The following is a 53,933-nucleotide window of genomic DNA, read 5'->3' as shown; positions in this document are numbered from 1 at the left end:
CAAATATAACCCCCCCAAACCAACGCTACAGGTGGGTCAAATTTGGACGCATAAAGTGGGTCAGTTTTAAATGCGGGTTGACACTAAAGCCAGATATACCCTAAACTCAGTATTGCCGTAAGCCATTCCTTTTTTATAATTCTGCACCGCAAGATCATATTTACCTTTTGCAAAATAATTTGATGCTTTAGAGAAGTATAAATACTGGCTTTTATTATCCAATTCATCAGGCTCAACATATTTCAGGTAATTATCGTAATATTCCATTACCTGTTTATTTTCCGGGTTAAGCGCATGGTAATAATTTCCCATATTATAGTTTAATATGGCATTCTCCGGGGCTAAGGTTAGGCCATCCTGTAATGACGCAAATTCAAGCTGCATATCGCCTAACTGACCGTAAAGCACACCACGATTACTATATGAACGGCCATCAAAAGGATTTAGTTCAGCGGCTTTATCATAATCGGCAATTGCCTTATCAAAATTGTCCATCCTCCTATGGATAACTCCACGGTTGTTATATGCCCTTACATATTTTGAATCTAATTCTATGGCTTTGTTTAGGTCTGCCAATGCTTCCTCGTACTTTTCCATAACTTTATATAAAAGCCCTCTATGATTATAGGATACAGCGTCATTTGGTTTTTCTTCTATTGCCTTACTGTATGCTTTTATTGCATTTCCATAATCACGCGCACGGAAATATTCATCACCCCTTAGCCTATCAACACTTAATATAGCTGTATTTGGATTTTTATTCGGTTTCCATGCTGTAGCAATCTTTTTTGCAATCTCAACATGCTCTTTAGACATATTATTGGTTAGGTCTATAATTTTTTGTTTCAGCAATTTTTGAACATTTTCAGGTAATGCATCACGCTTGCCAGGACGATCAAGTACCTTTCCTTGATTTTCTAACGCAAGAGATCTCCACATGTAAGATTGTACATAATCCTTTTCAACGCCTAATCCGGCACTATACATATCCGCAATAGTCGCTTGAGGCTGGGCAACATTCTGGTTTGTGGCCACAAGTAACCACTTAAATGCATTTTTATAATCTTTGTTTTGAAAGTATGTATAGCCTAAGTTCTGCTGGGCATAAGAATCGCCGTTTTCAGCAGCTTTGGTACTCCACTCGATGGATTTTTCAATATCTTTTTTAACTCCATCGCCCATATTATAAAAATTACCAAGTTGCCTCTGGGCAAAAGCGCTGCCATCGTTTGCCGCTTCGGTTAATAACTCAACGGCCTTTTTCTTATCTACCTTTCCTTTATTATCTTTTCCAAGAAAATACAATACTCCTAGCTGCGCCTTCGCATCAGCATATCCGGCATTGGAAAGCATGTAATACCAACCAAACCCTTCCATAGGAATCGGCTCAACACCCCAACCGCCATTAGTATACATTGCTGCAAGCTTCATAATAATATGCGGACATTCAGTTAGACCAAACTGCCTGAGCCAATGCAGCGCTCCCTTTTTCTCATCATCAGTATAGCGTTTATCGGTGTTGGATAACTTTACGCTTTCAACGAGCTTCTTAAGCCACCATGTAGAGTGGAAATCGTCTTTAAATACTCCACCTGTGCCAGAGCCATAAAATACTACCATCATAGCCTGAGCCTGCGGATGCTCCTGTTTTGCAGCCATCTTTGCCCATTTAAAAGATTCTTCAAAATCTTTTTTAGCAGTAAATAGTCCTTTATAATGCCAGACAGCGAGACGCATTTGGTTTTTTACATCACCGGCTTCAGCTGCGCGTCTATACCATTTTATTGCCTCTTCATGGTCTTTTTTAACACCATCACGATCCTCATCATAATAATACATGGTTCCGACAAAATCATAAAAAGCCGTAATTTTATCACCATTGCCGGATCGATTGATAACTTCAACCGCCTTTTCAGAGTTCTTTTCTACGCCTTGCCCTGTAGCATACATAACTGCTGTTAATTTCTGTGCATTCTGGTCAGACGACTCTTCACACTTACCTATGGCTTCTTCGTAATTTTTTCTACTGTAATAATATTTACATAGCTGGGCCATTTCAGGTGAATCACTAAGCTCAGGTTCCTCTTCTTTATTATCTGATTTACCGGACATTTCTTCTTTATATAAAGCAGCCAAATCTTCTTCCTTGTAGGAAGGTTTCCATTCTTTTATGTTTTTATTCGCGTCTACTAATTGCTCAGAAGTAAGTTTTTTGCCAAGTGAAAGAAGTCTTTCAGAAATATCAGCTTTTACCTTCTTCATATCAACGTCTGGTTCAAAAAGGCTCTTGCCTTGCAAAATAATGTTTTCTGCTAACTTTAACCACATATATGCGTTCTTATAATCAATTCCTACGCCTCTACCAAGAACACTCATCTCCGATAAAAGTAATTGCGCTTTTACATGATTTTGTTCTGCAGCAAGCTTACCCCATTTGTATGCTCTTTTGTGATTCTTTGTAACTCCATCACCCCTGTAATACATATATGCAACAGTATACTGGGCATTAACATCCCCTCTAAACGCAAGATTCTTTGTTATTTCAAAAGCTTTCTTTTTATCTTGCGTAACACCATTTCCAGTGAGATACATATGGGCAGTCATTCCCTCAGCCACTGGTCCAATAGCTTTACTGCAAAACTCAAACGCTTCTTCATATTTTTTATCACTATATAATGATGCACAGTCCTGTGTTTTCTTGCCATAAGAAGCCATTTGCATAACAAATGGAATAAGCGATAAAACAACAAATGTTGGAATTGCTATTGCAACCGCTATTCTAAATTTCTTACGTTTTCTTATTTCCCCGTCAGTTTCTGGTATAGGAAATAATCTGCAGAATATTATACCACCAACGGCACCAAAGAAATGTCCCCAATGATGGATACGGTATCCTTCGGATTCGCTACTTTTATCAGGGAGGCTAAGTATTATGGAGATAAAAGCAAATGCTAGTATTGAATATAGCCACTCTTTCTTTGAGAGATTTCGGTGATCGGTAAAATGAGCCGCAGCCAGGCCGAATATTCCCGCAGATGCTCCAGCTGCACTACTGTCGGTAAAAGGCATTCCTGCCAAGAACCCAAAAATGCCTGATAAAATAAAAACTACAATATAACGCCCACTTCCAACTCGCCTTTCGTAGTTGGAAAGATAAAGAATAGCAGCAAGATTGGAAACCAAGTGCAGTAAATTTATATGAATAAAATTACTGGTAACAATCTGGAAATAAGCATTTAATTTTAGGAATGCTTCTTTTGAAGTTCCTAATATTGCAAAATTATTGCTTGTTTTTTCAAAACCAAAACCCGAGGTTAGCAAAAATGTTATACTTAAAATAACACCAAGTATTAACGTTGCTTTTACAGACTTGATATTTTCCCAATAGCCTTGGGGTTTAGCCTTCAAGCTTATTGGCTGCGGACGCCATAATACCAGAAATAATATATATGCTGCGGTTATCAGATAAAACATTACACCTCCTGAATGTTATTTTTCAGATGGTTAATGATTTCTTCATTAAGATATATATTTTTATTTTTTGCACGACTTTTTATTATAACCTGAAGGTCTATTTCATTGCCATTATTAAAATAAAATGATAGCTGAGGTCTGATTACTATTCTGCTCTGGCCAATTTTAAAATTCCTAATTTCATCAAATTTAAGAATATCCGTGTTTGTGTGTTGGCCTACAAAACCAAGCAGATGAAAATGAATAGCTTTACTCGTTACAGCAATTAAATAATTTCTATAGCCAAGAGGTGCCAAAGGGCCAACGATAAAGAACCAGACAAACGCCACATGTTTACATCCGGTAAAAACACCCATAAGTTTTTCATCGTTTGATAAAGTTCTGCCAACTATTTCATCGTATTTTTTAGAGTTTTCTTTCTGGTAAGGCCAATTTATTTTACTGATAAACTCGGAAGCTTTCTTTTGAACTTCTGGTTTTATATCACTTGTTGTGGGTGCTTCTGTCTTTTTTAACTCTGAAACTTCGTTTTTGTTGTGTAATAAATAATTTTTATGCCGCTCACTCAATAACTTAAAAAGCTTCCTGTTATTAATTTTTAGCTTACTAGATTTTATTACATCCAGTATTTCCAGTTGCTTTGTCTCTTTGTCGAATGTGTGAACTTTTATGCGTCCAAGCTCTAACAGCAAATCATCATCAAAATATTTAACACTGCTCCATAAAATATCTTTTGGTGCTTTATGGATATAGTTAGTGTAACCGTTTTCATCAATAACAAGACCTGGCGTGTTTTTGCTTTTACTGCACCTCAATAATAACCACAGAAAGAACGCGAAGAATACAAGTATTAGTACAGGTCCAACAGTGAGACCTTTCGAAGAAATCTGAGAAATAGCAAAACCACACAAGGGCAGCCCGGCAACTAACAGGGCTATAAATCCGAAAAATAATACAATGAAGCTGGTCCTCCTGAAAGGAATAACAACTTCATTGGTATCATTAGGTTCGGATACATTACCGCCAGAAATCCCTTCATCTTTACTAGTCATTAGGCTTCTTCACGGATTAACGCTATTGAGAATTTTTTATACTTTTTATTCAATAGCTTTTTCATGACATATGCTTGTGCAAACAGCCCTATTATAAGACCTATAACTCCGGATATCACCTGGGTTTTTTCTTGAGGAATATTAACAAGTGCGCCAATAAATCCAATTGGAATTGCGGCTACAAAGCCAGCAATAAACGAAAGCAAGAAGACTCTCCATGTATAGCTCCACCAAATTTTTATAGCCAACGGCCATGTAACTTCTACTTTTTCCATAATTATTTACTCCTATGTCGTTTTAATTAAGCACTCTTCTTATCATTTTCAAAAAAGGTTTTTCCATGATTTTTACCAGTAGTATTACTGGAAGGATTGTTAGCGGATTTTTTAGCAGAGATCTCCGTCTTACCAGCTAAATCGGGCTTAAAATTACCCCCTGAAGAAGAACTTGTGTTCCCGCTTTCCTCCGCATCCTCAATAACCTTATCCAGAACAGCCGTCAGGCCATTTATGTCACCAGCACTTATACCCACTTCTTTCATTAATGAATCAAGAAGAGGAGCTTGTGCGCGGTAGCGAAGGGCACTGTTAACAACCTGATCGGCAAGATTGCCGCTATTGTTACTATTAGCTGCAGAAGCACTTCCTGCATTACCGGATCCACCTGTCAGACCATCAACCTGAATAATCTTAATGCCGTCAATATTTTCCATTGGTTTAACGCTTTCACGGATAATTGCTTCAAGGTTTTTAATAAGTTCCAGTTTGATTTGCATATTGATTTGCTCATCAGACAGAATATTAGCGGCAGCATTAATAGCGTTTTTGCCTTCTGCCTCAACAAGGTAACGAATTTTGGCTGCGGCGGTGCGTACTTTCTCAGCTTCGGCTTCTGCTGTTGCTTCAATAGTTAGAGCCTCAGCCTTATCATTAGCGGCAAATTTCTCTGCTTCTGCTGCAACTTTAATACCAATCGCATCACGCTCTGCATTTTTAGCAGCTTCGATCAAAACAATTTGTTTCTCACGTTCCGCCGTTTCCGTTTGGCGAGCTGTGATTACTTTTTCTTCAGCCTGAACCGCTATTGCAAGCGCTTTGTCAGCTTCAGCTCTAGCTTCAGATTGAGCCTTTGATCTATCAGCAATAGCAATAGCTTTATCTTGCTCGGCTAGCTCAACTTGCTTTTTCTTATCAATTTCCTGCGTTTCAATTATGCGCAATTTGGTGATTTTTTCTTCTTCTACAGCGCGCTCAGACGTAATTCTTGATTGCTCAATCTGTTGTTTAGCAACAATTTGTGCTTTCTCGGCATCACGCTGTTTTTCTGCTTGTTCACGAGCAATTTCGGCCAATTGTGAAGCACGACGTATTTCTATTTCACGTTGCTGCTCTAGTTTTGCATATTCCTCATCACGAGAAATTGTAAGGCTTAATTTTTGAGCTTCCAGATTCTTGTTTTTAATTTGAACAGCAGTATCTTGTTCAATGTCGTTTCTGATTTTCTTGCGTTGCTCAATTTCCTCAGTAAGGCGAGTTAAACCTTCAGCATCGAATGCATTATTAGGATTAAAGAATTCCATGCCAGTCTGGTCAAGGCCAGTTAGTGATACAGCCTCAAGCTCAAGACCGTTCTTTAATAAATCTTCAGAAACTGCCTGCTGTACTTTTTGTACGAAGTCAGTTCTTTTTTCATGCAATTCTTCCATGCTCATTTCTGCAGCAACGGAACGAAGTGCATCAACAAACTTACCTTCAATAAGCTCTTTTAACTCTTCTCTATGTAAAGTACGGTTACCAAGGGTCTGCGCTGCATTAGCAATAGCATTGGCAGTTGGTTGCACGCGCACATAAAATTCCGCAACAACGTCAACACGCATACGGTCGCGAGTAATAAGAGCTTGATCATTGTGACGCCTTACTTCTAAACGTAGCGTATTCATGTTTACAGAGATAATTTCGTGCAATACAGGAAGGACAATAGCTCCGCCATCCATAATTACTTTTTCGCCACCAAAACCCGTTCTTACGAATGATATCTCTTTTGATGCTCTGGTATATAGACGGGCAAAAATAAGCCCGATGGTAATAAGTGCCGCGACTATAACGCCCGCAACAACAGCGATATCGATAAATCCTGACATAGTGTCTCCTCCTGAAGAATAGTTATTGTAATTACTGTAATTGTTCATTTTTAGTTCCTTCTTTTAATTATTAAAAAGCCTTTTACTAATTATATTATTAATATGAGATGCCTGCTTGGATGGACACTCTCCTCGCTGTTTTACAGATTTCTCAGTCATGCCCATAGTTATTCCATGCAATAACCCTATATAAGCCAACTGTTTATCCGACCATATTTCTTTGCTACGCTCATGCTGCATTAAGTTCGTAAAACTTGATTTATACCACTCTACATTGCACCATGCTGCAATAGCAGATTGCTGCCCAACTCCCACTATTCTTCTTGCGTCTTCAATTTTAATAATAGGAGTTTTTTTCTCTTCTTCAGTTTCGGCAGGAACAAATGAGCCATCGAGTAACTTAGCGCTAGTAATCTGTTCTCGGGCCACCTGCATTAGGTCACTTATTAACTTATCATCATTGCCGTATGAAGGAAATGCTAAGAAAATTGTTAGTAACAAACACGAAGTAACATTCAGAAATATCTTCATAATATGTTCCTTTATTATTAAGCTGTTTCCGCAAGGCAATATTCTTCTGCGTTTACTTCCAGAATATCGCATATCTCTTTCATTATATATTCTTCGCTCATTTTTATAGATTTATTGGCTATTATTGCTATTTGAGCAAACTGAAGAGCTATTTTTACTACTTCTTTATCATACTTGATAATCTTTAGCTGATTAATCGCAAACTGCTTTCCGCTTTTAAAATCTTGTTTCAGAAGATCGCGAATATTATATAATTCATTTAGCAGTTCGTTATTGTCTTTCTCAGTAGATAATCCAGACTTATTTACTTCATAAAGAAAAGATGTTGCCTCATCCCCTGAAAGCTCACCATCGGAGCATGTTATGAGAGCAAAAACAGAAGTTATTGCGTTTAAAACATCTTTGTTGTTTTTCTGACTCCAGTGGCTAGGTTTTATATTTATTTCACTCATAGCCGACCTCCTTTATTAATTATTAAGCCGCCAAACTGCTATTAGTATTGGCAATTGCGTAGAATACCCCTCCGGCACGTTTTACCAGCAAAACTTCCGTCCCTTGCTCAAAAGATTCGCCATCTAAATCAGGCTCAAGCATTACATAGTGTGTTTTGCCGTGCGTATCCTTTAATTTTCCTTGTGCAGGGCTGCCGCTGCTTGCTTTGCCAAGCGTAATAGTTGCAACTCTTCCAATGAAGCTATCATGAGATACAGCTGATGTTTCATCCTTGGGGATAATTTTGGCAAGTCCACCACCGCACCAGCGCATTGTAGGAAGAGCCAGAGCCAACGGAGGTATCCATGCAATTACAGCAGGCACCATAAACCCAAACGATACTAGTAGGAAATTTTGCATCACTAATCCATAAAGACCAAATGACACAAGAAATATTACCATTAATACCAGTACCGGAACCTGACCTATTCTAAGCCACGATAGAATTCGGCTAAGTGCGGTTGGCGAGTCCATGTCAGGGCCTTCGATATCAAAGGCTATATCAGTATCTGGAAATAGGCTTTCCAAAACATTAGAAATGCCAGCACCAAACAAAGTGCCAATACCTTCCATAATGGCGATAACAACGAAAACGGCTAGCGCTACAGTAAATGGTAAGTTTTCAGACGCGCCTAAAAAATCTAACATGTTTTACTCCAAGTATTATCAATCATCACTGCCATCAAGAAAATCACCACTTGATGACATATCGATATCAATAGTGCGGTCACCATATTTGCAAACTATAAAAATTATAAACGCAAGAATAGCTATTATAATCAATTCTGCCATAAATTAGTTCCCAATTTAAGAGGCTTTTTTACTGTTTTGGGTTTTTGATTTTATCGCAGCCAAGCGCTCTTTAACCCTGTTATCGCGAGTGAATTGCTCTAACTCCTGCAACTTTGCAGCATTTTCATTGCTAGCACCGCCAACACCAGATAAACCAGTTTGTTTTTCAAGCACCCTATCGAAAGCCGATGTAGCATTATCAATTGACTTATTTACATCATTTTTAGTCGTGCCAGTAGAGTCACTAGCAGCTCCGCCAGAAGATTCCGCTTCATCTTTAGCCTCACGAAGTAATTTAAGCTCTTCTTTCATTTCACGCTTCTTAGCCTGTAGAGCAGATATAAACCCTTCAAGCTCAACTTCCTTTTCGCCCGCTGATGAAATAGAATGCTCTAATACCGGAATCTGAGCTTCAATATCAAGTTGGGCACTAATCGCAGCTTCTGCTAAATCATCTCTGCCTTCACTTACCGCAAGTTCAATTTTGCTTGCAAACTCTTCGTGAGCTGTGTTTTTCTCAGAAAGTCTTTTGTTCGCAAGATGTTTGCCTGCAATAACTTTTCCAAGCTCTGCACGTACATCATCGATCGCCTGATCGATCTCTCTAACTGCCTGCTCCATAATCATAGATGGGCTTGCGTTTTCTACCGCATCAACCAGCGCATTCGCGCTTCCACTGATAATTCTTCCTACTCTATTAATAATTGACTCTGCCATATTTAGGCCTCCTCTAAAACTTTTTGGTTAACAATAATACCAGCTAACTCCAACACAGGAGCTAGATGCTCTTTAATAATCACCTTGTTATAACAAGGTGCCTGGGCTGTTACGCCCATGCGCATAACCCTTTCAAAAAGAGTGAAAATTCTATCGGCCACTCCTTTTTCCAGGTTATTTAAATTAGTACCCTTTTTATTTTCTGACAAAGCAGAAATAAAGAAAGCACATGTTTCGACGAGACATTCAGAAACTATTCCAGTCAATTCCGAATGCTCGCCTTTCTTCAACTCTTCTTCACGCAATTTATCAAGTGCTGGAATAAACATTTCCTGCGCTTTACGTAAAATATTCTTATAATCCTTGTCTTCTTTTTCTTCTTCACGAGCCTTTGCTATAATTGCCCGTATCTTATCGCTTGGAGTTTTAGCTCCTTTAATTTCCATATTTGCAATAAACTCCGCATCTTCCTGCGGCAGACGAACACTAAATGGTATTGCCTGACATGTCATATTTTTGACTCCTATATGTTTATTTACTATGGTTCTAAATGAACCGCTGATTACATGTGTATACAAATGTAATTAAGGTGTCAATGGGAAATACAAGGAAGTTTTAGGAGTATAAAAAATAAAAGACTATCGTATAGTCTCAAACACAGCCTTATTAAAACCGGTTCCTAATTTTGGGTGACGGATTGTGCGCTTTAGCACGTAGTCAAAGACCAAAGGATTGTATTTATAAATTTCATTTAAATACTCTCGCTCTTGTTTAGTTATCATCTCATACCTAACCAAAGACCTGGTATGGATAACGACGTTGATAGCAGGAAGTGGATAGTCACTACCATTGATAAGACGATGATGTAGGTCGGTACGTTCAAGCAGGGTTAATAATGGTTTTGGCAAACGGTTGAATTGGGTCATGGCTGATATTTCGCCATAAAGCAGTCCGTCATATTTAGGATTATCCATTAGGCGCATGAATAAATCAAAACTTGAAGCCTTTTTCCCTGGATTATCCAAATCCTCATTTTCACCAAGGCTTGCGCAATGCGCCATGACAACTTTAACACCCATATCAAGAGGCTTTCTAAATGAAAGAGGATTGCCAAGCTTTTGATCTTCTTCTGCCTCAACTGCTTGCTCCTCGCCAACGTGAGTTAGTAATGTTATATTATACTTCTTCATAGTCTGGTAATATTCATCCAGCCTTGGATTAGAAGCATCAATACCATGTGCATTAGGTAGCCACTTTACCCAGCGAACACCTTTTTCTGCCCATTTGATAAGCTCTGCAATCGCATCTTTGCGATACGGATGAACTGATATTACCGGTATGAAAATATCCGGATATTTTTGCGATAGCTTCCATATATGTTCATTAGAAACATAGAACTCGCTTTTCTCATGGTTGATAGTACCATCTGGATTATAGTGATGGTCAAAGGCTAGAATCTGGTGCTTACCATGATGTGGATTTGATCTTATAAGCTTCACAAGCCTTTCAATATATTGTTCATTGGCTTTTTCTAAATCTTTTACTCCTGACCCGCTAAGATATATTGATGTTTTAATACGGTGTATCGGGTGCCACCAGGAAAGCATTTTAGTATTTACAGATGTTCCTTGCGTTTCATCAATCCCGACGATGTGTGTATGATAATCAACTAATTTACTTGAATCGACATCTGCATAGGCCTTTCTAATAAGCTCCATGGCACCCGAGCTTAAGTTACCTTTCATTTGCTTCGGTGTACCATTAAAATTACCACCAAGTTTATCTATTGGATAAAATGCGGTGAGGAATATAAAGGTCGTAATTAGTAAGATGTTTCTCATTTTGCGCCTACAATTTATGTACCATTCTTATCAATGGCGGTAGTCCGTATTTTGTCATAAGTTCCTGGCTTCCAGACTTTGAAACTTCTACAAAACCATGCTTTTTATAAAAGCCTATAGCATTTTCATTCACTGAAGTTACATCAAGTTCAACCGCGCTATAGCCATTATTTTTGGCTTTTTCGATAGTATATTCCAACAACTTCTTTCCAACGCCTTTTCCTCTGCATCTATCAGAAACAGCGATATTATTTATGTAATATATTCGATCGCTTGGCTTTGGTACATAGCCATCAATTATACGACCTGTTTTAGCAATTAAATGCCACCAAATTGAAAATGGACTGTTTAGTAAGAGTGAAATACTACCTATGAGATCCTGTTTAGCTAATTGACCTTTATCATATCCAAGTTCTAGCCCGACTATTTCGCCTTCCATTTCAACAACAGTAGAAAATACATTGCTAAAATGCCCTTTATTTTTCCTATATAGCTTGGCCAGCACTTTTTCAGCAGTTTCTTGATCTTTAAACATAAAGTTTAGTAGTTCATGGCTGCTTTCATAAATTAATTTTGCAGCTGCACTACTAAAAGACGAGCTTCCTGGCTTTATAATTATATTGTTTTCCATACTAAACTCTCCTAAATGCCATTAGCACGTTATCTGATGGGTCGTTTTTCTGCAGAATTCTTTTTCCTAAATCCTCAAAGCCGTGCTTTTGAACTGACTGGCTCCAGTGTTCTATCGTGTTGAAGAAGCGTAATTCTTGTTTATTCGTCTCCCATGTTTCATCGGTTCCAGCATTAAATACTGTGTGAATAAGAGAAACGAATCTATCCATTTCAGGAGAATCAACTGCATGATCGCGCAAGATAAAATAACCGTCTTTACGCATGATTCGTGCAATGGAGGCAATAAATGCATCCAGTTTCTTAGGTGGGCAATGATGTAAACCTATATAGCAGGTAACAAGATCACACGAGTTATCTGGTACATTCTCAGCCGATATAGGGTTATAGTTATCCAAATCCACAAACTTGCCAAACTTACTTATCTGTCCACGCTTTAATATATCTGCTGGAGAATAAGACGGAACTATATAGTCCATCATGGTTTGATTACCTTTAATATCCAAATGCTTTTGTAGCTCACTCAAATAAAAGCCTGTGGAACCCATTTCAAGATAACCATCAAATGATTGTCTATCGCCTAATAATTCCAGTGTTTGTTTCGTTAATTCTTCTTTTTGGGTGCGTATAGCAGGAAGAATATATTTAGTTAGCTGTGATTTTGGCTTTATAGTTTTCAGGTTGCTAAATATATGGTTATAAATTTCCTCATCAGAAGAGTATTTACTGCAGGCTTCTTTTATTAAAGTAAAAAATTTATCTTCAGGATTTAGGTTAAAAACAACCTGTAAAAAACGGTATAACTTATCTGCCCAAACATCATTTGAACAAATACCAATAAATTCTGATGGGCTTTGCATTACATCAGCTTCAGGCTCTGGCTTATAATATTTATTCCAGAGAGAATTTCTAAATTTAAAATCAGGATCATATTTATCCTTTAACACAAAGAAATCTGATGCTTTGGGGTAAGCTTTATGGAACAGTTCTACTGTGGCATGCGGCTGGTATGGAAGGTAATGAGCGCCGTTACAAGATATTGCAGCATCTACCAGTTCTCGTGTCCATACAGCAACTTTATTTTTATCATGAGCACCTGTTCGTTGTTTGTAATATAGCACAAATGCAAACGACTCTTCTCTTGCCCAAGCTAAATATGCTCCCGAATCCTGTTTTGCATGGCGGATAGAAATATTCACAACATTCACATCATGTCTTTGCAGTATCTCAGAAGCCTTATCAACAAACTCATTAAACTTATCTATTGGGGCAAAATACTCTTGCAGCACAAAAGTACCTGATTTACTTGAAATAGGCTGTAGTTCGGCAACGTCATAGCTTGCCTCATAATTCCTCCAATGCACGTTTTTAGGAGAAAATATAATTGGGTCAATGATGTGTTCTCTACGCCATTTTCCAAAAGGTGTTTCTGTAAATGCCCAAAAGAAGTATCTATGCAAAGGGTAATTTTTGCCAACAGGCTGCAATCTCTGTTTAACAGTAACGTCGTTTTCTGTTTTTGACCAGGTAACTGCATTTACTCGATTGTAGTGGGGAGGGTAGATGTCACCATTATGAAATGCTACATTTGTATCTTTACGTATATTTGCTTTGAAATATTCCAAATAATCTTTACGCGGCATTCTTACAGATGAACGTTCAACTTTAATATTGTCTTCTAGCTCTAAAGTTGCTTCTACAATTATTCCAAGCCCTCCATATCCGCCGATGGCAGCATAAAACAGCTCTTTATTGGCTTCTGGGGTAGTTTCCACTAGAGAGCCATCAGCAAGAATCATAGCAATTGATTTTACTGAAAGTATTAGTGGGCCAAGACCAATATAACGCCCATGCACATTAACGCTAAGTGATCCACCTACTGTAAAATTAGCGTAGGTTTGCATGATTTTCACGGATAAGTCGTGCTTATCGATATGCTCTTGTATCTCTCGCCAGGTAATTCCTGTTTGTACACGTATTGTTTTATCTGAAGTAGAGAAATCTACAATCTTATTAAACTGACGCATGTCAATATGAAGGCTGTTCTCATAAGCCGTCTGCCCACCCATGCTAAACCTGCCTCCACCAATGGAAACAGACCCTAATGCTGATTTTACAGCATTAGCTATTTCCTCTGCACTGGTAGGAGTGATAACTTTGTCTACCGCTACAGGATTTAGTTCTGTTATGTCGTTTATTATATTCTGGCTCATATTTATTATTCCCTTCGTGATGACATACATCCAATTTTTTCATAATATACGTACATGAATAGATGGCTATTGTTTTTTCTCTTTTGGTTTTAAATCGAATGGTTTTACCACTTTAAAATTTTCATAATCGGTAAGAAATATTTCCACCTTCTGGGCAAATTCTTTTTGCTCCTCACTTTTACTCTGCGCCATGGCAGGCATAACGATTGATAGCATTATGTAATTGGAGAAATTATTTGCTTCTTCTCTGGCTATAAGATTCAGTCTTTTATCATCCCCAAAGAAATGGGTAAGCGTTTCAGCTATAGGTTTATGTTCTTTAGTGAGTGAACTTAGCGCCCAGAAGGCCGATGACATAGTAAGTGTTTGCAACATCTCTTTGGGATTTTGTTTCCATCTTTCACGATTAACCAACGCCTTAAGAGGTAGTTCTTTATGTTGCTTTATATATTCTTCCTTACGTTTTGCAGGTAATAATGTAGATCCAAATTTCCCCTGCATTGCAGCTATTCGTAATGCATAACGCACAATTTTATCATCTGCCTCTCCATATTGATGAAGGACGTTTTCAATATAGCTCTTATCACCAGTCGCCATAAAAGCGCCTATCAGAAAATCATTATCGCCGGGGTTATATTGTGAATAGGTTTTATTAAGTAATGGTAAAGGTGATTTCTTGTAAGAATTCAATAATGTAGCCATATCAACTTTGTCTGCGTAGACAGCCGCTTCATCCAACATGCCGGCGCGATACAAAGCACCAATCAGTGCACTCTGGCTATTCTTTGAAACTTGCTTATCTAATATAGAATCAATTTTATCCGGATAAGATGTGAATATGGCAGCCAGAAAACCAATCTGGTTTTGAATGCGATTTGGATCAAGCTTTGGATTGTCCATTTTATCCAGCGCCTTAAGCAACTTATCTATGCAGTCAAACTGATGTGTTTGATAGAAGGTCTCTACTTTATCACATGATAACTCTTGGCCAGCCGATGCGTTGGCATGGATAAAACAACACATTACAACGAAGAATAGTATTTTTTTCATATAATTAACTCTTTTGGTGCTTGACATGGTAGTCATATTAACACATAATTATACAGTGTTCAATAATTAATTTAACAACGTTCAATTTATGGCCAGAAGAAGTGATTACACCAGAGAAGAGCTAGTAGAGATGGCAATAGCCGCAGGGCAGAAGATTATTGCCGAGCAGGGTTTTTCTGGCTTTAGTGCTCGCAAAGTAGCTAAAGCAATAGGCTACACCATCGGCACTATATATAATATTTTTGAAAGCCATAATAATTTTATTCTACATATTAATGCGGTAACTTTGCGCGATATAGCTTACTTTCTGGAGGAAAAAGCTATTGGTAAAAATGAGTCGGCAATAAAACAATTGGCTGAGGCCTATACCCAATTTGCTAAAAACAACTATAATCGCTGGAGTGCTTTATTTGAACATCGGCTGCCAGAGGGAATACCCCCCCAGAGTGGTATAACATTGAGATAAAAAATATATTTAACATTGTTGAAAAACATTTCGAGCAAATAGTGCCCAACAACAAAGAAGCTGAAATCGCTGCTAAAACTATATGGGCAGGAATTCATGGTATCTGCCAGCTAAGCCTAACCGGAAAGCTTGATACCGTTGGCGCAAAATCTATGAAACAACTTACTGATTCATTGATCGATAATTATTTGAAAGGGCTGAAAGCGTGAAATATTTGATAGCCTTTTTGACAGTAATATTCTTCACTAACGCTTCGCAGGCCGAAAATGTAAAAGGAGATTATGTAGTTCTTCTCCACGGTATAGCTCGTAGCAGTTCTCATATGGAGTCACTTGCGGCACGTTTGGAGGCCGAGGGCTATGACGTTATAAATCTGGATTATCAGTCCACAAAACATAAATTAGAGAAATTGATTGATCTGATTAACGAAGATATTTCAGAAAAGCTAACCGAAGATAAACCGGCGCATTTTATTGGTTATTCCATGGGCGGGTTGCTGGTGTGCGGTATTTTAAGCAAACATCGACCAGAAAATCTTGGACGTGTTATTCAGCTTGCCTCACCTAATGATGGCAGTGAAGTAGCAGATTTCCTGAAAGATAATTTTTTATACAAAGCCGTTTATGGCCCTGCAGGGCAGCAGCTTACAACTAATAACAACTCAACAGAAAAAATGCTGGGCAAAGTTGATTATGAACTTGGCGTAATTGCCGGCAATAGCACCATCGACCCAATCTCATCATATATAATCGGCGGTGATGATGACGGCAAAGTTTCTATTAAGAGCACCAAAGTAAAAGGTATGAAAGACCATGTGGTAGTTTCTGCATCGCATACATTCTTTCCTAGTAATAAGGATGTGCACAAGCAGACATTATATTTTCTGAAGAATGGAACATTTAACAAAGAGCAGGAAGAATAAAACTATGTCAGACCAAACACATTTATTAAAAACCAGAAGGTTTCTACCCTTATTCATAACTCAATTCTTTGGGGCATTTAATGATAATGCATTCAAGAACGCATTTTTGATATGGTTTACTTATGATATTGCGGTAAAGACGGGAACAGATGCAAGCATGATAGTAACGATTGCTGCCGGATTGTTTATCTTGCCATTCTTCCTGTTTTCAGCAACTGCCGGACAACTTGCTGATAAGTACGAAAAATCATGGCTTACTCAGAAGATCAAACAGGTAGAAATCGTTTTAATGGTTCTTTGTGCTATTTGTTTTTATCTGCAAAGCATCAATGGTTTGCTAGTAGTTTTATTTATGATGGGTGTGCAGTCCACCTTCTTCGGGCCGATAAAATACAGCCTGCTGCCAGAGCATCTAAAAGATGATGAACTTATCAGTGGCAATGGACTTATCGAAGGCGGGACATTCCTTTCTATATTGCTTGGCACTATTTTTGGCGGACTTATTATCCGCACTGAATATGGACTGCCTGTTTTGTCGTTATGTGTTATCGGATTTGCGGTAGTCGGCTGGATTGCCAGCAAATCAATCCCTAAAGCACCTATAGGCGATGCTAAATTGAAAGTAAGCTGGAATATTTTAGCCCAAACATGGAAGATAATCGGATTTGCCAAAGAAGAGCGTACTGTTTGGCTATCTATCATCGGGATTTCATGGTTCTGGCTGATCGGTGCGACGTTTCTCACTCAATTTCCTGTTTATACCAAGGAAGTTATCGGTGGCAATGAGCATATTGTCACTTTGTTTCTTACCATATTTTCCATAGGCGTTGGCATCGGTTCAATGCTTTGCAATAAGCTGCTTAAAGGGCAAATTAACGGTAGATTAGTGCCTTATGGTTCGGTTGGGATAACAGTGGCAATTGTATTGTTTGTGGTTGCATCGAATATGTACGTAAAGGATGCTGATATCGGAGTTATACAATTTGTCAATTCTGGATTTGCCGCCTGGTTCATCATTGGTGGACTACTAATGCTCTCCATATTTTCTGGAATCTATATCGTGCCGCTTTACGCCATTATGCAGCATCGCAGTGACGAAAAATATCTGGCACGTATCATTGCCGCTAATAATGTGATGAATGCACTGTTTATGGTGCTGGCAAGTATATTTGCTGTCGTAGTTTTTGCCTTAGGGCTTAACGTAATTCAGCTATTGTTAGCTGTTGGAATTATAAATATCCCGGTATTTTTTATAATAAGGGATATTGTTAAAAGGAGATTGAAAAATGATTAAATCACTACTCAAAGGTTTATTTAAGCTACTTTATAAAGTCGAAGTTAAGGGGCTGGAAAATTATAAAAAAGCTGGTAGCCGCGTACTCATTGTTGCCAATCATACGTCCTTTTTGGATGCGATGCTTATAACCCTATTTCTGCCTGAAAAACCTATGTTTGCAGTAAATACCAATATCGCTAAACGCTGGTATTTCAAGCCATTTCTGGCTTTAGTAAAAGCCTTCCCACTTGACCCAACCAACCCTATGGCAACAAAAGGCATTATAAATGAAATTAAAAAAACCGCAAAATGCGTGATTTTTCCTGAAGGTCGAATCACAGTGACTGGCTCACTAATGAAGGTTTATGAAGGCCCGGGGATGATAGCTGATAAGGCCGGAGCACAGATACTACCCATCCGAATTGATGGTGCGCAGTATAGCCCCTTCTCTAGAATCAAGGGTAAAGTTCGTATCCGCATGTTCCCAAAGATAACCCTCACCATGCTTGAACCACGCCAATTTGAAGTTCCCGAAGAAATAAAAGGACGCACCCGCCGCCATGCTGCCGGGGTAAAACTCTATGACCTTATGAGCCAGATGTTATTTGACAGCTCCGATTATAAAAAAACATTATTTGAATCAGTTATAGATCAGTCGCATATTCATGGCCGCAAACACGTTATCGCTGAAGATGCTATGCGCAAACCAATTAATTATGGCGAACTTATTACCCGCAGTTTCACCCTTGGCGGCAAAATCGCTAAAGATACGGAGCGCGGCGAGTATGTAGGCGTAATGCTGCCAAATATGGTAAGCTCTATCGTGACTTTCTTTGCGCTCCAGGCCACGGGGCGAGTGCCTGCAATGCTGAATTTTTCAACTGGCGCCAAGAACCTTATATCCGCTTGTAAAACGGCAGAAATAAAAACTGTTTATACATCCAAACAATTTGTGACCACGGGTAAGTTAGATGATTTAATAGAAGCCATTACTAAAGAAGGTATAAAAGTTATCTATCTGGAAGATATAGCAAAACAGATAAATTTCCTGAATAAAATTGTGGGACTTATTACAAGTTATCTACCGCAGCTTTTTTATTGTAAAACCAGTCCTGATAACGCAGCGGTTGTGTTGTTTACCTCCGGCTCAGAAGGTGTACCAAAAGGAGTTGTGCTATCACACAAAAATATCCAAGCAAACCGTTACCAGCTTGGTTCCAGGGTGGATTTCGGCCCAACTGACATTGTGTTTAATGCCCTGCCTATATTCCATTCATTTGGCTTAACAGGCGGAACATTATTACCAATATTATCTGGCATAAGAACCTTCTTTTATCCATCGCCGCTGCATTATCGCATAGTGCCTGAGTTAGTTTATGATACCAATTCCACCATAATGTTCGGTACAGATACTTTCCTTTCAGGTTACGCACGTTTTGCCAATGCCTATGATTTCTATTCAATCCGCTATGTATTTGCAGGTGCAGAAAAGCTAAAAGAAGAAACTCGTAAACTCTGGGCAGAAAAATATGGTGTACGTATTTTTGAAGGCTATGGTGCAACTGAAACATCCCCAGCTCTTTCTACTAACACACCAATGCATAACAAGCCTGGAACGGTTGGTCGCCTACTCCCTGGCATTTCCTATAAACTTGAAGAAGTGCCAGGTATTGAAGATGGCGGAAAATTAATAGTATCCGGAGAAAATATAATGAAAGGATATCTGCTTAGCGATAACCCTGGCAAACTTGTTCCGCCCGCAAACGGTGATTATGACACAGGTGACATAGTTTTCTTCGATGATGATGGTTATATAACCATAAAAGGCCGCGCCAAACGTTTTGCTAAAATAGCCGGAGAGATGGTGTCACTCACTGCCGTTGAAACATATCTTGCCAAGCTCTGGCCGGAGAACCAACATGCGGTAGTTACTATATCCGATGCTAAAAAGGGTGAGGCCTTAGTTTTAGTTACGGACAAACAAGATGCCGACCGCTCTTATATATCAAAATACGCCAAGAAAAATGGTATTGGCGAGTTATCAGTTCCAAAGAATATCAAGATTGTTGATAAAGTTCCGTTACTTGGAACGGGTAAGACGGATTATGTGGGGATTAAGAAGTTGGTAGAAAGCAATTAATTTGGATAAGTAGTCTGCCATTCAATATCAAATTCACTTAATACATCCAGATATTCATCCATGGTGATAAGGTCAATGCACGGTGTTGCTCCGGTTTTATCAATTTCGCCATTCGCCAATTTCTTAGCCAGAATGATCGCAGGAACACTTGGAATGCAAAGTCCATCACCATGCCGCGCAACCAGATCAAATTGGATATACTTGTCATTTCCGGATTCATCTTTGCCGGAAAGCAGCATATAAAACCCACTATCATCCTTGCCTATGGAGTCAAATAGGAACGATATCCGCAGTAATAATCTCGACAATGGTTGTATTGAAGGTAGCAACTTGATGCGCACCAACCCCGAAAGGCTAACCAGTATTAGATGTAGTATTTTAAGCTCAAGCCCAGCACGAAACCTAATAGTTTCTAAATCAGGGTAGCGTTTGGGGAATAATTCCAAATCCGGAATATCGCAGTTACCAAGTGGACGTAGATTTAGCTTCCAAAAGCGCCGCCAAGTTAAGTCCATCCAGCCATACACATTCTGCATTTTGCCATCAATCAGTGTGGTGAAGGGCTTGCCAGCATAGCTGAGTACAGCACGTATGGTGGCTAAACCTCTATTTGTTAATTGCGCTGTGGCAATGGCATATTCCACTTTCTCCAGCTTATGGAATTCGCCTTTGTATTTATCAATGATAGATGCGGTAAGGCAGGGAACAGAGCTTGCACCGCTACAAATCAACACACCTTTTTCTTTTGCCTGTGCGTCTAACTCTGTAATGCCTGCTACAAATTCACGTGCATCAGCAAGATCCGCATAATGACAACCTTGCGCTATACAAGCCTCCGCTACATGATAACTTTGATTTTGGTAAGGGCCGCTGGTGTGAATTACGACATGTGGTTTAATTGTGCTGAGCGATTCGGAGAGTATATGGTTAATATCGACTATTGCTGTTTCGGCTTTATGTTTCGCCTCTAAACCTTTCGCAAATGACTGGGCTTTGTCTTCGTTGCGCCCTGCAATAATCAGTTGAATATTATCTTCGCGTGCGAGCATTTTGGCAATGAAGCTGCCAAAATTACCATAGCCGCCAATTATTAAAACCCGTGTTATCATACTTCTTTCACCACTTTGAATTGGCCCTTATATTCATATACCTTCCCAAGCAGAGGATGAATAATCGTTGCACGCATATCGAACGTATCATCATCAATCGGCCATTCATCCGCATCGCCCCGACCAATCAACCATGTAATCGGTAGTGGGATATTGATGTTAGCTACACGCAATGAATATCCTTTGTGCCGTAGCGTTACTTTCTTCCCATCCCAACTATAATAAGAATGCCAGCAAATGCCGTAATTCATACGCTCCATGACTTCATTATCCATCACCTGTGTCATGCGTGAGCGGAAACGAAATAGTTTGTGGTTTTTGAAATGAAACGCACGATTAAAACAGAACGCGGGGCTATCTGGCTGACTCGTAAAATCTACTGTAACAGGGACGTCCGTTTCATTATGCGGAGGAACAGTGCCAAATAGCCAAAAAAAGGGTTTGAGATACCATTTGCACATCACATCTAATGTACCCTCAACCGTTGAAATATCGTCACTATTGGGGCGATTAGCATAATGCTTATGCATCACTGTAGGCAAGTCATTCCAGCTTTCGCCAAAAATGGGTTTGAATATGGGATCAGTTGATAACATCTATGACTCCAGATTATTTATTTTGCCAACGCCTTTTAGTTTTAACGCTATATTGCGCGCGCCCTTCATAAAAGGATAGCTCAGTTTGGCAAGGGTTTTGGATTTATAAAGCGTATTGTTTACGTGGTTGAACCAACCGCTATCCGCACCAAGCGTTGCCATGAGGTGAAGGGCCTCTTCGCCTTGATAAAGCTGGTCATTATATTTGATCACCATCCCTTCATCAAGATTCAGCCCTGCTTGGTTGACTTCCTGCATAACAGGATGGTCTTTCTCTGTTCTTGCATCGATCGTTTTAAGCTCTCCCACAGATTGCCGTACTTTGTATAAGCTCGCTCCCATCTGGCAAATTGGACATTCACCATCATAGACAAAATAAATAACGTTGGTATTGGTGGCCATGTGATCAATCTCTTGCATTTCAGACAGTATTATTTTATATTTAGCTAACAGACTAAATATTGCATGGTTTAGGTATTTAGTCAATAGGCTAATTACAAAAAATTGAGTTTTGTTTTTATGAAAAAGAAATATGTAGTTTTGTCTGTTATAGGTTCATTTATAGTAGGCATAACATTAGTAATCTGTATAGGCGCATTAGGGCAGGAGTTTAACATGGGTTTTAATAAAACATATTTTCCTGACAAATATTATGAGCAATACTGCGGAGGACTAAAATAATGGAAAAAGTTTTTCAGGCATTATCATCCGGAGTTCGTCGCAAGATACTTGCCTACCTGTCAGCATCTAGTATGACGGCCGGTGAGATTGCCGAACGTTTCGATATTAGTAAGCCATCCCTATCAAAGCACCTTAGCATACTTGAAAATGCTGGTCTTATTTCTGGAGAAAAGAAGGGGCAATATATTCATTATAGCCTCGTAAAAGATAATCTGGTGAACACACTGCATGGTTTTGTGCAGGAAATTTGCCCGGTAGGTAGGCCGATCAAAAAAGAAAGTAAGAAAAAAGCGAAAGAGAGGCAGGATAGATAATGGCTATACTAATATACCCAGCACTATTCCTTACATTTCTTGGTATTGTTACTGGAACATGTACGATGGCGTCTGATGATGTATTAGCTGGTGCTGTTATCATTGCATCCCCATTTTATATTGTAATGTTTTTAGCCATGTGCAAAACAAAACAGCACAAGTTAAATTTCTTCTTATCTATCCCTTCTGTTCCCTTTTTACTCTGGCAAGCATATTGGTTTGCAGGTCTTTTTGCCAATACCAATATAAAAGGTAACTCTACATGCACCTGGAAAATGCATAATAATTATGGGGTTATACATTCTATTAGAGAGTACTTTTATGCTCCATATTTTCTTTTAATTACCGCGCTTGTACTAATTAGTATTTATGTACTGTTTCAAAAGTACCGAAACTATAAATATACAAACATTATAACACAGCACTTCATTACCAACTCTATTTTGCTTGTATTTCTTTATATTTCAGCAATTTTCATATTAAAGGTAGGTATGTAATATGACCTACTTCCTGCTCAAATGGATTCATATCATCAGCTCTACAATCTTATTCGGCACAGGCATTGGCAGTGCCTTCTATATGTTTATGGCAAACAGGAGGAAGGATATAGCGGGCATTTATTTTGCCACTCGTCATGTTGTGATTGCAGATTGGATATTCACGACTCCTAGTGTGATTGTCCAACTTCTCACCGGCATCGCGCTTGTACATGTTGTGGGATATGAATTGTTTGAAGGCTGGGTACTGTGGGCGCTCATACTCTACTTTTTCGCTGGCGCTTGTTGGTTGCCTGTAGTCTGGATGCAAATCAAAATGCGTGATATGGCTAAAGAGGCGCTGGATAACGGGGCGGAGTTACCAGCTCGTTACTGGAAAATGGATCGCTGGTGGATTATCCTTGGCTCACTAGCCTTTCCAGCAATTATGGTAGTGTTCTGGCTGATGGTTTATAAGCCTAGTTTTTAGGAGTAAATTTTTGCAGATATTAGATTAGAAAGATCTACTTTGAGCTATTACAGCACCCAATCCATAGTACAAAATTTATTACTCTGGTAGAGGCTATGGTATAGAGCAGCTTGCCAAGAGTTTTTATTATTCTGTTCTCGGGATTTTGCCTCTTCTTTTAGATGAGACCTGACACTTTCTACCCCGCCACTGGAAAACAGCCCCTGTATTCTATGTCTAATACCAGACACTTCACCTGCGGATTGCTGTGAATATCGCGAACCAAGGTCTAGTTTCGTAAATTGGAAATTGATTCTAGGAGCCAAGTCTGGATGAGATTGGTTTAATTCGCTGTCAACAAAATAAATGATTGTAGGTGAGTTGCCTATATCAAAATTTAGAGATGCTTTTAGCCAAGCTATTCCTCTATACTCCTCATAATATGGATGGATATAAGTCGTTTCTAAGCTTGTAGGGACATCTTCTAACTTCAGTTTGTTACAACGATGGCAACTCGGAATTAGATTTAATGGTAGTATAGAAAACTCAGCGAAAACAGACTTGGGAAGAAAGTGGTCCAGCTCTGTTGGTTCTTCATACGAACAGAAACAGCACCGTTTCTGTTTTGCGGAGACTAAAATTTTATCATACGTAGAACGTCCAGGTCCATTGCTCCCAACCATTTGCTGAGTATAAAGTTTCTTTAAATCTTCTGCGGTTATAGGCGTTAAATCCGAAATTCTTATTGGAGATAATTCATTTAGTCCGCTATTGGTTGCTTTATTATCATACAAATTTGCGGATGAACTTAGAGAAGGATGTATGCGCTCCAGATTTTCTTTAAGTGGCGGTCTTTTTCTAGAGATACACAAATTATAGCAATCATCAAAAGTTATCTCGGGCCTAGTCAAACTATGCATTGCTGTCTCCGCTAGTAAGAATTATAGAGCGAGCAATAGCTTTTCCCTCAGAGCCAATTTTACCCCCGAAGGAATTAAGAAGATTATCATAATTTTTGTCAGAATTTAGGTGGTCGCTAATAGTTTTGTGAAAACCGCTATCCATAACCTCTAACTGAAATACTTCGCGCGTGAGCGTCCCTACATTCTCTCCATACGTTTCTATGTCAGGCCTATACAAACTATATTCAGATCTAACTCTATCAATTTTAGTTACACAAGATTGTGGCACCTCTTGGAGTACCACGGGCGAATGAGTTGCCACTATAGCAACGGCATTTCTTTTGATTAATAGATCTGACACGGTTCTAATAAATGAAGATAACAATGGGGGGTGTAAATGGTTCTCAGGCTCGTCAATTAGAACCAGCGTTTTTTCATCTACGAGCTCCACTAATTTGGTAACTGTTAAAAGGATAATTTTATGACCTGAACTTAACTTATCAAAAATACCTGTAATTTTAGCAACATGTTCGGCGTCTAAAGCAGTATTCTCAAGTTCATATTCTTTAAATATCGGATCTGAGCAGAGAATTCTGATTGCATCTATCCAGCGAGACTTTCTCTGACTGTTGAGACATATTTCTACTGATTTGTTAAAGTCTTGCTTCAAGTCACTCGGTGTTCTAAAAGAGCTCCCATCTTCACTTTTTAGACCAATATACTGACAAGGAATACTATCTCTGTCCTGATTGTTCCTTATCGGCTTGAAATGGTCAAATGCACTAAATACTACGGTAACAAGATTCGTGAACCGGTCGCTTTGCCCATTCTGCTCCAAGAAACCTAAGGTGTTCTGAGAAAATACTATTTCTCCATTTTGGCTAATATCAGCAGGTGAAGGATTTTTAGTTATCTGATCTGCTAGGCCAGATAAGATTCTGGTTTTCCCCACTCCATTTCTACCAATTAAGACGTGTATATTAGTTGGAGGAGTGGAGTCGGGTACAACACTTACATCAATAGCTGTGGTTTCGTTTCCATTTAATCGAAATTGAAATTTATATGGAGTTGCAACGGCATGCCCTCTAAGTATATTAGGAAATAGATAATTTACATTTTGGACACTGACATGGCGCAATAAAGAAGTAGAAACTGCATTCTCATCTTGGAACCTTTCAAAAATTTCCTGATCGTAGGCGCAGTCTCTTAGACCTCTTAGAATAGATATTCTAATTAAAGACGGTAAACCCATTAATTCTTCATAATAGCCTTGGCTATGGCCAAGGGAGCAATAGTTTTCAGGCAATTGAATGAAAGGTGATTCTGGTAGTTGGACATAGCCCCCAGTTAATCCTTCATTAGCAATACTGATGCGTCCTAAATCTTTTTGTTCACCATCTTTGGTAATGTAGTATAATGCAAAAGTGGTTTTGAAGCCGAAGTCATCCCAGTTATTTACCCATAAATAGCATGTGTTTGGGGCATTCCCAAGTGAGCCTCGCTCGGCTATCACTATAAAATTTACTGTTTGATTCTCTGCAGATTGAGGCATTGCTTTTTATTCTCTAAATATAATACTTGAAAGGAAGCTTCGGCTCACTATCTAAGGGTGCCGAGGTAAGAACGTCACCTACAGCATTGGCAAATTTGATTGTCACGGGCATACGGTCATTCAAAAGGCAGGAATTAAAGTTAATCTTTGTTAGGCCGAGAATGTCTTGCAAAACTTGATCTAACGGGCATTTGCCTCGCTGTACTTTAATAAAAATCGGGTTTGGGGTTTCTGGTCCCATATATGTATCTAGACGGGGAACATAACCAGCTGTCCAAAGATATGCTTGACGTTCATTGATCTTCAGAGCCATTCCGCGCATAACAGGATATTCACCAGGACGGAATAATTTTAAACCATCTTTTGCATCCGTAATTTGAATGCCAACTAAATTGACGGTATCAGGGCACCCTTCAAAAAATCCAGTCCATTCTTCGTGAGAAAATGCTGCCTGAGCATGAATGAATAACTCTTTCGGAGGTGCTCCATGTGAATCTGTATATTCAGATACTATCGTACTTATTAAAGACTTTGCAGATTTTCTATCAAGGTGGAATTCCTTCTTTTCGGTGTGATACCATGGTCCTAAAGCTCCACGGAATACAATACCTTCACCATTAGAAAGAAACATTTGAGCTGCACAAACAGAATAGCGGCGATCTTGTGCTGAATCATCTTGTTTATAGACAAGGCCAACATAGCAAACACCAGGTCTTACATCTGCTAATTGCCATGGTCGTCCACCTGCTTTGTAATAACAGCCTGTACCCAGCTTCCACGCAATTGTAGCTGCATCTTCCACTGGTCGTAATAGATGACCCGATGATGTTAAAAACGCCTGTGGTTCCAGTGTGGTTTCCCGCACTAGCTGTGTGACAATCTTATCTTTAAGAAGGCGTGCCTTAAGTTGGCGACGAAAATGTGCTGCATATTTGTAAACTTCAGCTTCCACCTCATCTGTTCCAAAAAGAGTGGGCTGTGCTTGCAACATTTTAGCTTTGGCCTGAGTGATATGAACAGCACCCAGTACTCGCTCGCCCCTTGGCACCTGACTTAAAGGACGTCCTAGTTGGTATACATCTTCAGGAATCACCACAAACCAAAAAGATGGTGGATTCTCCATGCGGTTCACTGCGTTTAACATTGGACTAACAAACAGATCCACTGCTTTTTGTACAGCTTCATGTCGATTTCCAATCCGTAATACACGAGATAATTCTTTTGGATCAATATCACCAAGTGCAATCGTTGGCTCTGTTGGCCATTCCGCACCGAAAGCTTCAGTAAAGCCTGGAAATGGCACATGATGCGGCATATTGCTGCGAGAACGAGGTCCTGGTGCTGGAATATCAATAAACCCGTTCATGGATTTGGCCCACGCTTTGAAATGTTTCAACCCGCCGGCTGTAGAGATTACGCCATAACGTATTTGCTTATTGTCATTACTTTCATCCACAGGGCCATAAAGAAATAGCCCATCACGAGGATAAACCAATTTCTGGCCGAATTTGAATTCCAGCAGAGGCTCTTCGAAATAAGAAACTGTCGGGGAAATAGTCATGCTACCACCTCTTCAGCAACATCATCAAAGTTATTATCTGCAAAAGGTTCTTCAATGTAATCTGGATCATCTTGATCTTCTGGGCTGGATTCCTCAATTTCAACAGGCATGCTGACAGGTGAAACAAATATAATTGTTGGAATAAACAAAACAGCACCCTTTTCTTCTCCAAAAGGTATCACTAAAGATTCAGCTCCATCCGTTATCCACCAAAGGAATGAAAGCATCATGTCCCGCCAGCGCGCATTACGCCAAGATTTTGTAAATGACCGTCTGAGGCGGTGCATCTTTTTTGCATCGTCTATAGGAAGAGTGCCATTTTCAGAAAAGACTAAGTTTCCACGTAATTTTATATGAGGCTCCGGCCACATTGTAACTTGAGGGCTAATACCATAATGCCAGTGCATTCTTCTCTTCTCAGAATAGCCCCTAATAACTCTGCGTCCTGGCAATGAGTCTGGCCACCCAAAGCGGATTTGACTATCAGGAACCACACCTTTTTGACCGAACCAAGAAAGCTTCTTATTCGACATTTCATAAGATGAAAGCTGTTTTGCAGCAAGAACCGCATCTAATCCCTGTCGAAGCATATTGCTAACGTGTTTGCGAGCATCCCAAAATTCTATCTGTAGCGATGGCCATCCCTCTTCTAAAAAATCTTCAATTTTAGTGCTTTCCACCAAATTTATAGGCAAATCTGGTCCTAGTATTTCCTGCAAAGATGGATAATCAGCAAAGCTGATAAACCCACGGTTTTTGCCAACCAGAGGAATTGAAGAATTCCTTAGCATGCGATCCCTTAAGCCAATCGAAATCCCCGAATTAAAATCATAAAAATGTACCTCGGTAGGTAGTGATGAAAATTTCAACCAGTTGGAAATGATGTTTTCTTCTATCTGCACAGGTTCTTTTCCATGCGCCAACTGTACTGCGCACCAAGGGTTAGAGCTTTCGGCTTCCAATTTTGGCACATCATATGTGGCTAGAGTTTCTAAAAGTTCTTTAAGGCCTGCTGCCCAGCTTTTCGAGAAATCTATGTGTTGAGCATGTGCAATAAGAAATGGCGCGTCGAAATTCTCAAGTTTCAAAGGAATTATATAGTCAGTGTCTTGAATTTGTTTTGATGTATTGGAGGCAATTTGAATTTCATTGCGGACACCTTGTTTATCAACTCCATGTTGAGTTCCTACCAGCAATACCTTAATGGCACGGTTGCGAAGTGCATCTTCAAGCCTACGTTGCCAATCCTGCCCACCAACCAACTCAAGAACATCAGCCCATACTTCATAACCAGCCGCAGATAACTTGGCGCCCAGCCAAGTGGTGAACACATTGTCCTCTGGGTTTGCGTGACTAATAAATAATACATTACGTTCTGTCATTTGTGTTCTTCTCTTAATAAGCCATCCGCATTACTGATGCTTTTTCTTTCTTGGTCTAAAATCCAGCGACTTATTTCATTCTTTCTAAAACGCCAGCTACCACCCACCTTAAAGCCAGGAATTTCACCTTTAGCGGCCAAGGAATAGGTGGTTTTTTCCTTAATCTTAAGGTATTCGGATACTTCTTTGATGGTTAGAATTTCGTCTTCCATAAAGGAACTTCACTCCTGTAAAATTGCGCCAAAATAGAAAATACAGGAAATATTGGAGTTTTCAAGAATATTTGACGCTCTTTTTGTTGACCTCTTGCCTGCCTGCTTTATTTTAATTCGTGGAACTGCAAGTGCAGTTCCGGGGCTTAGTAACCTCTGGCTTGTAGCGATTGGCATCAATCGTTATTGGTGCGCTTCTCAACATTAGCGTGCCGAAGATGTCGCTTTCCGACTTTATGTCCGGGAGGCGGCAATGTATGTCCAAGCCTCGCGGCTAAAGATTGTCGCGCGTGAACTCTATGAGCCCACGTTACTAACTCCCGGTCGCCAGTTGACTCTGGTGACCGTTTTGTTAAATAACAAAGGGAGTCATATATGAACGAATACAGCTTTTCAGCGGATTTATTGAACAAGTTTTCTCAACTAACACCTTGGGTGCAAGCGTTTATAGGAGTGAGTTTTGCCGGAATGGTTCTGGGTATTTCTTATTTTTTCAAAGAAGCTATAGCCGTTATTATGTCACCATTTTCTAAGGCTGCTAATAATGAAGATAGCAAAGAAAAATCCCAGTGGAAGGATAAATATTATCGCGGCGAATAGCGGTAAAGATAAAATATAAATTACACCATCTTAACCGCACTTGTTACTATGCAAAATATAATTTATTCCACCTATTTCAAATACAGTATTTTATTTTTCTTATTGCATATAATCTTGTATTTGATACAATACCAATGTTGCAGATGAGGTATCTGCAATTGCTTTTTCCTTTTCAGTTCTGCTGAAAAGTTCCCGGGTTGGTCAGGCCAACACTCGCTAGACGAACCGGTTTCTTGATATGCTAGGCGTATCAATCTCAAAGCTTACTTAACCGAACAGCTGTTTTCAGCATACCTTGTGTTGTGTTCAACATAAGTTACGCGAGCAGTTTGTTCTGAAGGCAAGGAGATTTGACAATGCCTATAACAAAACTTGCATCGCATGAGATGCATATTGCTTATATTAATCCAGAAGAACTTAAGCCCTACAAAAACAATGCCCGCACACACTCCGACAAACAGATTCAACAAATTGCGAACAGCCTAAAGCAGTTTGGATTTATGAATCCTGTCCTTATTGATAGTAATAATCGAATTATGGCAGGGCATGGTCGTGTGGAGGCGGCGAAGAAACTTGGCATGAAGGAAGTGCCGGTTATTTCGTCAAGCCATCTCTCAGAAAACCAAATTCGTGCCTATATAATTGCGGATAATAAAATTGCCTCGAATGCAGGCTGGGATAAGAACCTGCTATCAATTGAGCTTAAGGAGCTTTCCATCGAAACTAATTTCGATATTGAGATTACCGGTTTTGAAATGGCAGAAATCGATTTAATAATTGATTCTGACGAGCCACAAGAAGCCGATCCGGCAGATGAGATTCCGGATATTGATAACTCGCCTGCTATTACAAAACTTGGCGATATCTGGCAGCTTGGGCAGCATATTCTAATATGTGGAAATGCCCTAAAGAATGAAACCTATGACAGGCTGCTGGATACAGAGCGTGCTGATATGGTGTTTACCGACCCGCCATATAATGTGCCAATTGATGGGCATGTATGCGGCAATGGTAAAATAAAACATGCAGAATTTGCCATGGCATCCGGTGAGATGACTGACGCAGAGTTTTATAGTTTTCTTGAAGATTTCTGTGACAAAGCAAGTAGTTTCAGTCGGGATGGTTCACTGCATTATATTTGCATGGATTGGAGGCACATTGATGTGCTTATCAGGGCTGGCAAAGAATTCTATGCCGACCTGAAAAACATTTGTGTTTGGAATAAAGATAATGGCGGCATGGGTTCACTTTACCGCTCCAAACATGAATTGGTAGCAGTTTTTAAGCACGGCAAAAAGCCTCATATAAACAATATTGAGCTTGGCAAACATGGCCGCTACCGCACTAATGTTTGGGATTACAAAGGCGTGAATAGCTTTGGTCGAAATCAGTCTGATTTAAAGCTCCATCCAACGGTCAAACCAGTGACTATGATAGCCGATGCCATAAAAGACTGCACAAAACGTGGGCATATCGTGCTTGATCCATTTGCCGGTTCCGGCTCTACGCTTATTGCAGCGGAAAAGACAGGACGTATTGCTCGCTGTATTGAGCTTGATCCTAAATATTGCGATGTGATTGTTCGTCGCTGGCAGAAATTAACCGGAGAGGAAGCATTAAACGATGCATTTGATTCATTTGATGAGGTTGCTAACTCAAAATTGTAGGAGAAAAGCTAATGGCTAAAAAGAATAAAAATGGAAGTAACAAAAATAGCAATAATGGTGTATTCGGCGGTCCTCCTGGCTATAAAAACCCACCTAAAAGTGGTCAGTTTAAACCTGGCCAGTCCGGCAATAAAAAAGGCAGACCGAAGAATAAATCCAAGAGAACTCAAGACATTTATAATGATCTTTTTAACAAAAAAGAGCCAATAGTTGTTAATGGTAACAAGGTTTATCTGACTGGCAAAGAAGTCACCTTAATGCGGCTAAAAGAATTAGCTACCAAAGGTGATAAATTTGCTATCAAGAAGGTTTTGGAGTTATCTGAGTATTTTGGTGAATCTAATCCAGAAATTGAGGTTATTCTGCCATATATACCAAGTCGCGGTGAATTGGCGGAACACTGGAAAGATGAATTAGACGAAGATAGAGAATAGTACAAAATAAGACTCGACTTCGTCTACAAAGGAAGCGTTACTGCGGTTATTAACTTTAGCCAAAGGGCGCTTCCATGCAAAATACATCAATAAAACAGCTAAAGGATAATTGGCGAAAATGCTTTAAAGATGACCCGCCGCCTCGTGCAAGTCAGGATTTTATGCAAGGCCATATCCAGTGGACAAATCAGGCATCAGAATATGGCGGCTTAAAGCGTAAAATAAACACGCAAGTTAAGCGACTAACACAGCAGTTACGTGAAGGCACTGATTTTATGCCGGATAGTAATCTTGTAATAAAGCCCGGCACTCGGCTAATAAGGCAACATAAGGGAGAAAAACATGAGGTGATTACCATCGAAAAAGGCTTCCGATACAAAGACAAAGAATATACCAGCCTGTCAACTATCGCGCGGCATATCACGGGCACCAACTGGAATGGCAAAGTTTTCTTCGGAGTTAAAAAGCGATGAAGAAAATACGATGTGCCATTTATACAAGAAAATCCTCCGAAGAAGGGTTGGAGCAAGAGTTCAACTCTCTTGATGCTCAGCGTGAATCTTGTGCAGCTTATATTATTAGCCAGAAGCATGAAGGCTGGGAGCTATTGCCTGATGAATATAATGACGGCGGTTTTAGTGGTGGCAATATGGATCGTCCCGCACTCAAGCAATTGATGGAGGGTATTGAAGACGGCAAAATTGACATTATTGTTGTCTATAAAGTTGATCGCCTAACGCGCTCATTAACCGATTTTTCTCGGCTGGTTGATGTGATGGATAAAAAGGGCGTATCATTTGTTTCAATAACGCAGCAATTTAATACCACCACTTCCATGGGCAGGCTGACGCTAAACGTGCTACTTAGCTTCGCCCAATTTGAACGCGAGGTAACAGGCGAACGCATCCGCGATAAAATCGCCCTTTCAAAGCAAAAAGGTAAATGGATGGGTGGTGTACCGCCACTTGGATATGATTCTAAAGATCGGAAAATTGTTATTAACAAATCTGAGGCCAAAACAGTCCGGCATATGTTTGATCGTTATTTAGAGCTAAAGTCTGTTCATTTGCTAAAAGCCGAATTTGATGCTGATGGTATCGTAACGAAAAAGCGTATTTTTAAAAATGGTAAAACATCCGGTGGTCTATCATTTTGCCGCACGAACCTTAATAGGCTTTTACAAAATCGTATCTATATCGGTGAGATTGTCCATAAAGATAAAAGCTATCCTGGTGAGCACGAGGCCATCATTCCAATTGATGTTTTTGAAAAAGTGCAGGCAGTTATTGCAAGCAACCGCCGGAAAGAGTTTGGTAAAACAGGCACAAAATCTCCGTGCCTATTAACAGGTCTACTATTTGATGATAGGGGCAACCACATGAGCCCTAAACATAGCCGCACTCGAAAGCTGCATTATCGATATTATACTTCACAGGCAATTATTCAGGGCTACTCACACAAGGCAGGAAGTCTGCCGAATATCCCGGCGTATGAAATAGAACAATTAGTAAAATCAGAAATACTGGCCTTCTTGAAACATGGCGAGGCTTTGCAATATCATCTTCAATCCGAAGAGCTAACGCAGCAAAAGAAGCTGATGCATACAGCTCAACATTTAAAATTTGATGATATAGACAAAGAGCGAGCTTTTATCCGCTCAGTTGTTCACAGAATAGAATTGTCCGATAGTAAGGTGCAGATATATTTATGTGCTGACAGATTGATTCAAGCCTTGCAAGGAAATATGGCTGAAGGAAAAGCTGAAAAACCTGAAAGACAAATACACCTGACCCGTGAGATTAAACTCGCCGCAACCAATAACGGCAGCAAAGTCATTATCGGCGATGTTGCATCCAATAAAAACATGCAGCTTATCAAAGCTATCGCCCGCAGCTTTTTATGGAATGAGCAATTAATATCAGGTGAGAAAGTAACAATTACAGAAATAGCTGAAGAAAATAATATCAACTCAGCCACTTATGTAAGCCGTGTTATGCGCCTGTGCTTCCTTGCACCAGATATCATTGAGATGATTATTGAAGGCTCGCATCCCGTCCAGTGGACTGTCGAAAAACTATTCGCAGTCAGAACATATGATTGGCAGGAACAGCGCCAGATTCTTGGATTAATCTAATCCCAATCATAATATTGTTACATCAGCACAAAACCTCAAACGCACCACGAAACTTCGCATATGAGACTTTAGGCATTTCTAACGGATAATCCCTCTCATTCTCCGCTCTCACGGTGAGGTTGCAAGAAGTAATATATCCGCAAATCCCCGGAAGTGCGGGGCATTTGCTGGTAGACTATTAATTATAATGGAAACATAAAAATCAATGGCGGTGTAAGTCACCCCTTTACCGAACCTCTCTCGCCCTCTACAGCCCTTACTCTGCCTCACATTCAATGTGCACTAAAAAGTTCGCAGTTTGTTGGGTGTGTACACAAGTGGGCTAGTTTGATAACTTTTTGCAAGCTATGTGAATCCTTCTTTGGGATTCGAATCCGCAATATTTTTCTATCCATCAAGTTTTTGTAAACCAAGCTTTATACAGTTTTCAATAATGCCATTATCATCCTTACCAGAATCATAGCAACTCTGCACGTAGGGTTCAGGAAGATGTGCAATTATATTGTGATCATCGAAGGATACTTTTACTTCTCCGCCGATTGCAGACGATATTATTTTCATTGCAGCTTTATGGCGTGTAGTGTTGTTATCTCCAGCCCATCGGTCAACGATTTCACTAATCCCACTTTTAAAAAACGACGTACTAATAGGTTTTTCATTAACTGGCATTATTTTTCCTAAAATTTAGAAACCCGATTATACCTACAAATCCATATCTATCAATCCTGGAAAAAGCCGCAAGTCAATCAAATAGCTAACACATTGAAATATAACCGTAACCACCTCCATTCAACTTGATGTTCTCCAACACCTATGGCTTCATTGGATGTGTAGGTATAACGCAACAATGGAGGCTAATATGTTACATCAAATACAAATGCCGGAGATACCGGATTATGTTGCTAATAACATGAAGAAAATTGAGGAAACGGGGATGGGCGACCTCGATTTAAGAGAAATTGGAAGATTACTTATTGATTGGGATGATAAATATGGAGAGGCGCAGGGTTACAAGAATTGCAGGGAAACCGTGGAATGGTTATCCGAAAATCATGAGTATTTTGAACAAATAAAAGGCTTATTTTTGACAAATTAGTAGATGCCATCATCACATGATTTTAGATTGGATGAATACGCTATTTTCTAATATGATGTGTGCTTATAATAAATTTTTGGATTATTTTATATGAGCCATCGAACTACTCTAGATAAATTGGCCAAGGAATGGCAGCTTGAATTGGAATCTGAACCTGTCGAGACAGCAACAGGACTGATTGTATTTGCCAAATATAAGAACCAACCTGCAGTGCTTAAAATTGCATCTGATACCGAAGAAGAACGTACAACATCTGTTTTGCAACATTATAATGGGTATGGTGCGGTTCAGGTGTTAAAAACCGAAGACAATGCCACGTTAATGACTCGTGCTACACCCGGAAAACATTTGAAGGAATTGACGCTAAACAACGAAGATAAAAAGGCAACTCACATATTATGTGACGTGATAGAAAAACTTCATCGTAACAGCGATTATGAAGGCGACTATCGAACTATCACAAATTGGGCCGAAGGATTTGATAGCTGTATGGCATCAGGTGACCAGCAAATTCCAGTAACATTAGTTGAAGAAGCCAAGGAGGTATTTGCTGATTTAGTTTCATCACAGGAAAAACCCATTTTACTGCATGGAGATCTGCATCATGACAATATTCTCTACGATGCAGACCATGGTTGGTTGGCTATTGATCCGAAAGGCATCGTAGGTGAGCCGTGCTATGAGGTAGGTGCATTTTTGCGTAATCCGATAGATAGGTCGGATATTTATGCATCGCCTAATATTATCCGGCAGCGTGTTGATATCATTTGTGAGCGTTTGGGGTATGATAAAAAAAGAGTTATCGGCTGGGCTTTTGCACAAAGCGTACTTGCCGGAATATGGTCGGTAGAATCAGGCAATAACTCTGATTGGGCGATTATTGCTGCGGAAGGTTTTAAGAAGGTAATAGAATTATGAACATTATCTTTGCCAAATTACAAGAACAGCATTTCCTTTTATTACTAAAATGGCTGGAATCACCGCATGTGAAGCAGTGGTGGGATCAGGATATTCAATATACAAAAGAGCTAATCGAAAAGAAATATAGACCCTATACGCAAGGCTTTAAAATTCTTAGTGATATCAAAAAACCTATGCATGCTTTCATTGTTGAGGTTGATAACCAGCCAGTTGGCTATATCCAATATTACGATAAATATGATTTTCCGCATGAGCAGGGTTATAGCGTAGAAGGATTACCTAAATCCCTTGCTGCGATTGATTTTTATATCGGTGAAGAAAGTTATCTTGGTCATGGAATTGGCACTGAAATTCTGCGGTGTTTTCTAAAAGAGCATGTTCTTGTAGAATTTGATGCCTGTTTCGTTGACCCTGATACTGCCAATAAAGGTGCTATTCGTGCCTATGAAAAAACTGGTTTTACAGTGGTTAATAAAATTTCAGAGTTAGCAGCTACTTGGATGATTTGTAATAAGGATACTTATTAATGCTTAAAACTGAAAGACTGATATTAAGAAATTGGAAAGAGGAAGATTTGGAGCCGTTTGCAGCTTTAAATGCATGTGAGTATGTTTGTGAATTCTTGCCAAAAATCCTCAGCAAAGAAGAATCTAATTCTTTGGCCAAAAAGATTATAACTCATTTTGAGCAACATGGTTTTGGGTTATTTGCTGTTGAACGCAAAGATACCGGAGAATTTATTGGCTTTGCTGGCTTGAGCATCCCTGGCTTTGATGCACATTTTACGCCTGCTACCGAGATTGGTTGGCGACTGGCCTATGAACACTGGGGTTTTGGTTTTGCTACGGAGGCGGCTATAGTTGTCCGTGATTCTGCTTTTGATGAATTAGATTTAAAAGAACTCGTTTCATTCACAACTAAAAATAATAAAGCTTCACGTAGGGTGATGGAAAAAATTGGTATGACACATGATGAAGCTGATGATTTCGACCACCCTAATTTGAAAGACGGACACCCTCTAAAACCACATGTTTTGTATAGGGAAAGCCGTAAATAGCTACACTATATATCCCGGGAACCACCGGGAGTTAGGTTGTTTTTGTTAGTCCTCGCGCTTTTATCAACCCAACTACTTTTTTCTTCTAGATCTTTACTTTCTCTATGTAATGGTGGCTTTGCAGTAATCTCTGCACCCAATGCTTTTGCCTCCCTCAAAACCTCAGGAGATAAATCAGCCATGGTGGCCAAATCAAGGGCATCAAGTTGTTGGATTTTATTTAAGTCTATTACAGAAATATCACCAATATTTCTGCCGGATGTTTTAAGTTGTTCAGTAAAATAATCTAGGCAATTCAAATATTGAGGATCTTTATCAGATACAACAAATTTTATTGAATTGGTGTTATCAAAAACACCTGCGCTTTGAATGCCCTGAAGATATATTTCTGGACTTCCCATAGAGCAACTTTGTTCATCCAGGTTAACAACCAAATCTTGTCCAGAAAAGTCAACTGAACTGCTTGCTTTTAGTTTCCATAAATCTTTCAAACTATATTCAATAGATGAAGAGTTCTCAGAAATAGGCGTAATACCACTTTTATTTCGCATTCTTTTTTGAGAAGGAATAGTGTCCTCTAACCCTCCAATTATTCTATCTCCTAAATCCAATTGAATTCCTTCGGAAGTTCTAGTAATGCTAGCTCGCTGGCCATTGAGTAAGGGAACAAATTGATCATACTTATCTCGATCAAAGTGACCGAAAGTATGTTCTTCAGGAAGAATAAAGAAGGGGATATCATATTCTTGAGCTTTTTGTTTAATCTGAGCAATTTTTTTATTGCGCTCTTCTCCTGGTACCACACCAAAAACAATTGCTTTGACGTTACTAAGTTTTCCTGTATCTGCTAATAGATCAATATTATCAATAAATTTTGAGTCCACTTGTCCCATAAGTTCTGGCATGAGTATAGTGTCACTAGGAAAATCAATTTCCCAACTTGTTCCTAAACTATTTGCAATAATAGATGTAGAGCCAGCCCAGATTTCGCCACCTAATGAATGCCCTGAATCAGCTACATGTTTCGATTCTATTTGAAATCCAGAGCTTTTTTCTCTAACAAATCTATTTATTTGTTCAAATGTAGGCTCAAGCATTGCTCCCCATGTTGAATCAATCCCTTTAAAACCATGACTTTCATCCATCAATTTATTGCTACTTATGCCACTGGTGCATACTCTCATTCTTTCTGCAAATTTTTTGTGATCAGGTTCTGGATAACCAGGATCAAGTGGATGGCCCAATCCAACCGTTGGTGCGTACATTGAAGGAAATCCGTGTTTTTTCATCGATATTTGAATATTTCCTATATCACTATAACCTACAATCAATGGCTTTTTTGCATCTTCAAGTCCTTTTTCTGCACCTGCACCATAATTTAGCTGAAGGCCCGTTAATGGGTCAACGGCATGTTGCTTAAGGAACGTTGTTGGATTACTTGCATATTCATCTAAAAGCTGTGCTACGTTTGTAGCATACGCTCCACCATCCATCGCCCACATCACATCAGGTTTATCCTCATGAACCATTCTTATAAATTCTGCTGCGGCTGAATATGGTGACTGGGGAACAAAACCTAATTTTTCACTTTGTGTTGGTGGAACCATAGGGTACTTTTCTAAACCTACCACCTCATAGCCGCGTGATTGTAATGTTGCTGATGCAACCTTTCTTGTATAATCCGACTTTGCTCCATTATACTTTTCACCCTTCATTTCAACATCGCATGCCCAATTACTTGAAGGCGTTATAATTCCTATTTTTATTGGCTTTTCTGAACCACTCTTATGCTCGTTCATAAATATTACCTTACTATATATCCCTAGCACCGCCAGGAGTTAGATTGTTTTTGTTAGTCCTCGCGCTCTTATCAACCCAGGAGTTTTTTTCTTCCATATCTTTGCTTTCTCCATGTAATGGAGGCTTAGCTGTGATTTCTGCACCTAATGCTTTTGCCTCCCTCAAAACTTCAGGTGATAAATCGGCCATTGTTGCAAGGTCTAGGGCATCCAGTTGTTTAACTTGTTTCTTTTCTTTTTCTTCTTTAATTATTGCATTTAGCTCAGCTATTGTTCCATCTCTGGACATCTCACCGGCAACATCTCTTAAAACATCAGGAGATGGCTGAAGCCCTTTGCCTCTAACACGCTCCAACAATGCCTCAGCAACATCTGGTCTGCTATGTCTTTCATTATTTCCTACTTCACCAACATATGTTGCTGTGCTTATAACTGTATAACCGTTGCCATTATTATCAGGAGCTCTATGCCACATTTCCGTTCTAGCACAAATAACAGAGCCATTTTTACCAATCCTGCCATCAACCTTAACGCCTCCAATACCATATCCGTAAAAACTTTGGTCATCACCAAGTTGCTCTTGTGTCATTTTTGCTATGTGTTCAGAATTGCCTATATTATGCATTAGTTTTGCCTGTTGATCCGGTGGCATAATTAGACCTCCAGATGCATAATAGCTAACATTATCTTTTTCTAACAGTTCATCACCAATAACCATGAAAGTAGGGTTTAATTTTCTCGTATTAAATTCTTTGATCCCATCAGAATTACCAATTTCTTGTAACGTACCATTCTTATCAGGAAATGCAGCAGTCAAACCCATAGGCTTAAAAACATTGTCATGAAGCAATTCATACATTTCTTTGCCAGTAGCTTTTTCAACTATAGCGCCCAATAGTTCAAAACCGGCGTTGGAATATTGCGGCTCTCCTAAAGTTCCCTCAATGCCTTCTAGCATTTTATAGTGTCCATAACTACCATTGGTTCTTTTTTCAACTAAATCTTCATATGATCCAATATCACCCAAACCAGTTTGATGACATAGCAAATCACCCAGAGTATGATTACCTAATTTTTTAAGTTCCTTGGCTTTACCATTAAAACTTGGCATTAAACCAACGAGCTCTTCAGGTGAAAAATATTCGTGTATTTTTCGATTTATAACAATTGAAGGAAGACCAACTTCTTTACTCTCTTTACTCTCTTTACTCTCCAACTCATGTACTAAATATGATGTTATAGTTTTGGCAATGCTTCCTGTTTTATGAAATGGCTGTTCTATTGCAGGTTCAACATTTATTCCATTTTGAAGGTTTTGGGTAATGTTCCCCTTTTCATCTAAAACAACCGTGCCGGAGGTTACTGGACCTGAGTAATCCCCAAGAATTCTACCTGGTTCGTCTTCTAATGTTTCAGGACTAACTATACCTCCTGTTACTAACTCTTCAAAAATATTAACCATATATTTTTCTCCTCAGTGGTTATTGACATATTAATTCTAACAAAAGAGCTGATCTGTGTTTTTGTTGTACTACCAGCTTTATGGAAAGGAAAATAGGCTACTTCTTTTGATTCAATTTCGTGCCCATCTTTAAATTGTTGTATGATATTACCGTTTTTATCGACAACAACAAGGTGAGCATTTAAAGCCCCTTTATAACTTCCAAGAACTTCATTTGCTTCACTTTCTAGGAAGTGCGTATCATCGGGGATTTTCTTGTTTTCTACTAAATGCCTAAACAGCTCTTTTGTCATAAATTAATATCTCCCTAAATTTCACGCGCACCACCTGGTGATTTCAAATTCAGATCTGCCATTTTCTGGGTATAAGATTTTTCTTTTGGCTCTCTTTCCATAAAATCTTGAAACCCGCCTTTTATTTCGTTTAATTCTTCCATGGATTCTTTATCTAAGCCAGGAACCCCATCTTTTGATGTGGGACTGGATGCTGCTTCACCATATATCTCTACTGCATCAGGGTTTATTTTACGGGTTTGCAGAGGAGTGTCGAATGACCGTTTTTGTGGATTTGGAATGTCAGGACTTCCATGCCTGTTTTCATGAACCGGCACATCTAAACCACCTTGCTTTTCAAGTGTTTCTAGCTGACCAGGTTTTACTTCAAGATCTAGGGCATCTAGTTGCTGCTTCAGTGGTCTTTCTATAAAATCTGTCCTAGTTCTTTCATAATCATTTATCAATTGTTCGGGAGTATATTGTGCCAAAATCTTTTCTTGTGAACGTAGAAGTTCTTCCTCAGACATCCCAGCAGAAAGGCTATCAGCCATGATCAGTGAAGCATGTTCTTCAACATAACAAACCGTGGCACATTTATCCTGTGTTGGGTCGTACTCAACCCGCGCTTTGAAGGCCCTATTTTGTCCATCGTGCCCAATTAAACCATTTGGGAACTTTTCATATCCAAGGCCATAAGCTACATGAGCAAAACCTGGTTTTTTTTCACTTTCAGAAAGCTCGTGCATTCGTTGCATTTGTTTTAAAGTTTCTGGGCTATCAAAAAGGGAAGCATCCGGATCTTGGGTTAAAAATGCCCTTGTCAATTTATTCATATCAGTTGGTGTTGAACGCGCGCCAAAAGCAGCTAAAGCTCCTTGATAGTCTTTATCTTCAGCTGGTGTTCCCTCGTCACAATACCCACGCGCCATTTTCTTACCACCATCACTAACCGCTTGCTCAATGTCATCTGGCATTAGTGTGTTTTCTAACTTAAGCTTAGGGTGATTTATAACTAATTCCCTTGCAACATCAGCAAATGACTTATCTGGACTGGCAATATTAACAGGTGCTTTCGAGGCAACTGTTTCTACAATAAGAGCTATTAGATCAGGTCCTGTGTCGCTATAAGTATGTTTTCCATACTCTGAATCTGTGTGTTGACCATCCACATATTTTTTTGCCTCATCCAAATCACCCCAATCACTTTTTAAATTATTATATTTTCCCATTCCATGCGTATGTTGCAGCAGGTCTCTTAGCGTAATATCCTCATGATGAGGATGTTGTTCAATCATTTTAACAAACGTACTATCTGGATACTTTTCTTTTAGGGCAGGAACAAAATGAGATAGAGAAGTGTTTATTCCTTCAGGGAATTGCTCTTTATAATCTTCATGTTCAGTCATTCGTAAAATTGTAGCAGCAGTAATCATTTTTGTGCAGCTTGCTACTGCAAAGACTGTTTCAGGGGCAACTTCATCTTCAGCTAGGAAATTTGATTTTCCTTGAGTGTGACATTCAGATTTGGACTCTTGTCCAGAAAAAACAGTAACTGCTGCCGAACATCCAACTACATGCGCACCGACACCTCTAAAGACACTATCTGAATCTTTATGTTCTGCCTCTAAATCTAATAAATGGCCTATATCTTTGTCTTTTTGAGGCTCTAAAGACTCAAGAAGCACAGGCACTACTATATCTAGATTTTTAGCTGAAGGTGGATATCGCATGTTTTTCCTCTTTAGTCTGTTAAATTTCTCTTGAGCCACCAGAAGAACGCAAATTCAGATCTGCCATTTTATGGGTATGATTTTTTTCTTTTGGTTCTTTTTCCATAAAATCTTGAAGTCCTCCTTTTATTTCGTTTAATTCCCCCATGGATTCTTGATCTAAGCCTGGAACCCCATCTTTTGACGTGGGACTGGATGCAGCTTTTCCATACGAAGTTTCTTTCTGACCTATTCTGCCCAATTGACCAGGCTTTATTTCAAGGTCGAGGCCATCTAAATTTTGTTGGCTATCACGTATCTGTTTTCTAGCTTTCGTTATAAGTGGAACTAAATCATTTTCTTTTGATTCCTCAAATACCGCAAGTGGCTTTTCCAGCGAAAAACTTACAGCTTTATCAAATGTACCACCTCTATAAAGCGCAAGACTATCAAATTTATTTGCTTCAAATTGTTCGGGAGTTATTTGAGCTATTTTGGCTAATTGATCACGGGCACGGCTACCAGCATTGAAATTAAACATATGTTTAATTTCAGCCTCTGTAAGAGGAGATGCCACTTCTTCATAGCCACGAAGAATGGTTGTAGCAGTCTCCTGATCTATATTTTTACCCATTGGATTTATATCTTCATGAGGCCTTAATGCATTATGGTCAATCTTGGTTTGTCCAATTAGTAAGGCTAAATCTTCAATGCGTGGTCCAATTGATAAGTCTTCCATATCAATCGGTACAATTTGTTCTTCTCCTGGTATTGCCATTTCCTTTTGTTCACTTTCTTTCTGAAGAAAATTTAAAGGATGAGCATCATGATGAACAGCTCTAGTCTGAGGAAGTTTGTCAAAGTCATCAAGCACATCTGTAAATGCCTCTAACTTCCCGCTTTCTTTTTCTTCTGCCAGACGACCCATTAGCTCTATAACTTTACTTTGGCTCTTCGTTGGACTAGATATTCTAGAGAATTCTTCAAATTTTTGTCTAAACACAGAACCATCTCCAACCAATTCGTTGAATTCTGCATTGCTAGATGTAAATTCCCTATCTTGGCCAGCATTATGCAATTTACCCAAAGTTCCAGCCATTTCTGCTACTATATAGGATGGAAAATTAGATGGATTAACGTCAATAGCCTGCCTGGTGCTACGTTCAAACTTTGGGTCGGGATTTTCCTTTTGTTCATCGTATGATATATTCTCTCTTTTTTCTAACATGTCTTCCCTTAAAGGAAGCTTTGACGCCCCAAGATTAGTTTGTAGGCTTATTTCATGACCGACCAAACCTTCTGGCATGCCTTCTCCAGATAAAGCTCCAATAAGCCCTTTAGAATTATCTCTAATAAATTTAGCTGAGTCTAGTGATGGCTGTTTACCAGACTTTTCAGATTCCCTAGCTGCATTATGCAGTGATTCCATAAATTCACGCACTTCTCCAAGCCGTTTTTCTTCCTGTGGCTGGCGTTCTTGTAGCTGCTTTTCAATCTTAAAGAAAAAATCAGGAGATTCACTCCCAGGTAAGGTAACATGAAATCCATAACCTTGGTTGCCACTTTCTTCTGCCCGAATAGTTGCGTCTCCAATATCACCAATCACTTGGCCATAATTACCAACTAGCATTTTTTTGACTGTTGGGTAATTTTGTTCTTTTTCTTCTTCTAACTCTGGATGCAACATACAGATCTCCTACTCTAGGCATTAAATTTCCCTAGCACCACCTGGTGATTTCAAATTCATATCGGCCATTTTCTGGGTATGAGTTTTTTCTTTAGGATTCTTTTCCATAAGCTTTTGAAGTCCGCCTTTAATCTCATTTAATTCTTCCATAGATTCTTCATTTAACCCTAAAGGTGGTTTCATAGACATTTCAGCACCTAAGCTAGCTGCTATACTCTCAACCTCGCCTGATACTGGAGCCATGGTGGCCAAATCAAGGGCATCAAGCTGCTTAACTTGTTTTTGCTCCATCACTTTCTGATTAAAATCTTCAAAAGATCGAGAGTCACGTACCGACATATTTACTTTTGTAGCTCCAACTTTACTTATTCTGTCATCTTCATCTATGCCAACAAGTGTAAATGCATCAGTGTAAATATTAGGCGTATCACCATCATGGCCAACCATATGCGTATAACCGTCTTCTCTGCGTGGATCACTTTTATCTAAAGCAATACACATTAAGCCCAACTCATATGGGGTTTGGTCAACCGAAGGATGTTTTGCCGCATCACTGATTACATTAGTCATAAGATTCTGATATTCAGCTCTTTGAAAGAGAGTGCTATCCGATAAACCTGCCCCTATATAATCTTGAGAAAATTGAGCAACAACTTCTGGTGAGGCTATGTAATTTCCTGCCGCTCCACCTGCATCAGTCGGAATTCCTGTATTAAAGTCTTTTTTACCATTGGTATATTTAGATTCTGCATAATCAAGCCCCTGCAAATCACTTCTTTTTGTAATAATATGAGCGCCAGGAGCAACTTCTGTTAGTATTTCCTGAAGTGAAGGAGAGTCACCTTCCCATATAGCTTTAGCAACTTCTCCAGCCACTACTAGATTACCATTGCGGTATGGTACTTGCTCAACGCCATTAAAATCTATGATATTTTGAGAAAGATTTCCCGGAGTATGTGCTAATATAGTTTCAGTAGAAAATTCAGTAGCTTCGTCTTTATTCCATTCATCATAAAAAGCAACTCCGTCTTTATTTTTCCATGCCATCGATTCAGAAAGATTTGCTGTTTGATTAACCAGACTTCTTGGAGTTATATTATTTCTTCGCTCAATGGCCCCTTTATGCTCAACATCTTTTAGTTCATCACTAGGCTGCATTTGGCCAATAAAGTCATTAACCTTTTGCAATCTTCCGGCCTCAGCCCCCATACCCCTATCTTCCAAAAAACCTATTGTTTTTGCAATTGGTACATCCATTAAGGTGGTGGCGTCATTTGCGGCCAGAAATTCCTGTTTTGCATGACTACCTATAGCCTCTAATCTTGTATCCAGCCTGTCTTCTAGCTTCTCGAATGATTTCATAAGCATTGCGGAAGCAAACATCTTTCCCATACTTGCTGTGGGCTGCATTTTTGCTTCGCCTGTCGGCTCCATTCCCTTACTTTCTTCTGCCATTGTTGTAGCTTTATGACCACGTTCCATGCTGCATTCAGTATGGTGTGTATAAGGTGCTAAAAAGCCCATGGCCATACCAAACCTATCATTTTTATCAACTATACTAACAGGCGGGCTACGACCCGTAGTGTTATCTCGATAGCTTGCCTCTAAATCTAATTCTCCTTTTTGCACCGTTATTTTCATCGGAATTAAACATCCTTTAGGGCTTGCACTAGCAAAATCTCTTAATTGGAGTTCTCCATCAAATTGCTCGACATTAATACGGTATTTCTCGGTATTATGTGAACCATTTTGCTCTTTTGATGCAAAGGTTATAAATTTTCCTTCGTTAACTTTATCCACTAGTTTGAAGTTACCATGCTTATCAAGGGGTTCTATCCTCATGCCCGGATTATCTTCTAATAAGCCATCGTATAGTTTGTGAGGAATACCGTTATCTTCACGAAAAAGCGATGTGCTAGATGGCCTAATAATTTGATCTTTTGATTCTTTTGACATAAATAATTTTACCCTTGCTCGTCTTATTAAATATTATAGCACATAAGTGTTAAAATATAGTTACTTGCACGCAGATCAACGCATATTATGCACTAGTATTATAACACATCTTCTATTGAAATAAATTGAATTATATGCAATACTTGATTGCATAATACGCAACGTAGAAGGCTTTCAATAATGGATTATAAAACACTAAGTATATTTGTAACATTGGCAGATAGCCTGCATTTCAGGCAAGCAAGCCAGATTCACCATATGACACCATCAACTTTAAGTCGTATAATTCAGCGCTTGGAAGAAGAATTAGAGTGTAAATTATTCATTAGAGACAATAAAAGCGTTATTATAACCAAGCAAGGGGAAGAGTTTTACAGCTTTGCCAAAGACGCTTTAACAAAGTTCGAAATATTGCAACATAACTTACATTCCAACGATTCTGAATCGCTAAAAGGCAGTATAACAATTGAATGTACAGTAACTATAGCATACGGAGTGTTGCCGCATATAATAAAAGCTTTTATAGAAAAATACCCGAATATTTCTCTGAATATCACTACCGCATCCCCTGAAAGGTCAATGAAACGACTAATTGATAATGCTGTTGATTTTGTTATTCAGCCTATATTTGGTGGTGCTCCTGTAGATACCAAGCACAAAATCATCTCAAGTTCCAAACTTGTTGTTGTTGGCTCACCATCTCTCCCAAAGATTCAATCCCTTAAAGACCTTGAAAAACTACCCGTTATCGTATCAAAATACCCCGCAATAGTTAAAATTATTGAGAAAATATTCAAAGATAATGATGTAGAGCCTATGATACATAGTTATGTTGACGGTAATGAGGCAACTCTAGCAATGGTAGCTGCTGGCTTAGGGTATGCTATATTACCTGAAATTGTTCTTGAAAACAGTCACTTGGAAGAAGATGTGGTTGTCATGAGAGACTTGGTAGACTTACCAACAGTGGACGCTGCTATATTTATGAAGGAACATAAATATCATTCACCTGCTAAATTGGCATTTTGGGAGTTTATACAGCAGGGCTAATGAAAATAAACCAGTAGCAAAATACTCCCCACAACCAAGGCCATACCTGCAATTTCAGATTTATTGATAGCTTCTTTAAATATTTTGTGTGATATGAGAAGAGCGAATATCAGTTCAATTTGTCCAACTGTCTTAACATAAGCTGCATTTGTAAGCGCAAAGGCCGTAAACCAGCCGATAGAGCCAAGTGTACTGGTTAATCCTACCAATATTGATGGCTTTACATGCTGCAATATTTGCCTGAATGCATGTCGATTGGAGTAAGTTATCCATATTCCAAGAATAACAATCTGAATTGCTATCATTGTCACCAATGTCAGAGCCGCACTGATAATAGCAGAACCATCCAATATCAATGTAGCCTGGCGAATGAATAGCCCAGATAGTGAAAAACCTAAACCCGCTCCTATACCGATCAATGCGGTTTTATGCGTGAGTTTCTTGAAAATTGAGATTGGCTTTGTATGTGACTCACTTAAGCTGATTATCACAACACCTAAAACGCCCAATATAATGGCTATAGTACCGCCAATACTCAACACTTCACCAAATAATATGATGCCGAGTAATGCTGTTTGTAATGCCTCTGTTTTGGCATACGTTGTGCCAACGGCAAAATTACGATGTGAGAATAATGAAATAAGCAGGTGCGTACCGATAATCTGAGAAATTCCACCACCTATACAATATAGCAGAAAAGTATAATTTATTTCCGGGGTGGAATAACCATATTGCAGCAAGACCCATAGGTACAAACCTGCAAATGGCAATCCAAAAGCATATCTCACCCAATTTATGCTATCTGTTGATAGATGTTGTTTTAGGTGTTTTTGCAAACCTGTGCGAATGGTTTGGAAAAAGGCAGCGAAGATACAGGCGGTTATCCAGATAGATGTCATACGTCGATATCCACTACTACAGTTTTGGGTCTACGCAACAGAATAATTGCAACACCAATGATTATCAAAGTACCTCCTATGGCTATTTGCAGTGAGAATAATTCTCCCAAAAACATTACACCACCTAAAACACCAAACAGAGGAACCATCAATGTTGTTGGAGCTAAATGTCCAATAGACATACGAGATAAAAGATAACACCACAAGCCATGCGCCCCTATGGATACGGCTATAACCATATATATCATTAAAAGCCATATTGTATTACTTGCGCTGGCTATAGATTCCAATTGTCTGGTTTCGGTAAATAAGGATATTATTGCTGTCATTGGAGCTGCTAATAATGAAATCCAGCCTACAAGCGCCAGTGCAGGAACATCCTTTAGCTTTTTAAGTAATAGGCAATAGACACCCCAGAAAAATGCCCCCGCCAACACCAGAGCAAAACCAATAGGATTGCTGGCACTGGTTGGGGCTTGTAATAATATATATGTTCCTATAAATGATAAGATAATGCCTGTTATACTTTTTATTCCAATCTTTTCTTTCAGAAAAATAGTCCCAAGTATTAATAAAAATGGAGCATTAGTTTGCTCAATAAGTGTAGCCATGCCTGCATCCAGACCCACGGCCATGCCACCAAAACTTCCACCCATATGCAACACAGCAAATACAAAAGCAAGTAAGGCTATATAGCCAATATGCGCTGGTGGTTTTTTATAAAATGGAATTAGAATACAACTCGCCAATATGAATCTGATGGTCATCATAGTAAATAACGGCAATTCCGCTAAAACTATTTTGGCGACAACAAAATTAAAGCCCCAAAGTGCCATAGTTAGGATAGCAAGTAATATGTAATAAATTTGCATGGCTATACCTCCGACCTTGGTGGAATGGCGTGGATTTCTTTAGCCTTTTTTGCTTCTCGTCTTGCAATGTAAACACTGCTTATCACAATAATAACCGAGCCAATTGCCGTTGGAATGTCAATCACCTCGCTGAATGCAAAATATGCAATGATAGTGGTAAATACCATACCAGAAAAATCGAACGGCATTACGACAGTAATATCAGCATTTTTATAGGCATTAAAAACAGCCATACAATTTACAAGGAAAATAATGCCCAATCCTATGAGCCATAAATATTGTTCATAGGATGAGGGTGTTTGCCAATAATATATAGCTCCTGGCAATGAAAAGGCGGTCATGAGTCCGGTAAGATAGAAGAGCTGCGTTGCGGTAGATTCAGTGCGGCTCATAACCTTGATTATCAGATCAATTATTGCCCACATACCAACGGCGGCAATAACCATAATAGAAAAATATGAAAAGCTTGTTGTGCCAGGTTTTAAGATAATTAATGCACCTGCAAAACCGATAACCAGTGCCAAAGTTCTATGCCAACCAGTTTTTTCCTTTAATATAACGACAGCTAATAATGAGCTAACTAACGGCCCTGTCAGAGCTATTGCACGCGCTTCAGTTAGCGGAATTACCGTAAATGCATAAAAATACATCGCCAGAGAAATAACGCCAAGTATCGCCCTTGATAGGTGTAATTTCAGCTTTGTTGTTTTTAAATGCTTATATCTCCCCCCTGTGAATATGAAGGGAATCATCAGCAGAAATGCTACAAAATTATGAAAGAAAACTATTTCAAATACATGAAATTGGTCTGATATCTCACGCACCATTGCTGACATTATTGAGATAAGTAAACAGTGGAGTATCATCCATGATATGCCTGTTGCTTGGGTTTTATTGGTCATATTTTGCTACCCATACCGTCTGACCACCGCAATTTTTATCTTCTGCCCGATACAGCATAACTTTAAACCCATGATCTTTCAGTAGCTGCTCATTTTCTTCTTCTCCAAGACTTGCATGATAAAAATCATGACCATCCATTTGACTTATTATTTCCCCATGTTTTGGACCAGAGGTAAACACAAGAATAGCCCCATTTTCTGCATGACCTTTAAAGATAGAAAACATATGGCGCTGATCATCATGTGGAAGATGAAAAAAACTACCCCATGCAATAATTGCTGAGAATTTTTTCTTTAAGTTACATTCTCTCATGTCACCCAAGATCCATTCCTGCTTAGGAAAACGCTCTTTACATATAGCAATCATATTGTCTGCACCGTCTATTCCCGTAATATTATGACCTTTTTCAATGAAAAATTTGGCAATAGGTTCTGCCGTTCCACAGCCTAAATCCAAAATATTTGAGCCAGAACCAATATGATCTAATACAAGATCAAGATATTCCTTCTCCATTAGTGTTTTAGTGCGAGCATTATCATACCACTCAAAGATTTTATCATAAACTTCATAGACGTTCTGTTTGTTAATTTCGCTCATATTACCTGCATCTCCCATAGCTTCTTATATACTCCGTTCTTCTTCCGGATAAGCCCGTCATGCTTACCTTCTTCAACAATTTTTCCTTTATCAAGCACAATAATTCTATCCATGTGCTTGAGTGTGGAAAGACGGTGAGCAATTGCTATAACTGTAGCATTACTTGTTTCCAACACCTCATTTATTGACTCTTGAATGAGCGTTTCAGTTGGCGTATCGAGGCTGCTGGTTGCCTCATCCAAAATCAATATCGGTGCGTTTTTTAAGATTGCCCGTGCGATAGCAATACGTTGACGTTGACCACCGCTTACCTTAACACCACGCTCACCCACAACCGAATCATAGCCCTTTTCCATCGCCATAATATCCTCATGGATTTTGGCTTTTTTACAGGCAGATATTATCTCCTCATCGCTTGCATCATATTTTGCCAGCAGCAAATTCTCACGAATAGTACGGTGAAACATTGTTATATCTTGAGGAATTATGGAAATATTTGCACGCAGGCTTTCCTGAGTAACATCTGCAATATTATTCCCATCAATACAAACCTCGCCGCTCACAACATCAAAATAGCGTAGCAGGCACTTGGTCATAGTAGTTTTGCCAGCTCCTGACATACCAACAATTCCAAGCCGCTCGCCGGGCTTTATATGAAGATCAAAACCCTTCAATATCGACTTGTCGCTATCTCCATAGGCAAAATGGACATTTTTATATTCGATCTCACCTTTGACTAGACCGAGGATTTCAGCACCCTCCTTATCCTTCACATCATATTTTTCATTGATAAATTTATATGATGACTTCACTTGGGCTATGGAAGGATTGATGTTGAATAATAAGCTATCCATAAAATTATCAAGATCAGCATGTATGTTTAATGTGATCATCCCTGCAAAGGCAAATCCTCCAGCGGTTATATGGTTATCCTGATATAAATGAGCTAGCAGGTAAATCTGCACGGCACTCATTGCTGCAATCATTATGGTGTCGGCATTATCAACCCACCATGCATCAAAAATGCGTGTTTTTTTATCCCACGATTTCCAGTTTAGTAGCGCAGGCAATAAGTTTGATTTAAATTCTCTATCACTATTGCCTATAATTTTTATACCAAAAATATTGCTAATATTATCGTTGATAATGCCTGTGGCTTTCTGCCTTGCTTCTACATACTTGCCCTGTAGCTGCATTTGCTTGCGAAGGAGTAGGAAAATAATCGGCGAGTAAATCAGCACAAAAATGGTCAGTACAATTGTTGGCTGGGAGTGAACTTGTGTTAAAAATAACAAGCTGATTATCACAGTCAGTACATTAATAAATGCTCTGAAAATAAACGTAACCAGGTGGGTTATGCCATGCTGAAAATCTGTTATTTTACTGGATATTTCGCCAGATAGATGCGAATCAAACCAATGCAGGCTATGACCAATAATCTTGCTGTAAAGATCAGTTACCGTCTGCTCCAGCATCATCGGTTTATAACGAATATCCAGTAAACGATTTATAAAATACATGCCATGATGCATTAGCTTATAAAATGCGAACATTGCAATCAACCACCCAAGTCCTGCGCCTCTATCACTTGCTATTGTATCAATCATTTCCTTGATTTTGTAGTTAACGGAAATGTTAAAAATAGCCGCTAACACAGCTATTATGCAAAGGGATATCAGATATACTTTATACTGATTGCATAAGGTTACGATATAGGAATTTAAACTGTTATTTTGATTCTTCATACCCTCTGTATACCTCATTATTTTCTGTATCCTGCAGCCACTTTCCTTCCTTTATAAAACTTGGCTGCACATCGTCACGCGCTTGAATTTCTTCCAAGGTAAACCACTGCTTCATGGTTACCGACTTGTCATGCCCTAAATCTTCCCATTCATGTTTTTCAGGGTGGATATCTATAGAAGCGCGGAATACGCATTCGACTTTATGGCTATCGAATTCTTTGTCATAAAATTCAAAAACATAAATAATTTCACCGATAGTAACCTCATAGCCAGTTTCTTCATATACCTCACGTTTAGCACATGCCGCCAAATTTTCACGTGGCTCCATATGTCCACCCGGTAGATACCAATAGCTACCGTTATTACTGACTAGCAACAGTTTATTTTCATTTATAACACAAGCTCTCGCTGCTGATATTATTTTTGCCATAGTTACACTCATATAAAAGCTGGAAATAATTCCAGCGGTTTAGTGTCAGGCCAACGAATTTTTAGTTCTTTCAAAGCCTGCTCGGATGCTAATTTCAGGTGCGGTAATTTGCCATGCTTTTCTGAAATATCAATAAATGCTTGAAGGCGATGCAAATAACGTGGTCGGGCCATATTATATTCTGATTTCCAATTAGGATGAGGATCTTTAAACTCAGTGTTTAATATATCGAGCTCTTTATCCAAAACACCGTCAATGCCATATGCGAATAAAATAACAACCCAATAAGCACAAGCGCAAACATAGGATTCATTATATAAATTATCATCCAAAGCTGCCGGAATGTTTTTTGCAAGCTCTTGTAGATAAATTATTTCAAGAGGCTCTATGACATCCTTAGGGAGTGCTTTCACACACCAACATGTAGGCATACTCATACGCAAATAAGTTGCATCCAATAGCGCATTTCCCACATACCCCCATTCAAAATCAATAACATGCATTATATCATTTTTTGGATCATCAAATACATTATCCGGGCAAATATCTCCATGAATATATGTAGTAAAATCCATAGATTTTTTCATAGTATTAAAGACACGGAAAATCTCTTCATCTAATTCCGATGTGGATTTTATACCAAGTTTCTCCAGCATAGTATTGGCTTTGGGTAGATCATCAAAATCATCCTTCCAAACCTTTGCACCAGGGTTTAGCTTCTGCAAAATTTTATTATACTCGTCTGTTTTTCCGTAAGCACTGGCATGATATTGTCCCATGCGCTGCATATATCTTGTGAGTGCTGCAATTGCTGCCTTTCTATCCTTGCCAGTTAAAGAATCCACCAAGCTAAAATGCACATCACCTAAATCTTCCAGTAGTATAAAGCGATGTTTTTCGCTGCCACCATAAAATTGTGGCGCAATGGATGGCTCTATGTTTAACCCACTTAAAAATTCAAGCCCAGCCCAGTCTCTGGCAAATCTTCCCAGCAATTCTTTTTCATCATCGGAATCTTTTTCGTGGAAAGATTGTTTGAAAATTAAACTTTGAGGCGTTTTGCCAGATGGAGATTGTAATATAATTCTGAGAATTAAATTACGTCTTTCTGGCTTGCTTAAGCGAATAACGGACTTTATTTGAATATCATGGGAAAAACTCTTGGCCAGAATACCCAGTACTTCTTGTTTAATGTTTGGGTCAAGTTTATTCATTATTTTTATTCCCCTCTAAATTCAAAACCATCAAATGCTCATCAAAAAAATTATTTCCGATTTTAAGAGCGCTTGGTTCAGTGCCATAAATTGAAAAACCGAATTCTTTGTACATTTTAAGAGCACTTAAATTACTGGTAACACATGTCACATGAAGTTGCTCAACATTTGATTTAGCATGGTCAACAACAGCTTGAATCGAAGCTCTTGCCACACCCTGCTTTCGATAATCAGGCTCTGTATATACTGTAAATAAAACTCCTCGATGCCTTGTTTTGGGTGTATTTAAGGCAAAAAATCCAGCCGACCCTACTAATGCAGTATCTATAAAAGCACCAAAAATTTGGCTTTTATTAAGAGAAGACCTCCAATCATCGTCTGAATAGATAGCTTCTTCTTCGTAAGAGGATCCAAAAGATTCTGGCGAATCTTTTAA

The 53,933-nt window shown here is 39.1% G+C and carries 53 protein-coding genes and 1 pseudogene (1 of these 54 only partly in view); 17 read left to right on the top strand and 37 right to left on the bottom strand.

Annotation, left to right across the window (positions count from 1 at the left end):
- Nucleotides 1–66: 66 nt before the first annotated feature.
- The 14 genes from O2942_09660 to O2942_09595 all read right to left on the bottom strand — a co-directional run bounded on the left by O2942_09660 (nucleotide 67) and on the right by O2942_09595 (nucleotide 14,932).
- Entirely contained in the window at nucleotides 67–3,474 is a 3,408-nt protein-coding gene (locus O2942_09660; protein ID MDA0782514.1) for a rhomboid family intramembrane serine protease, read from the bottom strand.
- Nucleotides 3,474–4,526: a hypothetical protein gene (locus O2942_09655; GenBank protein ID MDA0782513.1), complete on the bottom strand. Its 1,053-nt coding sequence runs from the start codon at nucleotides 4,524–4,526 to the stop codon at nucleotides 3,474–3,476. Before O2942_09655 ends, O2942_09660 begins: the two co-directional genes overlap by 1 nt.
- Nucleotides 4,526–4,801 (bottom strand): hypothetical protein, encoded by a 276-nt coding sequence (locus O2942_09650; GenBank protein ID MDA0782512.1) that lies wholly within the window; start codon nucleotides 4,799–4,801, stop codon nucleotides 4,526–4,528. The genes O2942_09655 and O2942_09650 overlap by 1 nt, the downstream gene beginning before the upstream one ends.
- Before the next feature lie 26 nt (nucleotides 4,802–4,827).
- On the bottom strand, nucleotides 4,828–6,666 hold the full coding sequence (locus tag O2942_09645; protein MDA0782511.1) for an SPFH domain-containing protein: 1,839 nt from the start codon (nucleotides 6,664–6,666) through the stop codon (nucleotides 4,828–4,830).
- A 63-nt stretch (nucleotides 6,667–6,729) separates the two neighbouring features.
- Nucleotides 6,730–7,197, bottom strand: coding sequence for a hypothetical protein (locus O2942_09640; protein ID MDA0782510.1), 468 nt, complete (start codon nucleotides 7,195–7,197; stop codon nucleotides 6,730–6,732).
- 17 nt (nucleotides 7,198–7,214) lie between these two features.
- Entirely contained in the window at nucleotides 7,215–7,649 is a 435-nt protein-coding gene (locus tag O2942_09635) for a hypothetical protein (protein MDA0782509.1), read from the bottom strand.
- Nucleotides 7,650–7,671: 22 nt separating this feature from the next.
- Nucleotides 7,672–8,337 (bottom strand): YqiJ family protein, encoded by a 666-nt coding sequence (locus O2942_09630; GenBank protein MDA0782508.1) that lies wholly within the window; start codon nucleotides 8,335–8,337, stop codon nucleotides 7,672–7,674.
- 18 nt (nucleotides 8,338–8,355) lie between these two features.
- On the bottom strand, nucleotides 8,356–8,481 hold the full coding sequence (locus tag O2942_09625) for a hypothetical protein (protein ID MDA0782507.1): 126 nt from the start codon (nucleotides 8,479–8,481) through the stop codon (nucleotides 8,356–8,358).
- 15 nt (nucleotides 8,482–8,496) lie between these two features.
- The gene (locus tag O2942_09620) at nucleotides 8,497–9,198 is read right to left on the bottom strand and encodes a PspA/IM30 family protein (protein MDA0782506.1); all 702 of its coding nucleotides are present in this window, start codon (nucleotides 9,196–9,198) and stop codon (nucleotides 8,497–8,499) included.
- Between the two features lie 2 nt (nucleotides 9,199–9,200).
- On the bottom strand, nucleotides 9,201–9,710 hold the full coding sequence (locus O2942_09615; protein MDA0782505.1) for a hypothetical protein: 510 nt from the start codon (nucleotides 9,708–9,710) through the stop codon (nucleotides 9,201–9,203).
- Between the two features lie 126 nt (nucleotides 9,711–9,836).
- Complete coding sequence (locus O2942_09610; GenBank protein ID MDA0782504.1) at nucleotides 9,837–11,039, bottom strand: amidohydrolase family protein; 1,203 nt, start codon at nucleotides 11,037–11,039, stop codon at nucleotides 9,837–9,839.
- A gap of 7 nt (nucleotides 11,040–11,046) precedes the next feature.
- The gene (locus O2942_09605; GenBank protein ID MDA0782503.1) at nucleotides 11,047–11,670 is read right to left on the bottom strand and encodes a GNAT family N-acetyltransferase; all 624 of its coding nucleotides are present in this window, start codon (nucleotides 11,668–11,670) and stop codon (nucleotides 11,047–11,049) included.
- A 1-nt stretch (nucleotide 11,671) separates the two neighbouring features.
- Nucleotides 11,672–13,882 carry an FAD-binding protein gene (locus tag O2942_09600; GenBank protein ID MDA0782502.1) on the bottom strand — a complete coding sequence of 737 codons (2,211 nt, stop codon included), beginning with the start codon at nucleotides 13,880–13,882 and terminating at the stop codon, nucleotides 11,672–11,674.
- Nucleotides 13,883–13,948: 66 nt separating this feature from the next.
- On the bottom strand, nucleotides 13,949–14,932 hold the full coding sequence (locus tag O2942_09595) for a hypothetical protein (protein ID MDA0782501.1): 984 nt from the start codon (nucleotides 14,930–14,932) through the stop codon (nucleotides 13,949–13,951).
- 88 nt (nucleotides 14,933–15,020) lie between these two features.
- Between O2942_09595 and O2942_09590 the strand changes: the two genes are divergently transcribed.
- The 3 genes and pseudogenes from O2942_09590 to O2942_09580 all read left to right on the top strand — a co-directional run bounded on the left by O2942_09590 (nucleotide 15,021) and on the right by O2942_09580 (nucleotide 19,736).
- Entirely contained in the window at nucleotides 15,021–15,398 is a 378-nt protein-coding gene (locus tag O2942_09590; protein ID MDA0782500.1) for a TetR/AcrR family transcriptional regulator, read from the top strand.
- A gap of 235 nt (nucleotides 15,399–15,633) precedes the next feature.
- Complete coding sequence (locus O2942_09585) at nucleotides 15,634–16,320, top strand: alpha/beta fold hydrolase (protein MDA0782499.1); 687 nt, start codon at nucleotides 15,634–15,636, stop codon at nucleotides 16,318–16,320.
- 4 nt (nucleotides 16,321–16,324) lie between these two features.
- A pseudogene (locus tag O2942_09580) lies at nucleotides 16,325–19,736 on the top strand (acyl-[ACP]--phospholipid O-acyltransferase).
- On the opposite strand, the gene O2942_09575 reads toward O2942_09580, so the two are convergent.
- Genes O2942_09575 through O2942_09565 form a run of 3 tightly spaced genes read right to left on the bottom strand, consistent with a single transcriptional unit; the run spans nucleotide 19,733 to nucleotide 21,861 of the window.
- Nucleotides 19,733–20,845 (bottom strand): saccharopine dehydrogenase NADP-binding domain-containing protein, encoded by a 1,113-nt coding sequence (locus tag O2942_09575; protein MDA0782498.1) that lies wholly within the window; start codon nucleotides 20,843–20,845, stop codon nucleotides 19,733–19,735. The pseudogene O2942_09580 and the gene O2942_09575 sit on opposite strands and share 4 nt — an antisense overlap.
- Nucleotides 20,842–21,441 (bottom strand): DUF4166 domain-containing protein, encoded by a 600-nt coding sequence (locus O2942_09570; GenBank protein ID MDA0782497.1) that lies wholly within the window; start codon nucleotides 21,439–21,441, stop codon nucleotides 20,842–20,844. The genes O2942_09575 and O2942_09570 overlap by 4 nt, the downstream gene beginning before the upstream one ends.
- The gene (locus O2942_09565) at nucleotides 21,442–21,861 is read right to left on the bottom strand and encodes a DCC1-like thiol-disulfide oxidoreductase family protein (GenBank protein ID MDA0782496.1); all 420 of its coding nucleotides are present in this window, start codon (nucleotides 21,859–21,861) and stop codon (nucleotides 21,442–21,444) included.
- A 99-nt stretch (nucleotides 21,862–21,960) separates the two neighbouring features.
- Between O2942_09565 and O2942_09560 the strand changes: the two genes are divergently transcribed.
- From O2942_09560 to O2942_09545, 4 genes are read left to right on the top strand one after another with little or no spacing between them, the layout of a single operon-like run.
- Nucleotides 21,961–22,122 carry a hypothetical protein gene (locus tag O2942_09560; protein MDA0782495.1) on the top strand — a complete coding sequence of 54 codons (162 nt, stop codon included), beginning with the start codon at nucleotides 21,961–21,963 and terminating at the stop codon, nucleotides 22,120–22,122.
- Nucleotides 22,122–22,436: a metalloregulator ArsR/SmtB family transcription factor gene (locus tag O2942_09555; protein MDA0782494.1), complete on the top strand. Its 315-nt coding sequence runs from the start codon at nucleotides 22,122–22,124 to the stop codon at nucleotides 22,434–22,436. The genes O2942_09560 and O2942_09555 overlap by 1 nt, the downstream gene beginning before the upstream one ends.
- Nucleotides 22,436–22,933 (top strand): hypothetical protein, encoded by a 498-nt coding sequence (locus O2942_09550; protein MDA0782493.1) that lies wholly within the window; start codon nucleotides 22,436–22,438, stop codon nucleotides 22,931–22,933. The genes O2942_09555 and O2942_09550 overlap by 1 nt, the downstream gene beginning before the upstream one ends.
- 1 nt (nucleotide 22,934) lies before the next feature.
- On the top strand, nucleotides 22,935–23,402 hold the full coding sequence (locus O2942_09545) for a DUF2269 domain-containing protein (protein ID MDA0782492.1): 468 nt from the start codon (nucleotides 22,935–22,937) through the stop codon (nucleotides 23,400–23,402).
- A 47-nt stretch (nucleotides 23,403–23,449) separates the two neighbouring features.
- On the opposite strand, the gene O2942_09540 is transcribed toward O2942_09545, so the two are convergent.
- From O2942_09540 to O2942_09520, 5 genes are read right to left on the bottom strand one after another with little or no spacing between them, the layout of a single operon-like run.
- Entirely contained in the window at nucleotides 23,450–24,301 is an 852-nt protein-coding gene (locus O2942_09540) for a hypothetical protein (GenBank protein ID MDA0782491.1), read from the bottom strand.
- Entirely contained in the window at nucleotides 24,294–25,835 is a 1,542-nt protein-coding gene (locus O2942_09535) for an AAA family ATPase (GenBank protein MDA0782490.1), read from the bottom strand. The genes O2942_09540 and O2942_09535 overlap by 8 nt, the downstream gene beginning before the upstream one ends.
- 13 nt (nucleotides 25,836–25,848) lie before the next feature.
- Nucleotides 25,849–27,396: a hypothetical protein gene (locus tag O2942_09530; protein ID MDA0782489.1), complete on the bottom strand. Its 1,548-nt coding sequence runs from the start codon at nucleotides 27,394–27,396 to the stop codon at nucleotides 25,849–25,851.
- Entirely contained in the window at nucleotides 27,393–28,778 is a 1,386-nt protein-coding gene (locus tag O2942_09525; GenBank protein MDA0782488.1) for a toll/interleukin-1 receptor domain-containing protein, read from the bottom strand. Before O2942_09525 ends, O2942_09530 begins: the two co-directional genes overlap by 4 nt.
- On the bottom strand, nucleotides 28,775–28,990 hold the full coding sequence (locus O2942_09520) for a helix-turn-helix domain-containing protein (GenBank protein ID MDA0782487.1): 216 nt from the start codon (nucleotides 28,988–28,990) through the stop codon (nucleotides 28,775–28,777). The genes O2942_09525 and O2942_09520 overlap by 4 nt, the downstream gene beginning before the upstream one ends.
- Before the next feature lie 375 nt (nucleotides 28,991–29,365).
- Here O2942_09520 and O2942_09515 point away from each other — a divergent pair, with 375 nt between their 5' ends.
- From O2942_09515 to O2942_09495, 5 genes are all read left to right on the top strand, one after another.
- Nucleotides 29,366–29,590, top strand: a complete 225-nt coding sequence (locus tag O2942_09515; GenBank protein MDA0782486.1) for a hypothetical protein — start codon at nucleotides 29,366–29,368, stop codon at nucleotides 29,588–29,590.
- 356 nt (nucleotides 29,591–29,946) lie between these two features.
- Nucleotides 29,947–31,257 carry a site-specific DNA-methyltransferase gene (locus tag O2942_09510; protein MDA0782485.1) on the top strand — a complete coding sequence of 437 codons (1,311 nt, stop codon included), beginning with the start codon at nucleotides 29,947–29,949 and terminating at the stop codon, nucleotides 31,255–31,257.
- Nucleotides 31,258–31,268: 11 nt separating this feature from the next.
- Nucleotides 31,269–31,691 (top strand): DUF5681 domain-containing protein, encoded by a 423-nt coding sequence (locus tag O2942_09505; protein MDA0782484.1) that lies wholly within the window; start codon nucleotides 31,269–31,271, stop codon nucleotides 31,689–31,691.
- 74 nt (nucleotides 31,692–31,765) lie between these two features.
- Nucleotides 31,766–32,164 (top strand): DUF2924 domain-containing protein, encoded by a 399-nt coding sequence (locus O2942_09500; GenBank protein MDA0782483.1) that lies wholly within the window; start codon nucleotides 31,766–31,768, stop codon nucleotides 32,162–32,164.
- Complete coding sequence (locus O2942_09495; protein ID MDA0782482.1) at nucleotides 32,161–33,825, top strand: recombinase family protein; 1,665 nt, start codon at nucleotides 32,161–32,163, stop codon at nucleotides 33,823–33,825. The genes O2942_09500 and O2942_09495 overlap by 4 nt, the downstream gene beginning before the upstream one ends.
- A gap of 387 nt (nucleotides 33,826–34,212) precedes the next feature.
- On the opposite strand, the gene O2942_09490 is transcribed toward O2942_09495, so the two are convergent.
- On the bottom strand, nucleotides 34,213–34,494 hold the full coding sequence (locus tag O2942_09490) for a hypothetical protein (protein ID MDA0782481.1): 282 nt from the start codon (nucleotides 34,492–34,494) through the stop codon (nucleotides 34,213–34,215).
- 178 nt (nucleotides 34,495–34,672) lie between these two features.
- On the opposite strand from O2942_09490, the gene O2942_09485 reads away from it, so the two are divergent.
- The 4 genes from O2942_09485 to O2942_09470 all read left to right on the top strand — a co-directional run bounded on the left by O2942_09485 (nucleotide 34,673) and on the right by O2942_09470 (nucleotide 36,899).
- A complete protein-coding gene (locus O2942_09485) occupies nucleotides 34,673–34,921 on the top strand; it encodes a hypothetical protein (GenBank protein MDA0782480.1) in 249 nt (82 codons plus the stop codon).
- A gap of 90 nt (nucleotides 34,922–35,011) precedes the next feature.
- Nucleotides 35,012–35,839 carry a phosphotransferase gene (locus O2942_09480; GenBank protein ID MDA0782479.1) on the top strand — a complete coding sequence of 276 codons (828 nt, stop codon included), beginning with the start codon at nucleotides 35,012–35,014 and terminating at the stop codon, nucleotides 35,837–35,839.
- Nucleotides 35,836–36,369, top strand: coding sequence for a GNAT family N-acetyltransferase (locus O2942_09475; GenBank protein ID MDA0782478.1), 534 nt, complete (start codon nucleotides 35,836–35,838; stop codon nucleotides 36,367–36,369). The genes O2942_09480 and O2942_09475 overlap by 4 nt, the downstream gene beginning before the upstream one ends.
- On the top strand, nucleotides 36,369–36,899 hold the full coding sequence (locus tag O2942_09470; protein MDA0782477.1) for a GNAT family N-acetyltransferase: 531 nt from the start codon (nucleotides 36,369–36,371) through the stop codon (nucleotides 36,897–36,899). Before O2942_09475 ends, O2942_09470 begins: the two co-directional genes overlap by 1 nt.
- Before the next feature lie 5 nt (nucleotides 36,900–36,904).
- Here O2942_09470 and O2942_09465 read toward each other — a convergent pair whose 3' ends face one another.
- The 6 genes from O2942_09465 to O2942_09440 are packed head-to-tail and all read right to left on the bottom strand — an operon-like array spanning nucleotide 36,905 to nucleotide 45,787.
- On the bottom strand, nucleotides 36,905–38,698 hold the full coding sequence (locus O2942_09465; GenBank protein MDA0782476.1) for an LD-carboxypeptidase: 1,794 nt from the start codon (nucleotides 38,696–38,698) through the stop codon (nucleotides 36,905–36,907).
- Nucleotides 38,699–38,711: 13 nt separating this feature from the next.
- Nucleotides 38,712–40,160 (bottom strand): serine hydrolase, encoded by a 1,449-nt coding sequence (locus O2942_09460; GenBank protein ID MDA0782475.1) that lies wholly within the window; start codon nucleotides 40,158–40,160, stop codon nucleotides 38,712–38,714.
- Nucleotides 40,136–40,453: a hypothetical protein gene (locus tag O2942_09455; protein ID MDA0782474.1), complete on the bottom strand. Its 318-nt coding sequence runs from the start codon at nucleotides 40,451–40,453 to the stop codon at nucleotides 40,136–40,138. Before O2942_09455 ends, O2942_09460 begins: the two co-directional genes overlap by 25 nt.
- 14 nt (nucleotides 40,454–40,467) lie before the next feature.
- Nucleotides 40,468–42,165 (bottom strand): serine hydrolase, encoded by a 1,698-nt coding sequence (locus O2942_09450; GenBank protein ID MDA0782473.1) that lies wholly within the window; start codon nucleotides 42,163–42,165, stop codon nucleotides 40,468–40,470.
- Nucleotides 42,166–42,184: 19 nt separating this feature from the next.
- Entirely contained in the window at nucleotides 42,185–43,831 is a 1,647-nt protein-coding gene (locus O2942_09445) for a phosphotransferase (protein MDA0782472.1), read from the bottom strand.
- 21 nt (nucleotides 43,832–43,852) lie between these two features.
- Nucleotides 43,853–45,787: a hypothetical protein gene (locus O2942_09440; protein ID MDA0782471.1), complete on the bottom strand. Its 1,935-nt coding sequence runs from the start codon at nucleotides 45,785–45,787 to the stop codon at nucleotides 43,853–43,855.
- 180 nt (nucleotides 45,788–45,967) lie between these two features.
- Here O2942_09440 and O2942_09435 point away from each other — a divergent pair, with 180 nt between their 5' ends.
- The gene (locus O2942_09435; protein MDA0782470.1) at nucleotides 45,968–46,837 is read left to right on the top strand and encodes a LysR substrate-binding domain-containing protein; all 870 of its coding nucleotides are present in this window, start codon (nucleotides 45,968–45,970) and stop codon (nucleotides 46,835–46,837) included.
- Here O2942_09435 and O2942_09430 read toward each other — a convergent pair.
- The 8 genes in view from O2942_09430 to O2942_09395 are tightly spaced (at most 8 nt apart) and all read right to left on the bottom strand, a layout consistent with a single transcriptional unit that may run on beyond the window.
- Nucleotides 46,834–47,736, bottom strand: a complete 903-nt coding sequence (locus O2942_09430; GenBank protein MDA0782469.1) for a DMT family transporter — start codon at nucleotides 47,734–47,736, stop codon at nucleotides 46,834–46,836. The genes O2942_09435 and O2942_09430 overlap by 4 nt on opposite strands.
- On the bottom strand, nucleotides 47,733–48,608 hold the full coding sequence (locus O2942_09425) for an EamA family transporter (GenBank protein MDA0782468.1): 876 nt from the start codon (nucleotides 48,606–48,608) through the stop codon (nucleotides 47,733–47,735). Before O2942_09425 ends, O2942_09430 begins: the two co-directional genes overlap by 4 nt.
- A 2-nt stretch (nucleotides 48,609–48,610) precedes the next feature.
- Nucleotides 48,611–49,510 carry a DMT family transporter gene (locus O2942_09420; GenBank protein ID MDA0782467.1) on the bottom strand — a complete coding sequence of 300 codons (900 nt, stop codon included), beginning with the start codon at nucleotides 49,508–49,510 and terminating at the stop codon, nucleotides 48,611–48,613.
- Nucleotides 49,500–50,126 carry a class I SAM-dependent methyltransferase gene (locus tag O2942_09415; protein ID MDA0782466.1) on the bottom strand — a complete coding sequence of 209 codons (627 nt, stop codon included), beginning with the start codon at nucleotides 50,124–50,126 and terminating at the stop codon, nucleotides 49,500–49,502. The genes O2942_09420 and O2942_09415 overlap by 11 nt, the downstream gene beginning before the upstream one ends.
- Nucleotides 50,105–51,853, bottom strand: coding sequence for an ABC transporter ATP-binding protein (locus O2942_09410; protein MDA0782465.1), 1,749 nt, complete (start codon nucleotides 51,851–51,853; stop codon nucleotides 50,105–50,107). The genes O2942_09415 and O2942_09410 overlap by 22 nt, the downstream gene beginning before the upstream one ends.
- Nucleotides 51,837–52,283 carry an NUDIX hydrolase gene (locus tag O2942_09405; GenBank protein ID MDA0782464.1) on the bottom strand — a complete coding sequence of 149 codons (447 nt, stop codon included), beginning with the start codon at nucleotides 52,281–52,283 and terminating at the stop codon, nucleotides 51,837–51,839. The genes O2942_09410 and O2942_09405 overlap by 17 nt, the downstream gene beginning before the upstream one ends.
- 8 nt (nucleotides 52,284–52,291) lie before the next feature.
- Entirely contained in the window at nucleotides 52,292–53,497 is a 1,206-nt protein-coding gene (locus tag O2942_09400; protein ID MDA0782463.1) for a phosphotransferase, read from the bottom strand.
- Nucleotides 53,490–53,933 carry the 3' portion of a GNAT family N-acetyltransferase gene (locus O2942_09395; GenBank protein ID MDA0782462.1) on the bottom strand. It continues 63 nt past the right edge of the window, so the window shows 444 of its 507 coding nt (coding positions 64–507); its start codon lies beyond the right edge, outside the window; the stop codon is at nucleotides 53,490–53,492. Before O2942_09395 ends, O2942_09400 begins: the two co-directional genes overlap by 8 nt.

Source organism: Pseudomonadota bacterium (genome assembly GCA_027620075.1).
Taxonomy (GTDB): domain Bacteria; phylum Pseudomonadota; class Alphaproteobacteria; order Rickettsiales; family UBA6187; genus 1-14-0-20-39-49.
Note: the sequence above shows the minus strand (reverse complement) of the source record. Positions and strands in the feature narration are given on the sequence as shown.

Coding starts and splice junctions, on each gene's coding strand:
- O2942_09660 (MDA0782514.1), bottom strand. CDS start 3,474: ATGTTTTATCTGATAACCGCAGCATATATATTATTTCTGGTATTATGG.
- O2942_09480 (MDA0782479.1), top strand. CDS start 35,012: ATGAGCCATCGAACTACTCTAGATAAATTGGCCAAGGAATGGCAGCTT.
- O2942_09655 (MDA0782513.1), bottom strand. CDS start 4,526: ATGACTAGTAAAGATGAAGGGATTTCTGGCGGTAATGTATCCGAACCT.
- O2942_09405 (MDA0782464.1), bottom strand. CDS start 52,283: ATGGCAAAAATAATATCAGCAGCGAGAGCTTGTGTTATAAATGAAAAT.
- O2942_09425 (MDA0782468.1), bottom strand. CDS start 48,608: ATGCAAATTTATTACATATTACTTGCTATCCTAACTATGGCACTTTGG.
- O2942_09650 (MDA0782512.1), bottom strand. CDS start 4,801: ATGGAAAAAGTAGAAGTTACATGGCCGTTGGCTATAAAAATTTGGTGG.
- O2942_09450 (MDA0782473.1), bottom strand. CDS start 42,165: ATGCGATATCCACCTTCAGCTAAAAATCTAGATATAGTAGTGCCTGTG.
- O2942_09485 (MDA0782480.1), top strand. CDS start 34,673: ATGGAGGCTAATATGTTACATCAAATACAAATGCCGGAGATACCGGAT.
- O2942_09535 (MDA0782490.1), bottom strand. CDS start 25,835: ATGCCTCAATCTGCAGAGAATCAAACAGTAAATTTTATAGTGATAGCC.
- O2942_09645 (MDA0782511.1), bottom strand. CDS start 6,666: ATGTCAGGATTTATCGATATCGCTGTTGTTGCGGGCGTTATAGTCGCG.
- O2942_09520 (MDA0782487.1), bottom strand. CDS start 28,990: ATGGAAGACGAAATTCTAACCATCAAAGAAGTATCCGAATACCTTAAG.
- O2942_09495 (MDA0782482.1), top strand. CDS start 32,161: ATGAAGAAAATACGATGTGCCATTTATACAAGAAAATCCTCCGAAGAA.
- O2942_09595 (MDA0782501.1), bottom strand. CDS start 14,932: ATGAAAAAAATACTATTCTTCGTTGTAATGTGTTGTTTTATCCATGCC.
- O2942_09510 (MDA0782485.1), top strand. CDS start 29,947: ATGCCTATAACAAAACTTGCATCGCATGAGATGCATATTGCTTATATT.
- O2942_09525 (MDA0782488.1), bottom strand. CDS start 28,778: ATGACAGAACGTAATGTATTATTTATTAGTCACGCAAACCCAGAGGAC.
- O2942_09590 (MDA0782500.1), top strand. CDS start 15,021: ATGGCCAGAAGAAGTGATTACACCAGAGAAGAGCTAGTAGAGATGGCA.
- O2942_09435 (MDA0782470.1), top strand. CDS start 45,968: ATGGATTATAAAACACTAAGTATATTTGTAACATTGGCAGATAGCCTG.
- O2942_09545 (MDA0782492.1), top strand. CDS start 22,935: ATGACCTACTTCCTGCTCAAATGGATTCATATCATCAGCTCTACAATC.
- O2942_09640 (MDA0782510.1), bottom strand. CDS start 7,197: ATGAAGATATTTCTGAATGTTACTTCGTGTTTGTTACTAACAATTTTC.
- O2942_09575 (MDA0782498.1), bottom strand. CDS start 20,845: ATGATAACACGGGTTTTAATAATTGGCGGCTATGGTAATTTTGGCAGC.
- O2942_09570 (MDA0782497.1), bottom strand. CDS start 21,441: ATGTTATCAACTGATCCCATATTCAAACCCATTTTTGGCGAAAGCTGG.
- O2942_09605 (MDA0782503.1), bottom strand. CDS start 11,670: ATGGAAAACAATATAATTATAAAGCCAGGAAGCTCGTCTTTTAGTAGT.
- O2942_09615 (MDA0782505.1), bottom strand. CDS start 9,710: ATGACATGTCAGGCAATACCATTTAGTGTTCGTCTGCCGCAGGAAGAT.
- O2942_09410 (MDA0782465.1), bottom strand. CDS start 51,853: ATGAAGAATCAAAATAACAGTTTAAATTCCTATATCGTAACCTTATGC.
- O2942_09540 (MDA0782491.1), bottom strand. CDS start 24,301: ATGCATAGTTTGACTAGGCCCGAGATAACTTTTGATGATTGCTATAAT.
- O2942_09420 (MDA0782467.1), bottom strand. CDS start 49,510: ATGACCAATAAAACCCAAGCAACAGGCATATCATGGATGATACTCCAC.
- O2942_09550 (MDA0782493.1), top strand. CDS start 22,436: ATGGCTATACTAATATACCCAGCACTATTCCTTACATTTCTTGGTATT.
- O2942_09470 (MDA0782477.1), top strand. CDS start 36,369: ATGCTTAAAACTGAAAGACTGATATTAAGAAATTGGAAAGAGGAAGAT.
- O2942_09400 (MDA0782463.1), bottom strand. CDS start 53,497: ATGAATAAACTTGACCCAAACATTAAACAAGAAGTACTGGGTATTCTG.
- O2942_09610 (MDA0782504.1), bottom strand. CDS start 11,039: ATGAGAAACATCTTACTAATTACGACCTTTATATTCCTCACCGCATTT.
- O2942_09530 (MDA0782489.1), bottom strand. CDS start 27,396: ATGACTATTTCCCCGACAGTTTCTTATTTCGAAGAGCCTCTGCTGGAA.
- O2942_09555 (MDA0782494.1), top strand. CDS start 22,122: ATGGAAAAAGTTTTTCAGGCATTATCATCCGGAGTTCGTCGCAAGATA.
- O2942_09505 (MDA0782484.1), top strand. CDS start 31,269: ATGGCTAAAAAGAATAAAAATGGAAGTAACAAAAATAGCAATAATGGT.
- O2942_09445 (MDA0782472.1), bottom strand. CDS start 43,831: ATGTTGCATCCAGAGTTAGAAGAAGAAAAAGAACAAAATTACCCAACA.
- O2942_09440 (MDA0782471.1), bottom strand. CDS start 45,787: ATGTCAAAAGAATCAAAAGATCAAATTATTAGGCCATCTAGCACATCG.
- O2942_09625 (MDA0782507.1), bottom strand. CDS start 8,481: ATGGCAGAATTGATTATAATAGCTATTCTTGCGTTTATAATTTTTATA.
- O2942_09630 (MDA0782508.1), bottom strand. CDS start 8,337: ATGTTAGATTTTTTAGGCGCGTCTGAAAACTTACCATTTACTGTAGCG.
- O2942_09455 (MDA0782474.1), bottom strand. CDS start 40,453: ATGACAAAAGAGCTGTTTAGGCATTTAGTAGAAAACAAGAAAATCCCC.
- O2942_09515 (MDA0782486.1), top strand. CDS start 29,366: ATGAACGAATACAGCTTTTCAGCGGATTTATTGAACAAGTTTTCTCAA.
- O2942_09635 (MDA0782509.1), bottom strand. CDS start 7,649: ATGAGTGAAATAAATATAAAACCTAGCCACTGGAGTCAGAAAAACAAC.
- O2942_09415 (MDA0782466.1), bottom strand. CDS start 50,126: ATGGGAGATGCAGGTAATATGAGCGAAATTAACAAACAGAACGTCTAT.
- O2942_09600 (MDA0782502.1), bottom strand. CDS start 13,882: ATGAGCCAGAATATAATAAACGACATAACAGAACTAAATCCTGTAGCG.
- O2942_09620 (MDA0782506.1), bottom strand. CDS start 9,198: ATGGCAGAGTCAATTATTAATAGAGTAGGAAGAATTATCAGTGGAAGC.
- O2942_09500 (MDA0782483.1), top strand. CDS start 31,766: ATGCAAAATACATCAATAAAACAGCTAAAGGATAATTGGCGAAAATGC.
- O2942_09560 (MDA0782495.1), top strand. CDS start 21,961: ATGAAAAAGAAATATGTAGTTTTGTCTGTTATAGGTTCATTTATAGTA.
- O2942_09490 (MDA0782481.1), bottom strand. CDS start 34,494: ATGCCAGTTAATGAAAAACCTATTAGTACGTCGTTTTTTAAAAGTGGG.
- O2942_09465 (MDA0782476.1), bottom strand. CDS start 38,698: ATGAACGAGCATAAGAGTGGTTCAGAAAAGCCAATAAAAATAGGAATT.
- O2942_09565 (MDA0782496.1), bottom strand. CDS start 21,861: ATGCAAGAGATTGATCACATGGCCACCAATACCAACGTTATTTATTTT.
- O2942_09475 (MDA0782478.1), top strand. CDS start 35,836: ATGAACATTATCTTTGCCAAATTACAAGAACAGCATTTCCTTTTATTA.
- O2942_09430 (MDA0782469.1), bottom strand. CDS start 47,736: ATGACATCTATCTGGATAACCGCCTGTATCTTCGCTGCCTTTTTCCAA.
- O2942_09460 (MDA0782475.1), bottom strand. CDS start 40,160: ATGGTTAATATTTTTGAAGAGTTAGTAACAGGAGGTATAGTTAGTCCT.